Source organism: bacterium, from assembly GCA_024742285.1.
Taxonomy (GTDB): Bacteria; Myxococcota_A; UBA9160; order UBA9160; family UBA4427; genus UBA4427.
The window spans coordinates 57672-115342 of sequence record JANSYR010000014.1 but is presented as its reverse complement, the minus strand read 5'-3'; the positions used below and the strand labels follow the sequence as shown (position 1 = coordinate 115342).

49 protein-coding genes (2 of these 49 cut by a window edge) are annotated in these 57671 nt (G+C 69.4%); 27 read left to right on the top strand and 22 right to left on the bottom strand.

Annotated features, from left to right (window positions below; genetic code table 11):
- Positions 1–3083, top strand: partial view of an efflux RND transporter permease subunit gene (locus NXI30_22470; protein MCR9096996.1) — the 3' portion only. The gene continues 25 nt to the left of window position 1, outside the view; the window shows 3083 of its 3108 coding nt (coding positions 26–3108); its start codon lies beyond the left edge, outside the window; the stop codon is at positions 3081–3083.
- A 10-nt stretch (positions 3084–3093) separates the two neighbouring features.
- Here NXI30_22470 and NXI30_22465 read toward each other — a convergent pair whose 3' ends face one another.
- Positions 3094–3744 carry a hypothetical protein gene (locus NXI30_22465; protein MCR9096995.1) on the bottom strand — a complete coding sequence of 217 codons (651 nt, stop codon included), beginning with the start codon at positions 3742–3744 and terminating at the stop codon, positions 3094–3096.
- A gap of 27 nt (positions 3745–3771) precedes the next feature.
- On the opposite strand from NXI30_22465, the gene NXI30_22460 reads away from it, so the two are divergent.
- Positions 3772–4596, top strand: a complete 825-nt coding sequence (locus NXI30_22460) for a hypothetical protein (protein ID MCR9096994.1) — start codon at positions 3772–3774, stop codon at positions 4594–4596.
- A 54-nt stretch (positions 4597–4650) separates the two neighbouring features.
- Here the strand turns inward: NXI30_22460 and NXI30_22455 are convergent, their stop codons facing one another.
- The 3 genes from NXI30_22455 to NXI30_22445 form a co-directional block, all read right to left on the bottom strand.
- On the bottom strand, positions 4651–5874 hold the full coding sequence (locus tag NXI30_22455; GenBank protein ID MCR9096993.1) for a cytochrome P450: 1224 nt from the start codon (positions 5872–5874) through the stop codon (positions 4651–4653).
- Between the two features lie 83 nt (positions 5875–5957).
- A complete protein-coding gene (locus NXI30_22450) occupies positions 5958–6401 on the bottom strand; it encodes a VOC family protein (protein MCR9096992.1) in 444 nt (147 codons plus the stop codon).
- Positions 6402–6500: 99 nt separating this feature from the next.
- Positions 6501–7319: an AraC family transcriptional regulator gene (locus NXI30_22445; protein ID MCR9096991.1), complete on the bottom strand. Its 819-nt coding sequence runs from the start codon at positions 7317–7319 to the stop codon at positions 6501–6503.
- 164 nt (positions 7320–7483) lie between these two features.
- Between NXI30_22445 and NXI30_22440 the strand changes: the two genes are divergently transcribed.
- The gene (locus NXI30_22440) at positions 7484–8275 is read left to right on the top strand and encodes a hypothetical protein (GenBank protein ID MCR9096990.1); all 792 of its coding nucleotides are present in this window, start codon (positions 7484–7486) and stop codon (positions 8273–8275) included.
- A 32-nt stretch (positions 8276–8307) separates the two neighbouring features.
- Positions 8308–9171, top strand: coding sequence for an SDR family NAD(P)-dependent oxidoreductase (locus NXI30_22435; GenBank protein ID MCR9096989.1), 864 nt, complete (start codon positions 8308–8310; stop codon positions 9169–9171).
- Between the two features lie 6 nt (positions 9172–9177).
- Here the strand turns inward: NXI30_22435 and NXI30_22430 are convergent, their stop codons facing one another.
- Positions 9178–9825, bottom strand: coding sequence for a hotdog fold thioesterase (locus NXI30_22430; protein MCR9096988.1), 648 nt, complete (start codon positions 9823–9825; stop codon positions 9178–9180).
- 184 nt (positions 9826–10009) lie between these two features.
- On the opposite strand from NXI30_22430, the gene NXI30_22425 reads away from it, so the two are divergent.
- The 5 genes from NXI30_22425 to NXI30_22405 all read left to right on the top strand — a co-directional run bounded on the left by NXI30_22425 (position 10010) and on the right by NXI30_22405 (position 14140).
- On the top strand, positions 10010–10216 hold the full coding sequence (locus NXI30_22425; GenBank protein ID MCR9096987.1) for a hypothetical protein: 207 nt from the start codon (positions 10010–10012) through the stop codon (positions 10214–10216).
- A gap of 234 nt (positions 10217–10450) precedes the next feature.
- Positions 10451–11041, top strand: a complete 591-nt coding sequence (rpsD, locus tag NXI30_22420) for a 30S ribosomal protein S4 (protein MCR9096986.1) — start codon at positions 10451–10453, stop codon at positions 11039–11041.
- Positions 11016–11699 (top strand): hypothetical protein, encoded by a 684-nt coding sequence (locus tag NXI30_22415; GenBank protein MCR9096985.1) that lies wholly within the window; start codon positions 11016–11018, stop codon positions 11697–11699. The genes rpsD and NXI30_22415 overlap by 26 nt, the downstream gene beginning before the upstream one ends.
- 113 nt (positions 11700–11812) lie before the next feature.
- Positions 11813–13045 carry an NAD(P)/FAD-dependent oxidoreductase gene (locus tag NXI30_22410; protein ID MCR9096984.1) on the top strand — a complete coding sequence of 411 codons (1233 nt, stop codon included), beginning with the start codon at positions 11813–11815 and terminating at the stop codon, positions 13043–13045.
- Positions 13046–13195: 150 nt separating this feature from the next.
- Positions 13196–14140, top strand: a complete 945-nt coding sequence (locus tag NXI30_22405; protein ID MCR9096983.1) for an alcohol dehydrogenase catalytic domain-containing protein — start codon at positions 13196–13198, stop codon at positions 14138–14140.
- Positions 14141–14147: 7 nt separating this feature from the next.
- On the opposite strand, the gene NXI30_22400 is transcribed toward NXI30_22405, so the two are convergent.
- Both NXI30_22400 and NXI30_22395 read right to left on the bottom strand, forming a co-directional pair.
- Positions 14148–15359 carry a CoA transferase gene (locus NXI30_22400; protein ID MCR9096982.1) on the bottom strand — a complete coding sequence of 404 codons (1212 nt, stop codon included), beginning with the start codon at positions 15357–15359 and terminating at the stop codon, positions 14148–14150.
- Positions 15360–15385: 26 nt separating this feature from the next.
- The gene (locus NXI30_22395) at positions 15386–16354 is read right to left on the bottom strand and encodes a hypothetical protein (GenBank protein ID MCR9096981.1); all 969 of its coding nucleotides are present in this window, start codon (positions 16352–16354) and stop codon (positions 15386–15388) included.
- 111 nt (positions 16355–16465) lie between these two features.
- Here NXI30_22395 and NXI30_22390 point away from each other — a divergent pair, with 111 nt between their 5' ends.
- Positions 16466–18190 (top strand): acyl--CoA ligase, encoded by a 1725-nt coding sequence (locus NXI30_22390; GenBank protein ID MCR9096980.1) that lies wholly within the window; start codon positions 16466–16468, stop codon positions 18188–18190.
- A gap of 141 nt (positions 18191–18331) precedes the next feature.
- Here the strand turns inward: NXI30_22390 and NXI30_22385 are convergent, their stop codons facing one another.
- The 5 genes from NXI30_22385 to NXI30_22365 all read right to left on the bottom strand — a co-directional run bounded on the left by NXI30_22385 (position 18332) and on the right by NXI30_22365 (position 26876).
- Positions 18332–20215, bottom strand: coding sequence for a DUF3604 domain-containing protein (locus NXI30_22385; protein MCR9096979.1), 1884 nt, complete (start codon positions 20213–20215; stop codon positions 18332–18334).
- Positions 20216–20256: 41 nt separating this feature from the next.
- On the bottom strand, positions 20257–21396 hold the full coding sequence (locus tag NXI30_22380; GenBank protein MCR9096978.1) for a zinc-binding dehydrogenase: 1140 nt from the start codon (positions 21394–21396) through the stop codon (positions 20257–20259).
- A gap of 139 nt (positions 21397–21535) precedes the next feature.
- Positions 21536–24229, bottom strand: coding sequence for an MMPL family transporter (locus NXI30_22375; protein ID MCR9096977.1), 2694 nt, complete (start codon positions 24227–24229; stop codon positions 21536–21538).
- Between the two features lie 146 nt (positions 24230–24375).
- A complete protein-coding gene (locus tag NXI30_22370; GenBank protein MCR9096976.1) occupies positions 24376–25296 on the bottom strand; it encodes an acyl-CoA desaturase in 921 nt (306 codons plus the stop codon).
- Complete coding sequence (locus tag NXI30_22365; GenBank protein ID MCR9096975.1) at positions 25293–26876, bottom strand: hypothetical protein; 1584 nt, start codon at positions 26874–26876, stop codon at positions 25293–25295. Before NXI30_22365 ends, NXI30_22370 begins: the two co-directional genes overlap by 4 nt.
- 227 nt (positions 26877–27103) lie before the next feature.
- On the opposite strand from NXI30_22365, the gene NXI30_22360 reads away from it, so the two are divergent.
- Genes NXI30_22360 through NXI30_22345 form a run of 4 tightly spaced genes read left to right on the top strand, consistent with a single transcriptional unit; the run spans position 27104 to position 29469 of the window.
- Positions 27104–27703 carry a CDP-alcohol phosphatidyltransferase family protein gene (locus NXI30_22360; protein ID MCR9096974.1) on the top strand — a complete coding sequence of 200 codons (600 nt, stop codon included), beginning with the start codon at positions 27104–27106 and terminating at the stop codon, positions 27701–27703.
- A gap of 37 nt (positions 27704–27740) precedes the next feature.
- Positions 27741–27869 (top strand): hypothetical protein, encoded by a 129-nt coding sequence (locus NXI30_22355; protein ID MCR9096973.1) that lies wholly within the window; start codon positions 27741–27743, stop codon positions 27867–27869.
- Position 27870: 1 nt separating this feature from the next.
- Positions 27871–28755, top strand: coding sequence for an SMP-30/gluconolactonase/LRE family protein (locus tag NXI30_22350; protein ID MCR9096972.1), 885 nt, complete (start codon positions 27871–27873; stop codon positions 28753–28755).
- 9 nt (positions 28756–28764) lie between these two features.
- Entirely contained in the window at positions 28765–29469 is a 705-nt protein-coding gene (locus tag NXI30_22345; GenBank protein MCR9096971.1) for a site-2 protease family protein, read from the top strand.
- Here the strand turns inward: NXI30_22345 and NXI30_22340 are convergent.
- Together NXI30_22340 and NXI30_22335 are read right to left on the bottom strand one after the other, a co-directional pair.
- Positions 29466–30059: a hypothetical protein gene (locus tag NXI30_22340; GenBank protein MCR9096970.1), complete on the bottom strand. Its 594-nt coding sequence runs from the start codon at positions 30057–30059 to the stop codon at positions 29466–29468. The genes NXI30_22345 and NXI30_22340 overlap by 4 nt on opposite strands.
- Before the next feature lie 52 nt (positions 30060–30111).
- Complete coding sequence (locus NXI30_22335) at positions 30112–32490, bottom strand: CoA transferase (protein MCR9096969.1); 2379 nt, start codon at positions 32488–32490, stop codon at positions 30112–30114.
- Positions 32491–32649: 159 nt separating this feature from the next.
- On the opposite strand from NXI30_22335, the gene NXI30_22330 reads away from it, so the two are divergent.
- On the top strand, positions 32650–33621 hold the full coding sequence (locus NXI30_22330; GenBank protein MCR9096968.1) for a carbon-nitrogen hydrolase family protein: 972 nt from the start codon (positions 32650–32652) through the stop codon (positions 33619–33621).
- 27 nt (positions 33622–33648) lie between these two features.
- Here NXI30_22330 and NXI30_22325 read toward each other — a convergent pair whose 3' ends face one another.
- The 3 genes from NXI30_22325 to NXI30_22315 form a co-directional block, all read right to left on the bottom strand.
- Complete coding sequence (locus NXI30_22325; GenBank protein MCR9096967.1) at positions 33649–34080, bottom strand: OB-fold domain-containing protein; 432 nt, start codon at positions 34078–34080, stop codon at positions 33649–33651.
- 36 nt (positions 34081–34116) lie between these two features.
- Complete coding sequence (locus tag NXI30_22320) at positions 34117–35283, bottom strand: acetyl-CoA acetyltransferase (protein ID MCR9096966.1); 1167 nt, start codon at positions 35281–35283, stop codon at positions 34117–34119.
- 119 nt (positions 35284–35402) lie between these two features.
- Positions 35403–36158, bottom strand: coding sequence for an SDR family oxidoreductase (locus NXI30_22315; protein MCR9096965.1), 756 nt, complete (start codon positions 36156–36158; stop codon positions 35403–35405).
- 175 nt (positions 36159–36333) lie between these two features.
- On the opposite strand from NXI30_22315, the gene NXI30_22310 reads away from it, so the two are divergent.
- From NXI30_22310 to NXI30_22300, 3 genes are all read left to right on the top strand, one after another.
- Positions 36334–37215: an SDR family NAD(P)-dependent oxidoreductase gene (locus tag NXI30_22310; protein MCR9096964.1), complete on the top strand. Its 882-nt coding sequence runs from the start codon at positions 36334–36336 to the stop codon at positions 37213–37215.
- Positions 37216–37293: 78 nt separating this feature from the next.
- Positions 37294–37692 (top strand): nuclear transport factor 2 family protein, encoded by a 399-nt coding sequence (locus NXI30_22305; GenBank protein ID MCR9096963.1) that lies wholly within the window; start codon positions 37294–37296, stop codon positions 37690–37692.
- 41 nt (positions 37693–37733) lie between these two features.
- Positions 37734–38756, top strand: coding sequence for a BtrH N-terminal domain-containing protein (locus tag NXI30_22300; GenBank protein ID MCR9096962.1), 1023 nt, complete (start codon positions 37734–37736; stop codon positions 38754–38756).
- 44 nt (positions 38757–38800) lie between these two features.
- Here the strand turns inward: NXI30_22300 and NXI30_22295 are convergent, their stop codons facing one another.
- Positions 38801–39991 carry a CoA transferase gene (locus NXI30_22295; GenBank protein ID MCR9096961.1) on the bottom strand — a complete coding sequence of 397 codons (1191 nt, stop codon included), beginning with the start codon at positions 39989–39991 and terminating at the stop codon, positions 38801–38803.
- Between the two features lie 192 nt (positions 39992–40183).
- Between NXI30_22295 and NXI30_22290 the strand changes: the two genes are divergently transcribed.
- The 6 genes from NXI30_22290 to NXI30_22265 all read left to right on the top strand — a co-directional run bounded on the left by NXI30_22290 (position 40184) and on the right by NXI30_22265 (position 47860).
- The gene (locus NXI30_22290; GenBank protein ID MCR9096960.1) at positions 40184–42424 is read left to right on the top strand and encodes a DUF3604 domain-containing protein; all 2241 of its coding nucleotides are present in this window, start codon (positions 40184–40186) and stop codon (positions 42422–42424) included.
- Positions 42425–42452: 28 nt separating this feature from the next.
- Positions 42453–43535: an acyl-CoA dehydrogenase family protein gene (locus tag NXI30_22285; GenBank protein MCR9096959.1), complete on the top strand. Its 1083-nt coding sequence runs from the start codon at positions 42453–42455 to the stop codon at positions 43533–43535.
- Positions 43532–44707 (top strand): acyl-CoA dehydrogenase family protein, encoded by a 1176-nt coding sequence (locus NXI30_22280; GenBank protein MCR9096958.1) that lies wholly within the window; start codon positions 43532–43534, stop codon positions 44705–44707. Before NXI30_22285 ends, NXI30_22280 begins: the two co-directional genes overlap by 4 nt.
- 99 nt (positions 44708–44806) lie before the next feature.
- Positions 44807–45595, top strand: a complete 789-nt coding sequence (locus NXI30_22275; protein ID MCR9096957.1) for an enoyl-CoA hydratase/isomerase family protein — start codon at positions 44807–44809, stop codon at positions 45593–45595.
- Positions 45596–45735: 140 nt separating this feature from the next.
- On the top strand, positions 45736–46977 hold the full coding sequence (locus NXI30_22270) for an acetyl-CoA C-acetyltransferase (protein MCR9096956.1): 1242 nt from the start codon (positions 45736–45738) through the stop codon (positions 46975–46977).
- 130 nt (positions 46978–47107) lie between these two features.
- Positions 47108–47860, top strand: coding sequence for a crotonase/enoyl-CoA hydratase family protein (locus tag NXI30_22265; GenBank protein ID MCR9096955.1), 753 nt, complete (start codon positions 47108–47110; stop codon positions 47858–47860).
- Between the two features lie 57 nt (positions 47861–47917).
- On the opposite strand, the gene NXI30_22260 is transcribed toward NXI30_22265, so the two are convergent.
- The 4 genes from NXI30_22260 to NXI30_22245 are packed head-to-tail and all read right to left on the bottom strand — an operon-like array spanning position 47918 to position 53815.
- The gene (locus tag NXI30_22260) at positions 47918–50728 is read right to left on the bottom strand and encodes a c-type cytochrome (GenBank protein MCR9096954.1); all 2811 of its coding nucleotides are present in this window, start codon (positions 50726–50728) and stop codon (positions 47918–47920) included.
- Positions 50725–52140, bottom strand: coding sequence for an NADH:flavin oxidoreductase (locus tag NXI30_22255; protein ID MCR9096953.1), 1416 nt, complete (start codon positions 52138–52140; stop codon positions 50725–50727). The genes NXI30_22260 and NXI30_22255 overlap by 4 nt, the downstream gene beginning before the upstream one ends.
- On the bottom strand, positions 52137–53096 hold the full coding sequence (locus NXI30_22250; GenBank protein MCR9096952.1) for a dihydrodipicolinate synthase family protein: 960 nt from the start codon (positions 53094–53096) through the stop codon (positions 52137–52139). The genes NXI30_22255 and NXI30_22250 overlap by 4 nt, the downstream gene beginning before the upstream one ends.
- A complete protein-coding gene (locus tag NXI30_22245) occupies positions 53093–53815 on the bottom strand; it encodes a TetR family transcriptional regulator (GenBank protein MCR9096951.1) in 723 nt (240 codons plus the stop codon). Before NXI30_22245 ends, NXI30_22250 begins: the two co-directional genes overlap by 4 nt.
- 145 nt (positions 53816–53960) lie before the next feature.
- On the opposite strand from NXI30_22245, the gene NXI30_22240 reads away from it, so the two are divergent.
- The 3 genes in view from NXI30_22240 to NXI30_22230 are tightly spaced (at most 29 nt apart) and all read left to right on the top strand, a layout consistent with a single transcriptional unit that may run on beyond the window.
- On the top strand, positions 53961–55403 hold the full coding sequence (locus NXI30_22240) for a mandelate racemase (GenBank protein MCR9096950.1): 1443 nt from the start codon (positions 53961–53963) through the stop codon (positions 55401–55403).
- Positions 55400–56806: a divalent metal cation transporter gene (locus tag NXI30_22235; GenBank protein MCR9096949.1), complete on the top strand. Its 1407-nt coding sequence runs from the start codon at positions 55400–55402 to the stop codon at positions 56804–56806. The genes NXI30_22240 and NXI30_22235 overlap by 4 nt, the downstream gene beginning before the upstream one ends.
- Positions 56807–56835: 29 nt before the next feature.
- A protein-coding gene (locus NXI30_22230) for an MFS transporter (protein ID MCR9096948.1) crosses the window boundary here: on the top strand, positions 56836–57671 show its 5' portion. It continues 445 nt past the right edge of the window; the window shows 836 of its 1281 coding nt (coding positions 1–836); its start codon is at positions 56836–56838; its stop codon lies beyond the right edge, outside the window.

Sequence of the window (57671 nt, the reverse complement as noted above, 5' to 3'; positions counted from 1 at the left end):
GCCGGCCGGTGCTCGCGACGGTGATGAGCCTGCTGATCGTCGTGGCCGGCGTGGCCGCCTACCGCTCGCTCCCCGTCCGGGAGCTGCCGGACGTGGACAAGCCCGTCGTCTCGATCTCGACGATCTACATCGGCGCGAGTCCCGAGACCGTCGAAGCGACGGTGACCGAGCCCCTCGAGGCCGAGATGAACGGGCTCGAGGGGATCGAGGTGATCACCTCGAGCAGCTACTACGGCATCTCGGTCATCAACGTCGAGTTCGCCGCGGGCCGCGACCTCGACCTCGCCGCGACCGACGTCTCGAACGCCGTCCAGCGGGCGGTCGGCGACCTGCCGGAGGAGGCGGAGCGTCCGGTCGTCCGCAAGTCCGGCGCCGACAGCAGCCCCATCATCTGGATCAACGTCTTCGCCGACGACTATTCGCTCGTCGACCAGACCGACATCGCCGATCGCCTCGTCCAGTCCCGCATGCAGCTCCTGCCCGGCGTGGCACAGGCGGTGATCGGCGGGGAGCGGCGCTACGCGATGCGGATCTGGCTCGACCCGGCCCGGATGGCCGCCCGGGGCGTCGACGCCCTCGACGTCCGGGACGCGATCCGACGCAGCAATCTCCAGCTCCCGGCCGGCGAGCTCGAGGCGACGACGCGCAAGTTCACGATCAACGCGGACGCGCAGCTCGAGGAGGCGAGCGACTTCGCCGCGATCGTGATCCGCGAGACCGAGGACATGCCGATCCGGCTGCGGGACGTCGGCTGGGTCGAGCTCGGCTCGGCGAACTACCACACGATCACCCGCTATGCGGGCCGGGAGACGGTCGGCGTCGGGATCGTCCGCCAGTCCCGCGCCAACGAGCTCGACATCTCCGACGCCGTCCACGCCGAGATGAGAGCGATCGAGCCGAGCCTGCCGCCGGGCGTCGAGCTCACCACGGCGACGGACTCGACGATCTTCGTCCGCGAGGCGATGAAGGAGGTCTGGCAGACCCTCGCGATCGCCTTCGGGGTCGTCGTGCTGGTGAACCTCTTCTATCTCCAGTCGCGGACGACCACGACGATCGTGAGCATCGTGATCCCGGTCTCCCTGGTCGGCACCTTCGCCGCCATGGCCGTCCTCGGCTTCTCGGTCAATATCCTGACCCTGCTCGCCCTCGTGCTCTGTATCGGCCTGCTCGTCGACGACGCGATCGTCGTGCTCGAGAACGTCTACCGGCACCAGGAGACCGGCGAGGGCCGTCTCGACGCGGCGAAGCGCGGGGCGCGGGAGGTCCTCTTTCCCGTGCTCGCGACGAGCGCCGCCGTGATCGCCGTGCTGGTTCCGCTCTCGCTCATGAGCGGCGACACCGGGCGCCTGTTCCGGGAGTTCGCGATCACCGCCGCCGCCGCCGTCGCGATCTCGACCTTCATCGCGCTGTCCCTCGTCCCGATGCTCTGCTCTCGCTTCCTGACCGTGAAGGAACGGCAGGGGCCTCTTTCGAGCGCGATCAACCGCGGGATCGCCGTCGTCGCCCGGGTCTACGACCGCCTCCTCGACCGCGCGCTCCGCTTCCCCGTGGCCATCGCCGTGCTCCTGCTGGCGGTCGTCGCCACGACCTGGCTCCTCTTCGAACGGATCGACCAGACCTTCCTCCCCGTCGAGGACAAAGGCGAAGCGATGATCTTCATTCGCGCACCCGAGGGCTCGACCGCTTCCTATACCGCGCGGGCCCTGGACCAGGTCGAAGAGGTTCTGCTCGCCACCCCGGAGATCGACGGCTTCTTCGAGGCGATCGGCATGGGCTTCGGCCGCGGCGAAGACACCGGCCTCGGTTCGCTCTTCATCCGCTTCAGGCACTGGAGCGAACGCGAACGCAAGCAGCAGGACGTCGTCGAGTCGCTCTACGGCCAGCTCCTCGGCGGAATCCGCGAAGCCCTCGTCCTGATCTTCAATCGCCCCTCCCTCGGCCAGGAGAGCGACAGCGACATCGAGGTCGTCTTCACGAGCGCGTCCGCGGACCTGTTCGAGTTCGCCGACCTGATGGGCCAGATCGTCGGCCGCGCACAGGCCCTCGGCACGCTCTACAACGTCGACTCCGACCTGCGCCTCGCGAATCCCCAGCTCGACATCGACTTCGATCGCGAGCGCGCCGCCGACCTCGGGATCCCGATCGGGTCCGTCGCCGAGAGCCTCCGGCTGCTCGTGTCGCAGGGTCCCGCCGACGAATTCGTGCTCAGGAACGAGCAGTACGACGTCGTGATGGCCCTCGAGAGCCCGCTGCGGAGCGTCCCCGAGCAGCTCGGCGAGATCCACGTCCGGTCGGCAAGCGGTGCGATGATCCCGCTCTCCTCGCTGATCGAGCCGAAGGCGGGGATCGGGCCGAGCACGCTCAACCACTACGGACTGCGCCGCTCCGCCACCTTCTCCGCGAGCCTGCTCCAGGGGGCGGACCTCGAGGACACGCTGCAGCGCCTCGAAGCGATCTTCGACGAGACCCTTCCGCCCGGGTTCACGCGCGACCTGCGCGGGAACGCGAAGGAGTACCGCGAATCGTCCCAGCAGGTCCTGATCACCTTCGGCCTCGCCCTCGTGATCATCTACCTCGTGCTGGCGGCCCAGTTCGAGAGCTTCCTCCACCCGCTGACGGTGCTCTTCTCGGTTCCGCTCTCGACGCTCGGCGCGCTCTTCGCGCTGTGGCTCTTCAACGAGCTCCACGAGAAGGGCTTCTACAGCGCCCCGCAATCGCTGAATCTCTACAGCCAGATCGGGATGATCCTCCTGATCGGCCTGGTCACGAAGAACGCGATCCTGCTCGTCGACTTCGCCAACCAGGAGCGCGCCCGGGGCGCCTCGCTCCAGGACGCGCTCCGCGCGGCGGGTCACACGCGCTTCCGCCCCATCCTGATGACGAGCACGACCTCGGTCCTCGGCAGCCTGCCCCTCGTGCTCGCGAGCGGCGCCGGCGCGGAGAGTCGTCAGGCGATCGGCGTCGCCGTCGTCGGGGGCCTGCTCTTCTCGACGATCTTCACCCTCGTCGTCGTCCCGGTCGTACACGCGTGGCTGGTCACGCTCTCCGAGCGGTTCGTGCGCGCGCCGGATCCCCCGATCTGAGTAGCCAGGCTCACCCGTCTCGGCGGTTCCGCCTTCGCAGCACCGTCCACCCGCTCGCCCCGACGAGCATCGGCGCCAGGAGCCAGGGCGCCACGCCGGGGACCGCACTCGGCAGACTCACGGACCCCATCACGCCGGAAAAGTTGGTCGGCGAGTTCGGCCCGGGAGTGAGAACACCCGTATTGATGTCGCGATGCAGGGAGGTGGTCCCGTCGGTCGGCAGGGCGCCGGGCGGAAGGACCATCTCGTCGAGGCCACCGACATAGGTCACCAGGTCGCCCGACGGGTCGAAGAAATTATCGGGGATGATGTAGTCGGGTGTCGGCGCTCCGGGAAGCGCGGCGAAGTCGGCAGTGGCGATCAGCACGTAGGCGAACGCGGTGAATGGGAACAGCGGGAGATCGTTCGGAAACAGATAGGTGTTCGCGTTGCTGGTGATCGAGGTGACGTCGAGATTGCGTTCCTGGTTGCTCCCGCAGCACTCGTTCAGCTCGATGAACTGGATCGTGCCGTCGGCATTGCTGTACACCTCGGAGATTCGCCACAGGTGTGCTTTCGCGTGGACGTGCGCTGGCGCGAGGAGCGCGACCCACAACACGGCCAGTCGGGCCGCGTCGAGCACGGAGGGAACGCGGACGTGATCTCTCAGTCGGCTCGCCATGGCCGCATCATGCCATAGTCCGCAGTGATGCCGGCGACTTTTCCGATCGGACGCGTTCTCCCCCCCGTGCTCGCCCTCGTGGCGTCTACGTGGACGATCGCCTGCGATCAGCGGACGGAGACCGTATCGCCGGACGAGCCAGCGACCATCGCCGCCGTCGGATCGAAGGCGGAACGTCTGCTCGACCTGCTGGGCGGATCGCCCCCGTCGAACGCTCCGCCGACGCTCGTCCTCTTCGATGTCGACACGCCGCCGTCGCTGCGCCCGTCACCGACTCCGCCTTCGCCGACACCGCTCGTGATCGACGTTCACCAGATCGAAGAGGCGTACGCGCTGATCCGAGAAGCCGCGACGTCGACAGGACGCGGGGAGCACGCGGAACGCCTGATCCGCCGGCTCCATCGCCCGCTTGCCGCGCGGTCGACCGCCTACCTCGGAGCGAGACGCCCCTGCGTGGTCGTCATCGTCGACACCGCCCCGCTCACCCTCGCGGGCGGACACAGCTTCGAGACCGATCTCGTGCAGCTGCTCGGTGCCGAATCCGCGACCCACGGCGGCGAGACGCCGACGCGGATCGTGGACGAGGACGGTCTCACGGCCCTGCCGGTCGACCTGTTCATCGCGACCGGGGCCGCGCTGGAGGCGCCCGCCCTTCTGGCAGCGCTGGGTCGCCGGATCGCGCCGCGACCGCTCCGCACCGCCCCCGACCCCGGCGACCTCCTGTGGCTCGGCGACGCCGCCGAAGTCGAGGCGCTCCTCGACGCATGGGCACCGATCATCGAGACCGTCCGCGGCGCACCGACCGTCGACGGGAGCTGCGCCCGGTCACCTCGGCCGACCTCGACGAGCTGAAACGAGCGGGGCGGTCGCGCGAAGGACGCGATCGCAGCGTTCGTCGCCGTGGGCTCAGGCCGCCTTGAGTCGGACCGGCAGCTTCCCGAGCGAGAGCAGGATCGGATTGCCGATCCCGAGCACACTGTAGGTCGGGTCCCCGACCAGCTCGATGTCCGCCGTCCGGGAGAGGAGCTCTTCGAAGAGGATCATGATCTCACGGCGCGCCAGGTGGGCCCCGAGACAGAAGTGCGGTCCGCCGCCGCCGAAGGCGACGTGCTCGTTCTTCTTGCGCCGGACGTCGAAGCGGGAGGGATCCTCGAAGGCGCGCTCGTCGCGATTCGCGGAGGGATACCAGAGCGTGACGCGTTCGCCCTCGACGAGGGGAACGCCCGCGATCTCGGTCTCCCGCGCGACCATGCGCTTGAAGTAGGCGACCGGCGAGGTCCAGCGGATGATCTCCTCGGTCGCGCCCTTCATGAGCGATGGATCGCTCCGCAGCGCGGCGAGCTGCTCGGGCTCGGTCAGGAGTTTCTGGAGTCCGCTCGAGATCGCGTTCCGAGTCGTCTCGCTTCCCGCGACCGTCAGGAGCATGAAGAACGCCTCGAGCTCGAGGTCGTTGAGCGGCCCCTGGTCGTCCGAGACCGTCGCGAGCAGCGAAAGCACGTCGTCGGTCGCATTCTCGCGCTTCCGTCCGAGGATCTCGTGCCCGTAGGCGAAGACCTGCGTCGCAAGTCCCTCACGATCGGACTCGGGAACCGGGTACTCGGGATCGATGCAGAGCAGCATGTCGTTCGTCGTCTTGAAGAGCCAGTCCCGCTCTTCGAGCGGGATCCCCAGGATGTCCGCGATCATGTGCATCGGCAGCTGATACGCGACGTCCTGGACGAACTCGACGGTCTCCTTCTCGATCGCGTCGTCGACGATCTTCGTGGCCCACTCCCGAGCGAGCCCTTCGAGGCGACGCGTCATGCGCGGCGTGAAGCCGGCGCTGATCAGCTTGCGCTGGCGGAGATGGGCTGCGCCGTCCATGTCGGTCAACATGAGCCCGCTGCCTTCGTAGCCGAGTCCCGGCCCCTTGCACGACAGGAAGAGCTCCGGGTCGCGGTTCGCCGCCTGGATGTCTTCGTAGCGCGAGAGGACGGTGAAGCCTTCTCCTCCGGTCTCGGCGAAGCCCGACGTTTCGGGATGCCGCCACACCGGCGCCTCGTCCCGAAGCTGCTGGAAGATCTCGTGGGGGAAGCCCTGGCGATAGAGATCGGAGTCGGTCAGGTCGAGTTCTTCGAGCGAGATCGGCATGGCGGGGTCCTCCGGGCGTGGCGCGTGATCGCGGCCCGGAGTCTAGCCCGATCGTCTCGGCCGACGACGCCCGATTCCGCCTGCTACCCATCGAACATCGCGTCGTAGCGACGCTGCATCTCCTCGGGCGTCACCGCCTCGATCTCATGGCCGACGTTCCACTCGTGACCGAAGGGATCCCGCACGGTCCCGGAACGCTCGCCGTAGAACTGATCGGCCGGGGGCCGGATGATCTCGCCGCCCGCCTTCTCGGCCCGGGCGAGGACCGCGTCGGCGTCGTCGACATGGAGATGGATCGTGACGGACGTCCCGCCGATCGCCTCGGGGCCCTGGATGCCTGCCTCGGGATACTCGTCGGAGAGCATGAGCGTCGTTCCGCCGAGATCGAGCTCGGCGTGACCGATTCGGCCGCTCGGCTCGACGAGACGGAACTTCTCGGTCGCATCGAACGCGTCGCGGTAGTAGTCGATCGCGCGGGTCGCATCGGACACGCGCAGATACGCGAAGACTTCGTGAATGCCGGACATGGAGAGGCCTCCCGGGGGATCGATTCGTTTCGAGGGTCGCCGAATCGGCGGCCTCGCGTCTTGAAGAAATCGGCACCCCCGATGGGCCGCGAGCGGGACTCATCGGTCGAGGTCCGCGCCCTCCGGCACGTGATTCGCCGACCACGGCGCTCGACGGCGGTACTCGCCCAGCGTGAGTCCGGAGAAGGCGCGGAACTCGCGGGCCAGATGAGGCTGGTCCGCGTATCCGAGATCGACGGCAGCCCGCGCCCAATCGATCTCTGCGCGCGACGCGAGCCCGAGGGTCCGCTGGAACCGGCGCAGGCGAAGCCAGCGCTTCGGCGCGAGGCCGACGTCCTCGCGAAAGAGGCGGCCGAAGCGGCGCGGACCGACGCCTGCCAGCTTCGACAGGTCCTCCACCCGCACCACGTCGCGCCCGACTGCTTCGAGGGCGAGGGCGATCGCCGGATGGACCCCGCGCACGCGTGGCGACCGCGCCCGAAGCTCGTCGGCGAATGCCTCGAGCCGCGCGCGCGGTCCGGGCAGATCGATCAACCGGTTCGCGATCCGGTCGACGTCGCGTCCCCACAACGCTTCGAGAGGCGTGTGCTTCTCCGCGAGCGCTTCGGCGGACTCGCCGAAGAACGCGGCGGCCGCACCCGGCCGAAGCATCGCCCCCACGGACGCGACCGGCGTCGCCACGTCCTTCAGGTACGGCGCCGCCCGCGCTCCCCCGACGAGGGCGAAGGGAAGCGCCTGCCGCCGCCCGTCTTCGAGGATCCGCAGCGGCGCCGGATCCAGGCGGATCACCAGGTGCATCGATCCGGTCGGAAGCATCCGCTCCACCGTGGTCCCCCTCGGATGCCGCGTCTCGCCGGTCGAGGCCCAGAGACTCGACACGAAGGGGCGAAGCGGCGGCGGGACCGGAAGGCTCACCATGCGTCCATCAGTAGCGACGAGACTGCCGACCCGCCATCGGGGTCCCTCGAGACGCGACCTGAACGCGCGCGGGCTAGCATCGGCGATTCGCATCGGGCGAGCCGGTCGGCGCGACCGCGATTCGCACCGCCCGAGGCGACGCGGGGAAGGGACGTCGAAGCCAGATGAACGCCGACCTCACGCCCTTCCTCCACGCGCTGAAGCTCGGCACGATCACGAACGTCGCATTCCTGATCCACGCACTCTCGATCCCGGCCGACCGACGCGACCCGCTTCTCGTGATCCCCGGCGCGATCCTCTTCGCCGTTTCCGCGTGGCGATGCTGCCTCCCCAACCGCTACGAAGGCAACGTCGTCCTCCACGACACGGTCCTTTCCTCCGCGTTCGTGACCCGTGTCCTCGCGACCTTCTCCGAGGTCGCGTACGTCTCGTTCTTCGCCGTCGCCCTGATGCGTCTCGACCCGACCGGTCGTCCTGGCGTTCAGGCGATCGCGATCTTCATGGTCGCCGCTGCGACGATCTCCCAGGGCTTCGTCTGGACCGCGATCCTGACCGACCGCTACCGGCTCTACGTCTACGAGGAGATCGGCTGGCTCGTGCTCTTCGCCGGCCACACCGTCGGCGCGGGCTGGCTCTTCTTCGACGACCCGACGGATGCCGGGACCCGTAGTCTGCTCGTCCTCGCGCTGGTCTTCGGTGCGGGCTACCTGCCCTGGCAGCTGTTCCACCTGCGCTTCCTGGTTCGGGAAGCGCGGGAGCAGGAACGAGATCCCGCTCCGGGCGGCGGGGACACCTCGATCTCGCAACGCGTGCGTGCGACGCTCTTCGTGCGCGAGCGCGCCACGTCGAGCGAGGCCTGGGGCGGAATCATCGGGGTGACCTGGATGGCCGCCTACTGGGTCCTCGTGATCCCCGTCTGGATGCACGTCATCCTACGCGTCCTGTCCGCTCCCTGACCCATCTCCCCACGACCTGAACGGAGCCTCCGATGAAGGATCTCGAAAATCGCGTCGCCGTCGTGACCGGTGCCGCCAGTGGAATCGGGCGCGCCCTCTGCGACCGCCTCGCTCGCGAGGGCGTGCGCCTCGTCCTCTCGGACGTCGAGGAAGCGGCCCTCGCGAAGGCCGTCGCCGAGCTCGAAACCGACGGCGCGGAAGCGATCGGCGTCGTGACCGACGTGTCGAACGCCGACGCGGTCGAGGCGCTGGCCGAGGCCGCCGTCGCGCGCTTCGGCGGCGTCCAGCTCGTCTTCGCGAACGCGGGCGTCATGCAGGAGGTCGGCCCCGCCTGGGAGCGCCCGCTCGAGGACTTCGCCTGGGTCTTCGGCGTGAATCTCTGGGGGCCGATCCACTGCGTGAGGAGCTTCGTGCCGCGGATGCTCGAAGCCGGCGAGCCGGCCCACGTCGTGATCACCGGGTCGATGTCCGGCCTGACCGTCGTCCCGGGCAACGCCGCCTACCAGATGTCCAAGCACGGCACCGTCGCTCTCGCCGAGACCCTGTACCAGGAGCTCGTGGACACGCCGGTGGGCGTCTCGGTCCTGTGCCCCGGCTACGTCGCGACGGGCATCACGCAGTCGGACCGCAATCGTCCCGAGGCGCTGCGCCGCGACGATGCGCCGCCGCCGCGGGCGATGGCGGGCGGCTGGACGGGCGACGCCACGGATGCGCTGAAGGCGATCGCCGTTCCCGCGGAAGACGTCGCGGAGCGCGTCCTGAACTCGATCCGCGAGCAGCGCTTCTGGATCTTCACCCACGACAATGCCGATGCCCGGCTCCGTTCGCGCTTCGACGCGATCCTCGAGGGAAGCAATCCGGCCCTCGACCCTTCGGCCCCGCCGCGGGACGACTGACCCGCGCTAGTCGCTCCGGGTCATCCCGTCCTTGGTCATCTCGAATCCCGCCTTCGGCGCGACGAAGAGCGCCTTCGCTTCGGCGACGACGTCGTCTCCGTGCCGGAGCACGCCATCCGCGAAGATCTTGCGCCCGTCGACGCGGTCCGTGCGGATCTCGTAGTCGAGCTCGGTCTGAAGCGGCGTGAGCCGTCGGTAGACGACCTCGAGCCGATGGGTCGGGCCGCCGATCTGCTGCGCGACGACGTGATGACCGAAGGCCTGGTCGAAGAACCAGGCGACGTGGCCGCCGTGGGCGCACCCGGGCGGCCCCTCGTGAATCAGGTCGAAGCGCACGCGCCCGCGGCGTCCCTCCGGCATCTCCTCGGCGGTCATCCACGGATGCGCGACGTGGACCCGCGGCGCGAGGGCGCCGGGAAAGTAGTAGGGCCGCGTGCCCTCCTTCTCGACGGCCTCGACCGCACGCGGTGCCTCGTGTCGGCTCGCGATCGCGCCGAGCTTCGCCACCGCCTCGTCGAGGGTCTCGCGTGCCTCGGCCACGTGCGCATGGTCGCCCTCGTGGATGCGAAGCAGCTCGTTCGCGACGTCCCGAACACGCTGAGCGAGGTCGACGAGGTCGTCCGCGGGGGCCTGTCCGATCTTCGGGGTCTGCATGGCGCGGGAGGATGGCCGATCCAGCCCCGAACCGCCGGGACGAGGAGTGAATCGCGGGGACACCCCCTCTTTCTCGCGCAAATCGCGCCCCAAGTCGCGAGAAAGCCTCAAGAAAAACCGACCGCGGCCGAAACGGTCCTCAGCGGCGCGCACCCGATCTCGACGCGCCGGAGGAGATTCCGAGATGGCCCTGCGTCCCCTGGCTTTCAGCGTCCGACTTCGCGACCGCGAGAAGGGTCGAACCCTTCACGTCCGCAACGATCCCCGGTCGCCGAAGGACTATCTCCTCGAGGACGAGCGCGGCGACGGCGTGAAGCGCGTCCGACGCCACGGTTCGGCCCGTGAGGCGGTCCGCGACGCGGCGGATACCTGGCGCAAGCGATTGAACTAGCTCCTTTTTTCCAGGCTCGGCTTCAGCCGCCCCGCCCCTCCGGCGCAGGCGGCGCTTTTTTTGCCCTTCACTAATTGAAAATGATTTTCAATTTCGTATTCTTCCATCTCCCAGCGAGCTCGACCCTTCACGGAGTCCCCGCCAGCTCGGACGCGGCCCAACCGGCCCTCCCCGAAACGAGCTCACCGCCTCGGTCCCCGCCCGAGGCGGCACGGAAACAAGGCGCTCCCCCCGATGCGATTCAACGGTCCCAGGGTCAAGCTCAGCCGCCAGCTCGGCGTCGCCCTCACGCCGAAGGCCCAGCGCCTGATCGAGCGGAAGTCGACCACACGGCAGGGCCGTGCCGAGCGACGCCTTTCGGACTACGGCCTGCAGCTGCTCGAGAAGCAGCGCCTGCGCTTCCAGTACAACGTGTCCGAGAAGCAGATGCGCCGGACCTTCTCGCGCGCGAGCCGGCAGAAGGGCCGGACCGGCGAGAACCTGATCTGCCTCCTCGAGCGCCGCCTCGACGCGCTCGTCTACCGCAGCGGCTTCGTCGCCTCGATCTTCGCCGCGCGGCAGGTCGTCGCCCACGGGCACATCGAGCTGAACGGCCGCCGCGTACGCACGGTGTCCCAGTCGCTCCTGCCCGGCGACACCCTGCGCATCCGAGAGAAGAGCCGCTCCCTGCAGATGTTCGACATGGAGCACGCCGCCTATTCGCCGCCCGGCTATCTCGAGCGCGATCTCGACGAGCTGAAGGCGACCCTGACCCGTCTACCCGAACGCACCGAGATCCCGGTGATCTGCGAGGAGCAATATGTCGTCGAGTTCTACTCCCGCTAGCACGGCGCGCGCCTTCGCCCGCACGCAGCGTTTCGCGATCGCGTCCATCGAAGGCACGAACGTCGAAGAGACGGTCGCGATCGCCTTCACGCAGGACGGCTCGGTCCTGTTCGGCAACGACGTCCCCGTCGTTGCGCGCCCACGCCGCGCGACCCGCCTCTGGCTCGGAACCAAGCGTTGCTTCGCGGTGATCGAAGGCCGTGTGCGATCGCACCACGACGAGAACGACGCCGACCGCTGGCGTGCGCTCCATCCCGGCTTCGACATGAAGTGGTGCCTGGACCCCGACGTGATCGTGTGGAACTGCGTGGACGCCGGACCGCATGCCTTCCTCGCCTCGGAGTGGCTGCTCGACGACGCGCCGGGCCTCGCCGAAGAGTCCGCGCTCGTCGACCACCTGAACCTGTTCCACGCGCCGGTCATCGAGGCTCTCGTCTGGGAGATCGTCGAGCGGGACGGAACCGGAGCGCGTGTGGTCGCGATCGACCCCGAAGGCCTGCTGCTCGAGGCCGCCGGCGATCTCCATCACGTCGCCTTCGGTGAGATCTGCCCCACCGCCGACGACGTCAACAAAGCCATCCTGCGCCTCGTTCGAAACGTCGCCTGCTTCGCGGACGGACCCGCACCGGCCATGGTGCCCGGACCGCTCCGCATCTGACCCTGCCCGGGGGAGAGCTGGACACGGAGGTGAGTCGAGGCGAAGTCCGCCACGGCACCATGGGTGCTCCGATCCAGCTCCCCCCGGCCTGACGCCCCATCCGAGGTCGATTCATGAGCGAAATCGTCGACGTTGCGATCATCGGAGCCGGCTTCGCCGGTCTCGGCACCGGCGCGGGGTTGCGCGCCCAGGGGATCGAGAACTTCGTCCTGTTCGAGAGGGGCGACCGCGCCGGCTTCTTCTGGTCGACGACCTACGAGCGTCTCCATCTCCACTCCGCGTTCCACGACATGCCCCACGACGGTGGCCTGCGCGCCGACTACCCGATGTTCCTGTCGAGGAACGACGTCGTCGACTATCTGGGGCGCTACGCCAGGCAGCACGGTCTCGTCCCGCACATCCACTTCGACACGAACGTGACGCGTGTCGACCGCCCCGACGAAGAGGCGACCTGGGAGCTGCAGACGAATCGAGGATCGATTCGAGCGCGTTTCGTCGCCGTCGCGACGGCCATGAACCGGATCCCGCACGTCCCGGAGATTCCGGGGATCGACGCCTTCGAAGGTTGCGTCCTCCACAGCCACGCGTACGCCAACTCGAAGCCCTTCGCTGGCCATCGCGTTCTGGTCGTGGGGAGCGGCAACTCGGCAGCCGAGATCGCCCTCGACCTGAGCGAGGGCGGAGCGCGAGACGTCGCCATGTGGGTCCGCGCGCCGCGCCACTTCATTCCGCTGAAGCGCATGGGCCGCCTCTTCCGTGTGCTCCGTTTCCTGGGCGTCATGAGCGACAATGCGAACGACGAGGCCCACCGGATCTCCGTCGGTGACCCTCAGTTCGAGAAGATGGCCCGAATGCGCGATGGAATCGTGGGCCGACTCGCGGTGGACCTCTCGAAGTACGGGATCCAGCGTCCCGAGGTCGGCCCCTTCATGGACACCTACCTGAACAACCGGATTCCGACCTTCGACCAGGGCACGATCTCCGCGATCAAGCGGGGCGACGTGCGCGTGATCGACGGGAACGAGCGCCCCATCAACGGCTTCCGATCCGACGGCGTCGCGCTCGGCGACCGCGTCGAGGCGTTCGACGACGTGATCCTCGCGACGGGCTACGAACCCGGCCTCGAGGAGTTCATCGCCGACGAGATGCTGCTCGCGCCGGCACTCGGCTACGCGGCCTATCCCAGGACCGACGGACGCTGCCGGTCCAGCGTCGACCCGACGCTCTTCTTCCCGGGCTTCGACCGCACTCCGCTCGGAGGGTTCAGCCTGGGCCGATGGGGATGGGAGATCGCGGACGTGATGGCCGCGGCGCTCGACCGGTCCGAGAAGGAAGGGACGGCATGAGACCGATCACTCTCCTGGCACCGCTGCTCTGGATCGCCCTCGCCTGGTGGTTCGCATTGCCCGCCGAGTCGGGCGCCTAGCTGTCGCGCGATTGCGCGGTGGCGGCGCGTGGCGTTCACTCCTTCGAGGAACCGAAGGAGGAGCACACCCGTGCGAGGCGTCCGCCGAACCGAGAACGGAGTCGAGATCGTCGACCTTCCGCGCCCGTCGGGAGACGGCGTGCGGATCAAGGTCCAGTCGATCGGGATCTGCCAGACGGATCTCAACCTCACGGCCATGGGGCCGCTTCCGTTCACGATCGGCCACGAGTTCGCCGGCGTCCTCGACGACGGCACACCGGTCGGCGTGCAGCCGACGGTGCCCTGCGGCCACTGCGAGCTCTGCCGCAACGGGGATTCCGTCTGGTGCGTCGAAGGCTACACCCGCCTGATCGGGATCGGACAGGACGGCGGCATGGCGGACGAAGTCATCGTCCCCCCGAGCTCGATCGTTCCCCTGCCGCGCGGCCTCGACGCGAGGAACGGCGCGAACCTGATCGAGCCCCTCGCCATCCACCTCCACACCCTCGACCTGACCCGCGCGACCGGCCGCACGCGCGTCCTCGTCGTCGGCGCGAACCAGTCCGGCTTCGGGATCCTGGCGGTGGCCGCGGCGATTGCGCGCGGGGGCGAGCGTGTCGACTTCGACGGCGATCGCGCGTTCCAGCGGGAAGCCGCCGCACGCCTCGGCGCCGGCGTCGAGCCCAGCGGCCAGTACGACCTGGTGATCGAGGCCGACGGCTCCGAGGACTCGATCCACAAGGCCGCCGAGTGGGCGCGTCCGGGTGGAACCCTCGCTCTCGTCGCCGGCTACTACACGCCCAAGACCTGGAACTTCACGACGGCGTTCGTGAAGGAGCTGACCGTGGTCTTCGGCGCCTTCTACGGGCACAGCGCGACCGGCCGCGACGTCGACGCCGCCGCGACGCTTCTCGGTCGCGACCCGCGCATCGCCGAGATCGTGAACACCCATCGCTTCCCGCTCGACGCGGCGGCGGAGGCCTTCGCGTTCGCGCGAAGCGAGTCGGAGTCCCTGAAGGTCGTGATCGAGCCCTAGGGAGCGCTCAACCCTGGCCGCGGACCGATGCGATCTCGTCGTCTGAGAGGCCCGCCTCGCGCAGCACCTCTTCGGTGTGTTGCCCGAGCGCCGGTGAGGCCCGTCGGACGTTCGCCGGAGTCCCCGAGAAACGGGCCGGTTGGCGAAGCGCCGGAATCGGTCCGACCTCCTCGTGATCGAGCGGGAAGACGATCCCACTCGCCTGCACCTGCGGATCCGAGAGGAAGCTCGCCTGGTCGTGGATCGGTGCGAGGGGCGTGCCCTCGGCGTGGGCACCGGCGACGATCTCGGCGGTCGTGCGCTTCCCGACCTCCTCCGAGAGGAAGGCGATCAGCTCGGCGGCGTTCACGAACCGGTCGACGATCGTCCGGAAGCGCGGATCCTCGCCCATCTCGGGATGACCGATGATCCGGCAGACCGCCTGCCACTGGTGATCCTCGATCATCAGGACGACGACCTTGCCATCCAACGTCTCCCAGGGTCGGAAGAGCAGCTCGCCGACCGCGGAGATGTCGGCGGCGGGCGCGCCGAAGGCGTCCGCGCCGATCCGGTCGATGTGGAGGAACGCGGAGAACGCGTCGAACATCGGCAGATCGACCTTCTGTCCCTCGCCGGTCCGCTCCCGGGCGAAGAGCGCGGCCGCAACGGCGTAGGCCGCCGACAGTCCTGCGGTCTTGTCCGCGAGCAGGTTGCTCACGAGCTTCGGGGCATCCGGCTCGCCGATCATGTCGGCGATCCCGGACAGCGCCTGGATCACCATGTCGTAGGCGGGCTGCGCCGCGTAGGGCCCGAGAGCGCCGAAGCCGCTGATCGCGCCGTAGACCAGGCGCGGGTTGTCCGCCCGGAGCGTCTCGTAGCCGATCCCGAGTCGTTCCATCACGCCCGGGCGGAAATTCTCGAGGACCACGTCGGCGGTCTTCGCCAGCCGCTTGAACGCGTCGACGCCGGCCTCGGTCTTGAGGTCGAGGACCACGCTCCGCTTGTTGCGATTCATCTGGGCGAAGAAGCCGGTGAAGTCGCCCTTGCGCTCGCCGCCCATGTAGCGCGACGAGTCGCCGATCGGCGTCTCGATCTTGATCACGTCGGCGCCGAGATCGCCGAGGATCTGTCCGCAGAGCGGACCCGACACGATCGTCGAGAGATCGACGACGCGGATTCCGGCGAAGGGGCCGGTCGCCGCCCCCCCGAGCTCGATCGGCATGCCACTACTCTCAACCATGGTCTGCGGTCTCCGGGGCGGCGCGATCAGAGCGCCGGTTGGGGAACGGGGTAGGCCTCGTTCAGCAGCGCGATGAAGACTTCGTCCCGGAGCGCGTCCTCCGGCCGGTCGATGGCATGTCCGCGCGCGGCGAGGTCCGCGCAGAGTCTGTCCACCACGTCGTCGAAGAGGAGGTCGTCGAGGTGCTGTTCGCGGACCCGCGCGGCTTCGGCGTCGACGAAGACCTCCGCCTTCCAGGAGATCGAGATGCGCACGTCGTGATCCGGATAGCGCAGCAGCTCGCGCCCCTCGTCGACGGCGATCCAGTCCGAGCTCGCGGCGTCGGGGACGAGCTCCACGTCGATCGTCGCGTCCTCGATGAGCGGCGGACCGTCGGCGCCGATCGGGGCCACGCGGTGGAACATGACCTCGTTGTCTCCGACGACGGCCCGATTGTCGAGGGACCCTTCGATCCGGGAGGGCGCCTCGCCGACGCCGTTCGCCCAGTACTCGAACTCGCCTCGCTCGCCGGCGTAGAACCACGACACGGCGGTCGCGATGTCGATCCGGTGGGACTCGAAGAGTCCGGAGCGGTGCATCAGGTGGAGGAAGGTCACCGGATATTCCGTGCGATCGATCCCGCGGAAGGCGGGCACGTCGATGTGAGCCGGACCGGCGCCCATCGGCCCCATCGCGTTCACGTAGACGATCTGCGGGCGGACGACCTCGGCGTCGAAGAGCGCGTGGGCGGCCCGGATGAAGGGCGCGTTGTGCAGGATCGCTTCGGCCCCGTCCACCCGGACCTCGCCGTAGGCCCAGTCCGATCGGAACCACGGGACGACCTTGAGCTTCGCCGGCTCGCCCCCGTAGGCCGCGAGCTCGGTGGCGCTCGCGACGTAGCGGATCGTCGGCCAGTAGGGCCCGCCGCGCCGGACCAGGGCACGAACGGCGTCGGGATCGGAATAGGCGCGGTCGATCAGGACCGGCGCGCGGGGCTTCTGGAAGTCGGGGGGCATCGCTTCTCCTGGTGACCGAGGATCGCGCAACGGTCCTGGTTTTCCATCCCGCCCGGACGGCGCTTCCAGCTATGCTTCGCGCCCGATCGACCAAGAGCTCCGAGGCGCCCCATGACTCCCCCCACGTCCGACTCCCTCGCCGCCCGAATCACCGCCACGCGTCAGGCCCTGACCGCTGAAGGCGCCCCCTTCGAGGTGGTCCCGCAGACGGTGCGCGGCGTCTCGCTCCGGACCTACAAGCATGCGCCCCCGGACCTCCGGGCCATCTGGCTCGCCACCGCGGACCATGCGGCGAACGACTATCTCGTCTATGGAGCCGAGCGCTGGACGTACGCGGACGCCCACCGCGACGTCGGTCGGATCGCCGCCTGGCTGGCGGACCGCGGCGTCGCTCGAGGGGACTCGGTCGCGATCGCGATGCGCAACTACCCGGAGTGGATGCTGACCTACTGGGCGTGCGTCGCGACCGGCATCCGCGTGATCGGCATGAACGCGTGGTGGGTCGCCGACGAGATGCGCTACGCGCTCGAAGACGCGGCTCCCTCCGTGCTGATCCTCGACCAGGAACGACTCGACCGCTTCACGGAGATCCGGAGCGACTACGCCGACACCCCGGTCGTCGGCGTTCGCCTGGCGAACCCGACGGACGACGTCATCCCGTGGCAGGACGTGATCGGAGCCGTGGGTACGCTCCCCGACGTCACGATCGACCCCGATGACGACGCCTGCATCTTCTACACGAGCGGCACGACCGGTCGTCCGAAGGGCGCGCAGCTCACCCACCGTGGCTGTGCCCACAACCTGATGAACATGGCATTCTGGGAGACCTGCCTGAAGGGCGCCAAGGCCGCCGGCGGACCGCCGCCGGAGAGCTCCGAGAGCGCGGCCGTGGGACAGGCGGCGGCGCTCGTCACGACGCCCCTCTTCCACGTCACGGCGAACAACTGCGTGGCCCACGGCATGACCGCTTCGGGCGGCAAGCTCGTCCACATGTACAAGTGGGATCCCGCGGAGGCGCTCCAGCTGATCGAGCGGGAGCGGATCACGTCGATGAGCGGTGTCCCGACGATGGCCCGGGAGCTCGTCCAGCATCCCGACTTCGAGAAGACCGACACGTCGTCGCTCAAGGCCCTCGGCGGCGGCGGCGCTCCGCTCCAGCCGGATCTGGTCGAGAAGATCGACAAGACGTCGAAGACGGCGCGACCGGGCACGGGCTACGGGATGACCGAGACCTGCGGCGTGATCACGATGACGAGCGCCGACGCGTTCGTCGAGCGGCCCACCAGCTGCGGACCGGCGCTTCCGACCTTCGAGACCCGCCTCGTCGACGACGAAGGCAACGACGTGCCCGAAGGCGAGCCCGGCGAGCTCTGGGTCCGCGGGGCCCCGGTCATCAAGGGCTACCTGAACCGCCCCGATGCGACCGCCGAGACGATCACCGACGGCTGGCTCCACACGGGCGACGTGGCACGCATCGACGAGGACGGCTTCGTCCACATCGTCGATCGCAAGAAGGACATGGTCCTGCGCGGCGGCGAGAACGTCTACTGCGCCGAGGTCGAGGCCGCGATCTTCGACCACGACGAGGTCGCCGAGTGCGCCGTCTTCGGCGTCCCCGACGATCGTCTGGGCGAAGAGGTCGGCGCCGCCGTCTTCCTCCGCGAGGGCGGTCAGGCGTCCGCCGACGACCTCCGCGCCCACGCCGGCGCGAAGATCGCGGCCCACAAGCTCCCGCGCTACGTCTGGCTCGTCCCCGAACCCCTCCCCCGCAACGCCTCCGGCAAGTTCCTCAAGCGCGAGCTCCGCGAGACGCTGCCCCTCAGCGACGCCAATTAGCTCTACCCAACCCAGCACAAGGCCGTGCAGAGTGCGTCGATTTCGACGACCTCGGACCGGAGCGACCGCAGGCGTACTCCTGTACGTCGAGGATCGCGCAGGGAGAAGGCGTCGAAAGCGGCGTGCTATGCGCGGCCGGGACTAAGGTGAATACCAGATGGGGGAGGTCCAGGCGCGTTCACGAATCGTCGCAGGAACGAAAGGAGACCGTTCGGCGCCGATCTTGATCGCGTCGTGGGTGCTCCATCGGCAGACCGGATTCTCGAGCACGCGCGCGTAGTAGACCGCGCGCTTGCTCGCATCGAAGTCCGGGTCCGTCCAGGTCGTCGCGAGCTCGGCGTCGCCGCCGTCGCCGGTCAGCGCGCAGGTGGCGAGATCGACCCCGGCGCCATTGTCGGGGCAGCGGCGCGTCGTCGGATCCGGCTGCGCGCCGTCCGAGCAGACCACGTCGTAGACCGCCGCGCGCTCTTCGCCGTTCTCGATCCAGCCCTTCACGACCTGGATCTTCCCGAGCCGGGCGCTCTCGGGGTCATGGCCGGCCCAGAGCAGGAAACGCGGCGCCGCGCCCTCGGGCGCGTCCGAGAAATCCCCGCCCATCGGGACGCCCTTGCGATAGCCCGTCGCGACGGCGTTGCGACGCTCGTGGGCATCCTCGGGCAGCGCGAACCCGCCGAAGAAACGCACCTGGATCCGCGGGCCGCTGGTCGAGAAGGCCTCCTTGCGCGCCAGCGCGTCCCAGATCCCTTCCCGGGTGTTCTCCGTCGCCCAGACCGCGGCGAGACCACCGGGGCTGAACTTCGTCGGCCCCATGAATCCCCAGCCGCCATCCGGCGCGTTCCCCGCCTGACCGAGCTGGTCGACGTCGAAGCTTGCGAAGCCGCCGGAAAGACGCTCTTCCGGCGTGTCGTCGGGATTGCCGAGCTGCCCCTGGTAGTCCGTCTCGTCGACGGCGCCCGGGGTGCCGAGATGGGAGTCGGTGCTGCCGATGAAGCCGAGCTTGTGGGGATTGATTCCTCGCTCTTCCTCGACGCGCAGGCCACGGACCACCGTGTCGCGAACCATGTCGCTGGTCGTGGCGCAGCCGAGGCGCTCACCTTCCTCGCAGTTGCGCACCCACTGCTCGAAGCCGCACTCCTCGTCGGTCAGGCCGAGCCCCGGATGACACTCGGACGAGCCTTTGCCCTGGTAGATCTCGACGACGGGCTCGAGGCGGGCGCGGCGCTCGAGCACTTGCTGCGACCACGGTGAACCGTCGGAGTTCTTGCCCTCCCAGAAGATCCGACTCGACGACGCGTTCGAGTTGTGGGGAATCGTGAGCGCCTGGCAGGGCGGCGCGCACTCCTCGTCGAGCCAGGCCCACAGGTCCTCGATCGTCCCGTCGTAGGAGCTGAAGGCCCGATCCGGCGCGTCGTCGCTCCGGAAGATCACGTTGCGGTGGACCTTGATCGCGCCCTCGGGTCCGAGCGCGACCGGAGAATATTCGTAGCCGACGAGCGCCGTGAACTCGCCCGGGCGGTTGGCGCGATTCGCCGCATCGATCAGCGACTGCCACGTCGAGCGCGCCTCCTCCATGCACAGCGCACCGTCCTCACCGCAGACCTCGGGGATCCGCGTGGCGCCGTCGACGTTCCAGCCGCCGATGACCTGTCCCATCCGGACGGGGTCGTTCCCAGTCCGCATGGCTTCACACATCGGCGTGTCGTAGCTGACCGAGCCGGGTCGCAGGCAGAGCGCGAGGTCCCCGAAGGCCTCGGCATGGTCGGTGATCGCCACGAAGTCGAGGGGGCGGGAGAGGGCCCACGTCGCCCCGTTCGTCAGCGTGACCGGGTCGCCCATCGCGAAGCGGTAGGCGGTGTAGGGATGCTTCCGCGTGCCGTTGAACCAGGCGTCGGTCGAGAGCGCCGTGTGCAGGTGGAGCTCTCCGTAGTAGGCCTGGGTCTCCTTGCGACCCCACGCCTGGGCGCTGCTCGCGACGACCAGCGCCGCGAGGACCATGAACACGACGAATGCGATTCGGACGCGCATCTCTCCCCTCCTCTGGGAATCAGGACCCCCGGGTCCCTCGATCAACCGCGCTGCGGCTCGATCAGGTACTTCTGGCCCGTGGCCTTCAGCTGATAGGCCTGGAGCGTCTCGACGTCGAGAGCACCGGCCAGGCTGACCTCCGCGGTGTAGTGGCTCGCGAAGGTCGTCTTGATCTCCTTCGCGACGCGCATGTAGAGCGCGCCCGCTTCGGAGCCGAGCTTCTGGAGAAAGGGCGTGAGCAGCCAGCCCCCGATCCCCCAGGCGAAGCCGAAGTCGGAGCCGACCTGGGTCGGGCTCGTATCGAGGCGACCGTAGATGTAGAGCTGCTTGTGCGTGTCCGAGCCGTAGCGGCTGTAGGCCCCGCCGCTCCGGTTGAGCGCCGCTTCCATGCAGCCGAGGATCTGTCCGCCGAGCTTGCCGCCGCCGGTCGCGTCGAAGGCGATCGTCGCGCCGGTCTCCGCGAGGGCGTCGGTCAGCTGCGCGCGGAAATCGTCGGCGCTCGAGTCGACGACGTACTTCGCCCCGATCCCGCGCAGGATCTCCGCCTGCTCCTCGCGTCGCACGATGTTCACGAGATCGATTCCGTCGGCGAGACAGATCTTCTGGAGCATCTGTCCGAGATTCGACGCCGCGGCCGTGTGGACGAGCGCGGTATGGCCTTCGCGCTTCATGGTCTCGACCATGCCCAGCGCGGTGAGCGGATTCACGAAGCAGGCGGCCGCTTCCCGCGGCGTCGTCTCCTCCTCCATCGCGAGGGTCATCCCGACGGGCACCGTCCGGTACTGCGAGTAGCTCGCGCCGCCGATGAAGCCGACGACCTTCCCGAGCAGCGCCTGCGCGGCCTCCCCCGACCCCGCCGCGACGACGACACCCGAGCCCTCGTTGCCGACTGGCAGCGCCTGGTCGAGTCGCGCCGCGAGCGCGCGCTGGAGGCGCTCGTCGACGGGGATCTCGACCACGGGGCGATCGGGCGTGCCCTTGGCGACGGCGGCGGAGACGTCGGCCGGGCCGACGAGCAGGCCGAGATCCGACGGATTGATCGGCGCCGCTTCGACGCGGATCGTGACCTCGTTCTCGCCGGGGGCCGGCACGTCGACCTCGCCGAGGCTCAGCTCGATGAAGCCGTCGGAGCGGGCGTTGCTCAGGATCTGGAGACAGGTCGAGGGGACGGGTTCGGACATGGGGACCTCGGTGCGGCGAGCGCGCGCCGCATGGCGGGAGACGGGGGACGCGGCCCCGATGCTAGACCGCCGCGCGTCGATCCGGCAGGACCGCGCGTCCGGCGCGAGCCGGCTCCCGGAGCCACGACCCGTGAGACGTTCAGGCCGCCTCCCTGAGCTCCTCGGTGCGGGCGCTGCCCGCCCCCTGCCCTTCCGGTCCGAAGGGCTCGAAGCGCAGCACGAGCGCCGGCATGAAGAAGAAGTCCGCGATCAGCGCCGTCACGAGGGCGCTCGCCAGCAGCAGCCCGTAGAACGCCTGGGACCGCAGCTCCGAGAACGACATCGCCAGGAAACCCAGGACGAGCGCGATCGACGTGATGACGAGCGCACGCCCGACGTCGCCGAGCGCTTCGCGGAGGGCCTTCCGATAGTTCTGATGGATGCCGAACTCGTGGTGGAAGCGCGTCATGAGATGGATCGTGTCGTCGACGGAGATCCCGAGCGCGATCGCCGCGATCGTGGCCTTGTTGTAGTCGAGGCTGATCCCCGACCACCCCATCGCGCCGAGCGCGAGCAGGACCGGCGCCAGGTTCGGCACCATCGAGATCAAGCCGATCTTGAAGGAGCGGAAGAGCAGGACCATGAAGAGGGTGATCACGCTGAAGGCGAGCGTGAGCCCCTGGATCTGGCTCGACACGATGTAGTCCATCAGGATCAGCCAGAGCGCGCCGATCCCGGTGAGCGAGACGGTGGTCTCCTCGAGGGGCGGGTCCTCGAGCTCGGCGTCGAGACCGCGGATCAGCTCCTGCATGGCCGCCGTGCGGTCCATCTTGAGCCGGAGCTCGACGTTGGCTCGCCGGTAGTCGGAGGTCACGTACTCCTCGGCCTCCTCGCCGCCGGAGCTCTCGTAGAGCAGGAGATACTGCGCGACCTCTTCTCGGGTCTCGGGGATCGCGTAGTAGGCGGGATCGTCGCCATGGAAGGCCTGGTTCAGATCCTTCACGATGTCGACGATCGAGTAGGTCTTGGTGACGAGCCAGTCTTCCTGGTTCGCGCTCTGCTGGAGACGATCGATCTCACGCAGGACCGCGGGCTCCTTGATCGCGTCGTCCTCGCCGGCGTCGAAGAGGTAGACGACGTTCGTCGTCCCGCCCATCTCCGTGTCGACCTTGACCGTGTTCACGTACATCCAGGACGTTGGCCAGAAGTCCTTCAGATAGTTCGAGTCCACCTCGATTCGCGTCGCTCCGATCAGGCAGGTCACGAGGAAGACCGCGAAGATCGCGAGGAGCCGGTTCGTATGGGCGATGTTGAGCGAAGCGACGGAGTCGAGGGCCGACTTGATCCAGTCCCCGCCCTTCGCCGACGCATCGACGGCGCCCACGACGGGCTCACTCGTCGCCTCGCGGCCGCGTACCTTCGCGGCGATCCAGCGGAATCCCTCGAGCCAGTCGATCGAGAGCAGTGACATCAGTAGCGTCATCGAGAACACGAACGTGAGCAGGACGCCGACCGCGTCGGTGACGCCGCCCTGCGCGAGGCTCTTGATCGGTACGAAGCTCATCGAGGCGAAACCCACCGCCGTCGTGACGCTCGTGAGCAGACAGGGCATGCCGACGAGCCCCATCGTCTCCACCAGCGCCGTCCGCCGGGCGCGCCCCTCTGCGAGATTCGTCTTGAACTCCGACAGGACGTGCACGGAGTGGGCGACGCCGATCGCCGTCAGCAGGGTCGGCGTCCCGCTGAATCCGAGGGAGATGTCCCAACCCACCAGCGCCATGAACGCGACCGTCGCGATCACGCTCAGCTGGACGACCACGAGCGGCGCCGTCACCGAGATGAAGGCCTTGCACGCGATCGCGAGACTCCAGGCGACCACCAGCATCGCGAGGGGGAGCGTGAGGGCGAACCCGGCCAGGGCCGGCGCCTCGAGCAGCGAGACCCCGTAGAGGGCACCCAGGGTCCCCCCGGCGTAGAGCGCCGCGAACCCGAACTGCCGAGCGATCGACGATCGTTCGCGGAACGTGAGGCAGAGGATGATCGCGATTACGAACATCGCGATCTGCATCAGGAAGTCGGGCTCGACGAAGATGATCCGGTTGAAGTAGGCGTTGATCGGGACATCGCCGGAGGCCCAGAACTCGTAGTCGTCGTACTCGGGCCGAGCGAGGATCTCGAAGATCTTCGCGTCGGTGACCTGCGGGTAGAGGTTCTCGTAGTTCCCCGGATCGTCGGGGAAGGGCTGCTGCTCCGGCGGCGCGAGGATCTCGTCGGGCGGATCCGTGCTCGACCGGTCCATCTCGAGGATGAGCGCCCCGAAGTCGGCGTCCTCGTCGATGATGCCGCCGACGAGCATCGGCTTCTTGAGATACGCCTCCCGAAGCTCGAGCAGCTCGGCCTGGGTGAGCGGCCAGTCGTCGATGATCTTGGTGATCTCGATCCCGTCTTCGTCGCCGACGGTCAGCTCGGCGTTCGCGAGGGTCGTCACCTCGTAGATGAAGGGCACCTCGTCCTCGAGGGCCTCGGTCAGCTGGACGAGACGCTCCATCGCCACGACGTTCCACGGGCCATGCTCGAGCCCCGCGACCTCGTATCCGACGTAGGCCACCTCGTCCGAGCCGAAGTCGTCGCGGTACTGCTCGTACGACTGGTAGGTCGTGTCCCCGGGATAGAAGTAGTGCTCGTAGCTCGCGTCGAAGCCGACGCCCTCGGCGACCATGCCGGCGCCGACCGCGAAGGCGAGCGACGCCGCCAGCACACCCCACCGGAAGTCGAAGCAGAATCCTGCGACGACGCGGAAGAATCGGTTCAGCGCTTCGATGAGGCCGCTCGCGGCCCGCCCTTCACTGCTCATGGGTACCCCGGTCGGAGATGACGCGGAGCTAGCCTAGACCAGCGGGAAACGCGGCCGCCATCGACGGCGGGCCCGCTTTCGTCGCCTTCCGAAGCGGCCGGCGCGCTTCAGGCGGTCGAGGCTTCCGCCCGGACTGCAGGCGCGCTTCAGGCGGTCGAGGCTTCCGCCCGGACGGCCGGCGACTTCGTCAGCTCGAGGGGGGGCCTTCGGACGTCCCAGACGAGGCCCAGGCGCTCGAAGAGCCAGATCACCCAGAAGAAGGGGTCGATCTCCCACCACAGGAAGCCGGCCCGCGCCGACCGGGGGTAGCGGTGGTGGTTGTTGTGCCACCCCTCTCCCCAGGTGACGAGCGCGACGAGCAGGTTGTTCGTCGAGTGATCGCCGGTCTCGAAGCGCTGCGTGCCGTACTTGTGGGTGAAGTAGTTGACCGCACTCGTCTGGTGAACGCCGACGATCGTCGGAAGACAGACGCCCACGGTCCCGGCGGTGATCGCTCCCGTGATCCCGGCGACCAGGCCCGCTTCGAGCCCCGCCGTCACACCCCCGAAGAGCGCCGCGAGCGCGATCAGCGTGAGGCCGGGCAGCCTCGCGTTCCGGTGGATCCACATGAGCTCGGGATAACGGCGCAGGTCCGCCACCCGCCGGAGGATCTCTTCCTCGGTGTAGCCGCTGTCGAGGAGACTCCCCATCCAGCATGCCCACCAGCCGTGGAGCGGCGTGTGCACGTCGGTCTCGCGGTCGACGTGCTGATGGTGGATCCGGTGCTTGCCGGCGAAGCCGACCGGATCGCCGAAGATCGACGCCGAGCAGAGCGCCAGGAAGAACTGGAAGGGACGACTCGTCTTGAAAGAGCGATGCGCGAAGTAGCGATGGAGCGAGACGCCGATCCCGATCGCCTGGAAGGGGTAGACGCACGCGACGATCCGCCAGTCGAGGGCGTTCGGACCGATCCACAGCCCGACGAGCGGCGCCAGGTGCATGAGTCCGATCAGGAACGCGGCCTTGCGGCGCTCGCCCAGCGGACGGGCGCGTCGCTGGTGGTATCGAACGGCCCCGTCGCCCGTCACGCAGAACCGACCTTCGCGACCCGCTCGGCGTTCCGGAAGCGCGTATCGAGGGCGTCCTCGGCGAGCTTCGGATTCAGCTCGCCGGAGGGCTCGACCAGGACCGTGGGCTCGAAATGATGCGCCCAGCGCGCGTCGACGGGGAGTCGCGGCGTGTAGACGTCGTCGAGCCGGTCGGTCGTGCTCACGTGGGTCCGCGGGCGCTTGCCGACGAGGAGCGACTTCGGGCTGGAGAACTGGCCCGGGAAGAGGATCGCGGCGACCGCGAGGTTCGAGACGATCTTCTGATCGAAGGACAGGGAATCGCGATAGCGCGCCAGGTGCTCGCGCTGGTGGTCGAAGACCCGCCGCCGGTAGCCGCGGAAGTTCTTGCCGCCGCGAATGAAGCCGACGACGTCCTCGACGGGATCGAGCGGCGCGACCGAGAGCGTCGAGCTCTCGAGGTCGCGCATCTTCGTGTTCGGCAGGATCCGCCCCTCGGCGAGGAGCTCGTGGAAGAGCGGCGTGCCCGGAAACGGGATCGACGTGAAGATGAAGAGCGGCACCGGGATCTCGGGGGTGTCGCAGATGACGTCGAGCTCTCGCGACATCTCGGCGACGGTCCGCTTCGTCGGATCGAAGACGAGCCCGTACTGGAAGAGCACTCCGCCATCGAGGCAGCGGCGGATCAGCTCGACCTGGCTCTGTCGCGCGTTCTGCGACTTGTTCACGCCCTCGAGCCAGGCTTCGTCGACGAAGGACTCCACCCCGACGAAGAGCGAGACGCAGCCGGTGTCGTGGGCGAGGCGGACGTTCTCCTCGTCCCAGAAGAAGGGCTGGGTCACGAACCCACCCCAGTAGTCGAACTGGCCGCTTTCGCGCCGCGCCCCCACACGCTCGAGCCGCGAGCGGAAGGTCTTCTGACCGTCGCCCAGCAGCTGATTGTCGTTGAAGAAGAGGACGCGTCGCTTGCCCACTGCCTCGAGCTGGGCTTCGAGGTAGTCGATCCCGTTGACCGCGTAGGGTCGCCCGACTCCGGTCAGGCTGCAGAAGCTGCATCGGAAGTTGCAGTTCCGGCTCGACTCGACGTAGCCGATCCGCTTCATCCAGTAGGCGAGGTCGTACCGGGGCCGGAACTCCCGGGCGACGTAATCCTCCCCGAACGCTTCGCGCACGACTTCGCGGACGTCGTCGACGTCGCCCTGGCAGGCGTAGTCGAAGAACTGCTCCGAGTAGCGCGGAAGCGCCCGGACTCCGTGTCCTCCGGCGACGACCACCGCCTTCGGATTGGCGGACCGGACGTAGGCGCTCACGTGCAGCAGGCGGTCGAAGGCCGCCGTGAGCCCCGTCATCACGACCATGTCGGGCCAGGAGAGGAGCTCCGGCGCGTAGACCTCGATCACGCCGCTGTTCACTTCGTTGTAGAGCCGGACCTCGCAGGCCTCGGGATCGAAGTGGCCTGCGAGCAGGACCGGCGCGAGGGCGTTCGGGACCTCGTTGCTTCGCTTCACCGGCTCGCGCACCTCGGCGAAGTAGCAGTTCACGATCAGGACACGCTTCTTCGGAAGCGGACCGACGGCGGGCCGAACGGGGACTGAATCCATCGTGCTTCGCATCGGGAGCCTCACACCGGTTCACGCGCCGAACGCCACCGGAGACCACCAGTCTAGTCCGTTTCCCCGGACGCCGGACAGATCGAAGGGGGATCACTTCGGCGAACGACCCGAGTGAGGCGCCGCGGGTTCGGCGCCCAGCGATGCGTCGTTCCATTCCCGATGTGCGTCGGACGTGCGAACCTCGCTCGGTCGGTGTGGTCCGACGACGAGACCCGATGCCTCAACTACCCAACCTGCTCTCTCTGCTTCGGCTGGCTTGCGTCCCGGTTCTCGTCGTGCTCGCGAACCAGGAGCGCGAAGGCGCGTTCTTCGGACTCGTCGTGGCGGCGTGGGCGACGGACGGACTCGACGGATGGCTGGCCCGTCGTTTCGGTTGGGTCAGTCGGCTCGGCGCGGTGCTCGACTCGGTCGCGGACGTCTCGCTCATCGTCGCGATCCTCTACGGCGTGTGGTCCTTCCATCCGATCGTCTACACCGACCACGGTGCCTTCCTCTGGGCGATCGTCGTCGTCTGGACGGGCGTGCACCTGGCCTCCCTCGTCCGGTACGGGCGGACGTCCAGCTTCCACACCCGCCTCGCCCAGGCGGGTATCCTCCTCTTCGCCGCCTTCGTGCTCGTGCTCTTCACGAAGGGCTTCGTCCCGGTCTTGTACTACGTCGCGGGCTCGGTCTGCCTGCTCGCGGGATTCGAGAACGCGGCGATGGTCTGGGCTCTCGAAACCTGGCAGCCGGACGTGCCCAGCCTGGCCGTCGCTCTTCGTCGGCGTGCGGAGTCGAGGAAATCGGGCCTGCCTCGGTCGGCCTCGAACGACTAGAGTCCAACTCGATCCACGGATCCGGGAGGAGCCTCCGATGAAGGTCAGCATCGAACGCGATTGCATCGAGGTCGGCGATCTCGACGAGAGCGTGTACTTCCACGAGACCGTCCTGGGACTCGAGGACCGCGGTGAATCGCCGGAGATCAGCGAGCAGGAGGCCTGACATGCGCACCCTTTCGAAAGCCGAGACGATTCTCTCGGGCTTCCACTTCGTCGAAGGGCCGCGCTGGCACGAGGGTGCGCTCTGGTTCTCGGACATGCACGGCCATCGGGTCATGCGCTCCACCCTCGATGGAGAGGCCCACGAGGTCGTTCGGATCGAGGACGATCATCCGTCGGGCCTCGGCTGGCTGCCGGACGGTCGCCTGCTCGTCGTCGCCATGGCGACGCAGCAGCTGCGCCGCGTGGAGTCCGACGGCTCGGTCGTCGTTCACGCGGACCTCTCCGGGCTCGCGGTCGGCAACCTGAACGACATGATCTCGGCGCCGGACGGGACGGCCTGGGTCGGCGACATGGGCTTCGACGTCCACGCCGAGACCGCGGCCCCGGGGCCCGGGCAGACGATCGTCGTGCGACCCGACGGCGCCGCAGCGAGCGCCGCCGGGGACCTCGTCGCGCCCAACGGCCACATCCTGACCGAAGACGGCCGGACGCTGATCGTCGCGGAATCCGGCGGGTTCCGGTTGACGGCCTTCGACGTCGCGGAGGACGGGTCGCTCTCCAATCGTCGGATCTACGCCGAGCTGACCCCCGAGCCGGGAATCGACTTCGCGCCACCGGACGGGATCTGCCTCGACGCCGAGGGCGCCGTCTGGCTCGGGGACCCGATCGCTCGGAAGTTCTATCGCGTGCTGCCCGGCGGCGAGGTCACCGACTGCGTCGTCCCGGCGGAGGGCGCCGCCGCGATCGCGTGCACCCTCGGCGGACCCGACCGGCGGACGCTGCTGATGGCCGTGAGCCGGGAGCTTCCCGGACCGAAGCCCATGGCCGCGGGATCCGCGTGGATCGAAGCGCTGCGGGTCGACGTGCCCGGCGCGGGCCGGCCCTAGGCGCGTCCGATGTTCGATCCCGTCTCCGCGATCGTCTACTACGCCGTCTTCGTCTTCTCCGTCACGATCCACGAGGCGGCCCACGCGACGGCGGCCCTCCTGGGCGGTGATCCGACCGCCTACGAAGGAGGGCAGGTCTCCCTCGATCCCGTCCCGCACATGAAGCGGGAACCCTTCGGCATGGTCGTCCTTCCGCTGATCGGCGTCGCCCTCTCCGGCTGGCCGCTCGGCTGGGCGAGCGCGCCCTTCGATCCGGCCTGGGCCGAGCGCCATCCCCGACGCGCGGCCTGGATGGCCCTCGCCGGTCCGGCGGCGAACCTCGCCGTCGTCGTACTGATGGCGGTCGGCGTCCAGATCGGCCTCGCCATGGGCGCCTTCGAAATCCCGATGAGCATCAACTTCGATCAGATCACCGAATCGAGCGGCGATCCGAATGGCCTCGCCGCAGGCCTCGGGTTCATCATGAGCGTCGCGTTCTCGATGAACCTGCTGCTCTTCCTGCTCAACATGCTCCCGATCTTTCCCCTGGACGGAGGGACGGCGCTCACGCTGCTCGTGCCGGAGTCGATGCTCGACGGATACTACGCCCTGGTCCGGCACCCCTTCGTCGCGATCGTGGGACTGATCGTCGTCTTCACCCAGTTCCGTTCGATCTTCCGGCCGGTCCTGTTCACCGCGATCGGCCTGCTCTACCCCGACGTGAGCTATCGCTAGAGCGGCTCGCCGGACAAGAGCGCCGCGAATCCGACGAGGATCAGGATCCAGAAGAGCGCGCCCGGAATCATCCAGAGCCAGTTCGCCAGGCTCAGCCCGTCGTTCGCCGTGCCTTCGGGATCGCCGTTCAGCGTATTGACGGCGCGCTGGGCGGGGACCGTCGCGAAGGGGATCAGCAGCGACATCCCCATGACGGCGACGTCGACGAACGGACTCAGGTCTTCGATCCGATTCGTGACATTGCTCGAGAGGTTGCTCACGACGGTGAGCAGCACGACCGCATTCGCCGTTCCCTGGGCGGACCAGGCGTAGCGCCGGCCGCTCGACCGGAGGGACTCGTCGACCTTCCGGAACAGGGAGTGCGTGAAGAACACGCTGAAGAGCGCGCGCGGAATCGGCCAGAGGTCCTCGCCGTCCCGATCGCGCACGTTGCGCCAGTTCCGCCAGAACCAATACACGTGGTAGAGGTTGAGCGTCGCGATGCTCAGTACGACGTACTTGCGGATGCCGACGACGTAGAAGCGCTCCTCGTCGGTCCCGAGGCCACTGCCGACGTCGGAGGTCGGCGGCGAATACAGCGTGTCGGACATCGGGTCCTCTCTACCTCGCGCAGCTGTTCTCTCACGAAGCTGCTCTGCGGCGCTACGCCTTCTCTACGGCGGGCGTGACCTCGAGGGCGACGTCCGCGACCAGACGCTCGATCTCGGCCTCGTCCATCCCGAGCAGGTCGCGGCAGATCTCGCGGGTGTGCTCTCCGATCATCGGGGCCGCTTCGATCCGCGGCGGAGTCATCCGCGACCCGGTGAAGCCCGGCCCGTCGAAGAGCTGGTTCTCGTTCAGGAGACCCGGCTGGGGGATCACGATCGGGAAGCCCCGCGCCACGAAGTGCTCGTTCACCTCGGTCTCGAGCGTCGTGAGCATCTCGCCGGCGGGAACGCCGGCCGCCTGACAGGCTGTGGCGACGGCTTCCCGCGAACGTCCCGAAGTCCACTCGGCGACACCGGCCTCGACCGCGTCGACGCGCGCATGTCGGCCTTCGGCCGTCGCCAACACCTCGTCCTTCGCCCACGCCGGGGCGCCCATGACCTCGACGAGCGCCGACCAGTCCGCATCGTCCCGGACCGTGATCGCCACCCACTGCTGCTCGCCTTCGCACGGGAAGAGTCCCCACGGTGCGCCGCGCGAACGTCGGTTGCCCGTCGCACGAACGGTGCCGGGGGCGAGGGCCTCCTTGGTCAGGAGGTCCCCGACGATGCCGACGGTGGTCTCGACCTGGGCGAGCTCGACGTGGGCGCCCCGCCCGTCCCCGCGACGTCGCCCGATCAGGCCCGCGAGCGACCCGATCGCGCCGACGCGCCCCGCCACGTGGTCCGGGAAGATCGACATGCCGCCCGCCGGCTCTTCCTGGTCCCCGTAGTTCCACAGCATCTCGAGCCCGCCCGCCGCGCGGGTGCTCGGCCCGTAGCCGCGAAAATCCTTCCAGGGCCCGCGGGCGCCCATCAGCTGACTGGAGAGCATCACGACCGAGGGATTCACGTCGGAGAGCACGTCCCAGCCGAGTCCGAGCTCGTCCATCACGCCGGTCGAGTTGTTCTCGATCACGAGGTCGGACTTGGCGACGAGCTCTTTCAGGACGGCCCGCCCGTCGTCGTGCTTGGCGTTGGCCCCGAAGCCGCGCTTCGACCGACTCGACGAAGCGAAGCCCGGTGACATCTCACCGCCCGTCTGCACCCGGATGAAGTCGGGATAGCTACGACTCTCGATCTTGATCACGTCCGCGCCGTACTCGGCGAACATGCGACCGATCTCGACGCCGACGCCGCCGTGCCCGAAGTCGGCCACGCGCAAGCCTTCGAGGGGAAGCCCCGGCGCCGGCGCTTCAGGCGGAACGGATCGCGGGTCGCCGAGATTCGCGAAGACCTCCTCGGTATCGGCGCCGATCGCCGGCGGTCCGACCTTCGGACCCTGGCGCACGCCGTCGACCTCGAAGAAGCCCGCCGGGATCGGTCCGCGAAGTCCGCCGCCGAGCTCGACCTCGACGAGGGTCCCCCGCTCGAGGAAGTGCTCGTTCTTGAGCACGTCCGACGGCATCGCGAGGGGCGTGCACACGATCCCGCGCCGCTGGGCCTCCGTCGAAATCTCGTCCATCGACTTGTCGGCGAAGAGCTCGGCGATCAAGGGGTTGATCACCGTCTCCGAGAGCCCGAGTCGTGCGACGAAATTTTCGAGCTCCGGGTCCTGCAGGTACTCGGGCTCGCCGAGCCAGGCGCGCATCGCGATCCACTGGCGCGCCGCGAGCATGACGACGCGCACGAACCCATCGGCACACTTGAAAGAAGGCCAGACCGGCCCCGGCCCGTTGCGCAGCTCGGGGGTCGGCTGTCCGAACTCCCGGGCCGACCAGATGTTGTGCAGCGTCCAGTCGCCCTGGTTCGCGATCGCTTCGTTCGCCGAGCAGTCGAGCACCTGGCCGTATCCCGTTTCCTCACGCTGCCAGAGAGCGCAGAGCGTGGCGAACGCGAAGGGCATGCAGGTGCAGTCGTCGACGAAGGAGGCCGGCGGAAAGAGCGGCGCCTTCTCGGGAACGCCGGCCTTGAAGGCGATCGAGCCCGTGGCCGCGACGACGCCATCGGTGGCCACGCGATCCTTCCACGGTCCGGTCATTCCGTAGGGCGTGATCGCCGTGACGACGAGATGGGGGTGTCGATCCGAGAGCGCGTGGGGATCGAGATCGCCGAGAGAACCGTCGGAGAGGACCAAGGCGTCGGCGCAGGCGAGGAGCGCGTGGAGCTTCTCCTCTTCTGCCGGCAGGTCGATCACGACCGAACGCTTGCCCGCGTTGCGGGCGGCGAAGAAGAGAGAGACGCCTTCGTGGAGCGGGGCGAGCGCGCGGGCCGGGGAGCCCTCCGGCGGCTCGACCTTGATCACCTCGGCGCCGAGGTCTGCGAGCAATCGCGCGCAGAGCTCGCCACGGTCGACGGTCAGGTCCACGACTCGGAAGCCGGCGAGGGGGTCACGCATGGATTCGTCGATTCCTTGCTGGGCGCGCCGCGATCGCCGCGACGGAGCCCGAAGGATCGAACGCCCTCGAGGGGGAAGCAACCCTGCGGGAGGGGCGCATCCGGGCGTGGCGCGCCAAACTCTCGAGGACGGCCCGCGCCGGGCCGAGGAGGCCGGCCGATGATCCCCGAGCGATACGCGTCCTACGAGAAGGTCGTGACCCTCGGCGCCTGCAACATGGGCGTCGCGAGCGGTGACAAGGAAGCCAACCTGGCAAAGATCGAGGCCAACCTCCGGGAGGCCGCCGCCCAGGGGATCGACATCGTCGCCTTTCCGGAAGAGGCGCTCGTCGGCGCCGCCGAGTGCGCCGCGTGCCGCGCAGGCGTCGCGCATTGCGATCATCACCACGCGCTCGCCGAGACCGTCCCTGGCCCGTCGACGGAACGGATCGCCGAGCTCTGCCGGGAGCTCGATCTCTACTGCGCCGTCGGTCTCGCCGAACGCGACGCGAACGATCCCGAGACGCTCTACAACGCCTCGGCCTTCATCGGTCCCGAAGGCATCCAGGGCACCTATCGCAAGCTCCATCTCGGCTCGCTGCCCTGGGTGACGGAAGGCATCACCTTCACGCCCGGCGATTCGATTCCCGTCTTCGAGACCCGCTACGGACCGGTCGGCGTGATCATCTGTTACGACTTCTGGTTCAACCCGGAGCTGACGCGGCTCATGGCACTCAAGGGCGCACGCGTGATTCTCAACTGCTGCGCCACGTTCAGCGGACCCAACAAGCGCGAGTACATGCGTGCGACGACCCAGGTCCGCGCCCAGGAGAACCACTGCTACGTGGTCAGCGCGAATCATGCGCAACAGGGCGCGGACGCGAGCAGCACCTATGCCGCGGGCGGTCTCGACGAGGGCCGCGCTGCCCACTTCCTGGGCCACAGCACGATCGCCGGCCCCGACTTCCCGTCCTTCTCGCGTGTCTTCGCCGAAGCCGAGGCAGGAGAAGGGCTCGTCTCGGCGACGGTCAGCTTCGAGAAGCTCCACCGATGGGAGAGCGTCTTCCCCTGGCGGGAGTGGCGTGCGACCCACCAGCAGCCCACGTCGCGTCTGATCGCCGAGGAATTCGCGAAGCTCGCCGCCGGCGTCTGAGTCGTCGACGCTGCCCGAGCGCGCGCCCTACTCCGCCGGCTCCCACTGCGGAATCAGCAGCTTCGTCCCCGTCTGGGGCTCGACCGCCTCCTCGAAGACCGCGCGGACCTTCTGGCCGATCGACACGTCGCCGGGATCGCAGTTCACGACGTTGCCCTGGGCGTTGCAGCCCGGCGCGCCGTCGATCGAGACGATCGCGATCACGTAGGGCACCCGGTCCTTGAGCGCCGGGTGCAGCGGATGGTGGACGCGCGCGAAGCTCTCGACCGTCCCGGTGCCGTCGACGGCCCTGAACGAGAGATTCGTGCCCTGGCAGGCATAACAGATCTCGTCCGGCGGATGCTGCGCGTGACCGCAGTCGTCGCAGAACTGGACCTGGATCTCGCCCGCCGTGTACCAGGGCGTGTTGTTGGGCGTGAGCTGGGGGAGGAGGAAGTCGTCACCGAGATATCGGGCCATCTTGGAATCTCCGGAATCGAAGGGCGGGGCCGCTGCCTAGAGCGCAGGGCCAAAGAGAACGGCGCTGCCCGGGGCGTAACCCGGGCCGCCGACGGCGAGGGAGAGCTCGACGTCCTTCACCTGACAGGACGAGTCGCCGCGAACCTGACGGACCGCCTCGACCACCATCTCGAGACCATGGATGTAGGCCTCGGCGATGTTGCCGCCGCTCGTATTGAAGGGGACCGCGGCGTCGGGTCCCTCGAGACGTCCGTCGCCGACGAAGGCCTCGACGTCCGCCGGCTCGCAGTAGCCCATCTCGCAGAGCGCCATCAGAACGGGCCCCGTGAAGTTCTCGTACATCTGGACGACGTCGACGTCCGCAGGCTTGTGGCCGGAGCGGTTCCAGATCTGCTCGGCGACGCCCTCGTAGTACATGCTCGGGAACCAGCGGTCCTGGAACGCGTAGATGCCGATGTCCGGTCCCTTTCCCTGGGCCGTCGCCAGGATCGGCACCGCCTTCCCCGGCAGATCCTTCGCCCGCTCCGGCGTGGTCACGACGAGGGCCGCGGCGCCGTCGTTCTCCATGCAGCAGTCGAAGAGATGGAAGGGCTCCACGATCCAGCGGGAGTCGTGGTAGTCCGCGCGGGTGAGCGGTCGGCCGTGCCGGACGGCGCGCGGATTCAGCTGGGCGTTCGCATAACAGGCGAGGGAGACGCTCGCGAGCGCCTCCTGGGAGACGCCGTGGTCGTGCATCCAACGCGCGGTCTGCAGGGCGCATTCCTGCGCCGGCGTCATCAGGCCGTAGGGGAGGCCCCAGGCGAGGCCTTCCGGAGCGGTTCCGGCCATCAGGCCGGCCCCGGAGCCCAGGCGCTGGAACTGCCCCTGGGCGAGGGCCCGGAAGCAGACGACGACCTCGGCGTGGCCGGCCGACACGGCGGCGTCGGCCAGGTGCATCGTCGCCGAAGAGTTGTTGCCACCGCCGGCCCAGGGCGTGACCGACCATTTGAGGTCCCCGATCCCGAGGGCGTCCGCCAGCCGGAGCGGACTGTTGCGGTAGTCCATGTAGGAGACCAGACCGTCCACGTCCGAGAGCCGGAGTCCGGCGTCCTCGACCGCGTTCCGGATCGCGGTGCATGCGAGCTGGAACTCGGTATCGGGGGATCCCCCGTGCTTGTAGTACGCCGACTCGCCGACACCGACGACGACTGCTTCTCCGTGCATGCGCGATTGCTCCTCGAAGTTCGAAATCCACCGACGCCCACGAGCGACTCGCGCCGAGCTTCGCCGGAAGACCAAGCTTCGTGAATCGTGCGCCCTTCCTCAACCACCCCGATCCGTCGCTACCAGTTCTCCACCCAGGGCCGCATGATCGCCTCGAAGGTCCAGGTCGAGCGATGCTGCCGGTGGAGATGGAGGTAGGTCTCGGCGATCCGGGCCGGGTCGGCCATGTTGTCGTCGCTCGCTTCCCCGGCGAGCCAATGCGCGCGCTTCCCGTCTTCGCGGGTGTTGCCGATCGCGGCGTCGATCGGGCAGTGGACGACGTGGATGCCCTGCGGGCCGAGCTCTCGCGCCATGCTCTCGGCGAGCCCGGCCTTGCCGTGGGAGGCGATCGCGAACGCCCCCGAGAGCGGATAGCCCTTGAAGGCGGCGCTGGCGTTCGTGAAGAGAATGGTCCCGCGCTGTCCGCTCTCCGGCAGGTCACCGGCAAGCATCGAGCGCGCGGCGCGTTGGCCCACCAGGAAGGCACTGAACGCCGAGTTGAGGAGCGTCGCCTTCGCGAGCTCCGGATCCGCCTCGGTGATCTTCTTGCGGAAGATGCCGCTCGTGCGGCCGTCGATGTTGTGGACCACGAGGGTGGGACGACCGAGCTCCGCCTCGACCGACGTGAAGAGACGATCGACCGAGTCCGCCTCCGTCGCGTCGCACTCGAAGGGTCTCACGCCGCACTCGTTCTCGAGCTGCACGAGCTCGGGCTTTCCGGGCGTGCGCGCCGCGATCGCGACCGCCATTCCTTCCCCCTCGAAGAGGCGTGCGCAGCTCGCGCTCACGCCGGGACCTCCTCCGACGATCACCGCGACTTCGTTCGATCCGGGCATGACGCTCTCCTTCTTCGTTGGACCGCCATCATCGGCCCTGGCTCGACCCCGGGCAACGTCGCAGAGGCCTCGCGCGCCCGGACTCTCCGTCGCTGGTCGCTCCTGCGGGCTCGCGTTACCTGTCTCGACCCGGTCGGGGTCCGGACCCCGAAGAAGACCGACGAGGAGAAGCGATATGGGACTGCTGGACGGCAAGGTGGCGATCGTGACCGGAGCGGGCGGAGGCCTGGGCAAGTCCCACGCGCTCTCCCTCGCGCGCGAAGGGGCGGCGGTCGTCGTGAACGACCTCGGCGGTGCCGTGGACGGTTCCGGGGACGGATCCCGGGTCGCGGACGAGGTGGTCAAGGAGATCGTGGACTCCGGCGGGCGCGCCGCCGCGGACTACGGATCGGTCACGAGCGCCGAAGACGCGGAGAAGCTGGTCGATACGGCCTTCGGTGAGTTCGGTCGCCTGGACATCCTGATCAACAACGCCGGCATCCTGCGGGACAAGTCCTTCAAGAACATGACCGAGGACCTCTGGGACCCGGTGATCGCGGTCCACCTGAAGGGAACCTATCACCCGACCCGCGCGGCCTACCTCCGAATGATCGAGCAGGGCGAAGGCGGCCGGATCATCATGACGAGCTCGACGTCCGGCCTGATCGGCAACTTCGGCCAGACGAACTACGGCGCCGCGAAGGCCGGCATCGCCGGCTTCATGCGCTGCCTCGCGATCGAGGCCAAGAAGGCGAACATCACGGTGAACGTGCTCGCCCCGAACGCCTACTCACGCATGACCGCCGACATCTTCCCGGAAGGCGCCGAGGAGAAGTACACGACCGACAAGGTCTCTCCGGCGATCACCTGGCTCTGCTCGGACGACGCGGCGGACATCACCGGAAAGCAGTTCGTGATCAGCGGAAACCGCGTCTCCCTCCTCTATCCGGCGCAATTCAAGATCGCCGACGACGCGGACGTCTCGAAGGTCTGGAGCCCGGACGAGATCGGGCAGAAGATCCGCGCCTCCGTCGAGGACTGGCCGGAGCCGGCGAACGTCCCCGGCCTGATCTTCTAGATCTCCTAGAATGGGGGCGCGTCGCCTGACCCACGCGACGGACCCGACGACGAAGAACAGACCGGAGAAGGAGCCGACATGGACGGAGAAGCCAGCAAGCAGGTCGTCCTCGACTACCTGGCGGCCCAGGGCCGCGGCGACGGGGAGAAGATGGCCTCTCTCCTCGCCGACGACCTCCAGTGGCGTCCTCCCCAGAGCGTGCCGCTCGGGGAGACGACCGGCCGCGAGGCCGTGATGCAGACCATGGCCGAGGCGGGGGCGAGATTCTTCGACATGCCGACCATGAAGGTCGACGTCAAGTGGATCATCGCCGAAGGGGACAAGGTGGTGATCCGTCAGTCTGCGACGGGCAAGGCCGCGAACGGCAAGGACTATCAGAACGAGTACATCTGGGTCTACATCGTCCGCGACGGACGGATCGCCGAGATCGAGGAGCACGTCGACTCGAAGCGCTTCGCGGACATCGTCCTGACCTGAACGCCACGCCCGCACGCAGCCGTTCGCGAGAGGAGCCCGCCATGCGCAAGGTCATCGACGACTACCGGATCCACCCCGGCGAACACTGCGGCAGCGCTTCGATGCGCGGCCTGCTCGCGTTCTACTGCGATCTCCAGCTGCCGGAAGACGCGACCTTCGGGCTGGGGGCGGGCCTCGGAAGCGGGTTCATCGACCAGCGCGACAATCCACAGGCCGACTACGCCGTCGCGGTCTTCGGCCGGACCGCGACCTTCGAGGTCGACCTCGGTCGCCACCTGGGAATCGACTATCGCGAGCGGACGGAAGACGACGACGACCATGCCTGGGCCGTCGTCCGCGAAGAGGTCCTCGCTGGTCGGCCGACGATGCTCGCCGGGGACATCTTCTACCTCGACTATCGCGACTACAAGGTGAACTTCCCCTCCCATCGATTCGTCCTGATGGGCTTCGACGACGAACGGGAAGAGGTCTACATCGGCGACCGGATCCGCGAGAAATTCGAGATCTGCTCCCTCGCCGCCGTCAAGATCAGCCGGAACGCGCCGACGCCGATGTCCGACCGGAATCGCTGGGGCCGCTTCCACGACACGGCCGTCGGCAACGACCTGCGGACCGCCGCCGAGACCGCGATCCGGACGTGCGCCGCCTCGATGCTCGGCGAGAACGAGTCCTCGAGCTTCCCGGGAGCGAAGCTCGGCGTCGAGGGCACCCGCGCCTACGGCGACGCCCTGCCGTCGGTCGCGGCGCTCGCCAACGCCGAGGCGACCGCCAGCTTCAACGCGCCGCTGCTCGAGAAGTTCGGCAACGGCGGCGGCAACTTCCGCCGCCTCTACGCAGGCTTCCTCACCTGGGCCCGGGCGCTCGACGAGAAGCTCGTCCCCGAATCGGCGCCGGACCTCTGCGTCTCCGCCGCCGACGAATGGACCGCCGCGAGCGGCGACATCCTGCGAGCCCGGGACACACCCGGGGATCCGGGCCCCTGGAAGGACGCCGCCGGCCACATCGCCCGTGCCGCCGAACTCGAAGAGACGCTCTTCACCCGCCTCGCCGACGCGGTCGGCTGATCGTCGGGCCCACACTCACGGGCCGCCGCCGCCGCGTCCTTCGATCAATCCGGAATCACGCCCTTCTCGCGAAGCGCCTGCCGCGCTTCGGCGTCGTGGCCGAGCTCTTCGAGAATCGCGTCGGCGTCCTCGGAGTAGATCGGCGCCGGCTTCGTCATCTCGAAGCGCGTCTGCGAGAAGCGCGCCGCCGGGCGGACCCGGCGATAGCGCCCGTAGACCGGATGGGTCGCCTCGACGATCGTGCCGTTGTGGACGATCTGCGGATCCTCGAGGACCTCGGCCTGGGAGAGGATCGGCGCGACCGGGACCTGCTGCTCGAGGAGCGCGGCGTAGGCGTCGTGGGTCGCCATGCGCGACAGCCCCTCCGCCACCGCGGCCACCCGCTCCTCCATATTCGCCGGCTCGATCAGGGCCTTGCCCTGGTGGCGCGGGCTCTTCGCGAGGTCGTCGCGACCGACGGCGCGCAGGGTGCCCTGCATCTGCTCGGCGGTGCTCGCCCAGAAGACGATCTGTCCGTCCTTCGTGGGCGTGAGTGTGTAGCGCTCGCCGGGCACCATCGGATTCGCGACGTCGTCGCCGACCAGGCAGTGGCGCAGCATGCCGTCGGGCCAGAAGAACGCGATGCCCGCGTCGAGCATCGTCACCCGCACGCTCTGTCCCGGCGCGCCGCGCTCCCGGGCGAGGAGCGCCGCGGTGATGCCCTGCGCGAGGGTGTAGGCGGTCGCTTTGTCGACGATCGCGTGGCGCACGAGGTCCGGGATCGGGATCTCCGGGTTCAGCTGCGCGGCGACGTAGCCCGTGAGCGCCTGGAAGATCGGGTCGTAGCCGCGCCGATCCGCGTAGGGACCGTCGTCGCCGTAGCCGACGACCGCGGCATAGACGATGTCCGGATGGATCTTCCGGACGTCCTCTTCGCCCAATCCGAGCCGCTCCGCCGTGCCGGGACGCCAGTTCGAGACGAGGACATCGGCGGTCGCGAGGAGCTCGTCGAAGAGCGCCTTGCCCTCCGGCTTCTTCAGGTCGATCCCGATCGAGCGCTTCTCGTGGTTCGAGGTCAGGTAGAGCCCCGCCATGCCCGCGCGATGGTTGGCGAGCTGGCGCGCCTCGTCGCCGTGGCGCGGTGGCTCGACCTTGATGACCTCGGCCCCCTGCTCCGCGAGCATCATCACGCCGAGCGGCGCGGAGATGAGCTCGCTCACTTCGAGGACGCGGAAACCATGGAGGGGGCCGGGCATCGGAATCGTCACTCCTCGCGAGGAATCGCCGGAAGCGAAGTTAGGACAATCCCGAACTGGCCGTGGCGCTCCGGACGCGGGACCGGTTTCCGTCCCGACTGAGAGGCGAGCACCGCCGTTGGGGGACGCGAGACCACCGGAACGGCCAGCGCGGGAACCCGCTACGCTGCGAAGTCCACCGCGGAGGCTGCCTTGAGAGTTGTCGTCCCCCTCGTCGTCGTCTCGGTCCTGATCGTCGCCGTCGGCGCCTGGGTCCTCTCGCAGGCCGGGCGAGGCGCCTACGGCGAGTGGGTCCACGCCGGCGAACCGGCCTCGACGCCCGTCGACTCCGCCGGCGTCGGAGCCCGCGACGAGGCCCAGGCCGCGACCGCGCGAGCGCTTCGTGTCCACCGCCCCCGACAGATCCTCTTCGGCGACCTCCACGTCCACAGCTCCTTCTCCGTCGACGCGTTCCAGCTGACGCTGCCGATGACCGGCGGCGAGGGGACCCATCCCGTCGCCGACGCCTGCGACTTCGCGCGCTTCTGTTCGAACCTCGACTTCTGGTCGATCAACGATCACGCGGCCTCGCTCACGCCGCGGCGCTGGCAGGAGACCGTCGAGACGATCCGCCGCTGCGACGCGATCGGCGGCCAGGGCGGCGAGCGCGACCTCGTCTCCTTCCTCGGCTGGGAGTGGACCCAGATGGGGTCGACGCCGACCAATCACTACGGTCACAAGAACGTCGTCCTGCGAGACCTCGAGGACGACGCGATCCCGGCGCGACCGATCGCCGCACGACCGCCGGACGGCGTGCCCTCCCCCTTCGACATCGACCGGGGCGGTGCCCTGCTCCAGGGCCTCGGCGCCTTCACGATCGAGGGTGGCCACGACCTGATCGCCATGATGAGCGAGCTCACCGCAGCAGATCGATGCCCCGACGGCGTTCCGGTCCGCGAGCTGCCGACCGACTGCATGGAGTCGGTCCAGACGCCGGGCGAGCTCTTCGCGAAGCTCGACGACTGGGGCCACGCAGCGACCGTGATCCCGCACGGCACGGTCTGGGGCATGTACACGCCGCCCGGCTCGAGCTGGGCGAAGCAGCTCACGTCGTTCCAGCACGACCCGGAGAGGCAACGTCTCCTCGAGATCTACTCGGGACACGGCAACGCCGAGGAGTATCGCCCCTGGAAGGCGGTCGAGATCGCGGCGGATGGCGCGCGCCGCTGCCCGGCCCCTTCCGCCGACTACACACCGACGTGTTGGCAGGTCGGCGAGGTGATCCGTGCGCGATGCGAGGCCGAGGGATCGGACGCCGCGGACTGCGGCGCCCGCGCGGCCGAAGCCCGCCAGTTCTTCGTCGACGCGGATCGAAACGCGGGCGCCTGGGTCGTCCCGGGCCTCGCCGCGAGCGAGCTCCTCGACGCGGGGCAGTGTCGCGACTGCTTCCAGCCGGCCTTCAACCACCGCCCCCTGAGCAGCGCGCAGGCGATCCTCGCCCTCGGCCGACCGGACGCCGAGGAAGGCGCGCGTTCGTTCCGCTTCGGATTCATCGCCTCGAGCGACAACCACACCGCCCGCGCCGGCACGGGCTACAAGGAGGTCGAACGCCTCGACTTCACCGACGCGCGGATGGGACGCGCCGGAACGAGCGTCCTCGTCACCCCGTGGCGGCGCGAACCCACGGCCCGCGCCGAGCGATTCGACCCGATGGGACCGGTCCCGAACGTCGCCTTCTTCGAGGGCGAACGCGGTGGCTCGTACTTCTATACGGGTGGCCTCGCCGCGGTCCACGCCACGAGTCGCGAACGCGGGGCGATCTTCGACGCCCTCGAGCGCCGAGAGACCTACGGCACGAGCGGGCCGCGAATCCTCCTCTGGTTCGACCTCCTCGACCCGAACGCCCCCGGCGGCCGCTGGCCGATGGGCAGCGAGGTCGCCGTCCGGGGCGCCCCCACCTTCCGCGTCCGCGCGGCGGGGAGCTTCGAGCAGAAGCCGGGCTGCCCGGACGCGACGACGACCCCCCTCTCCCCCGAGCGTCTCGAAGCGCTCTGTCGCGGCGAGTGTTACCACCCGTCGGAGACGCGCCGGCCGATCACGCGGATCGAGGTCGTCCGGATCCGGACCCAGCTCGGCGCGAACGAGCCGATGGCCCCGCTGATCGAGGACCCCTGGAAGCGCTTCGATTGCGACGGCGACCGGGAGGGCTGCGAGGTCGTCTTCAGCGACCCGGAGTTCGGCGAGGACGCGCGCGAGACGAGCTACTACGTCCGGGCGGTCGAAGCGCCCTCCCCGACGATCTCGGCCGACCCCTACGGTTGCCGGGACGCGGGGCCCGAGGGCTGCACGAAGATCGACGCCTGCTTCGCGCGGGCGGACGACGACGATTGCACGGCGCCGGACGAGCAGCGGGCCTGGTCCTCGCCGATCTTCCTCTCTCCCGCCTCGAGCTGAGCCCGTCGACGAATCGGAGGACGCGCCCTTGTTCGATCTCGAACCCGACGACGAGCTCGCGCTCGTCCTGGAGACCGCGCGGCGCCTCGCCCGCGATGAGCTCGTCCCGCCCATGCGGACCCACGAAGCCGAGCGATCGATCTCGAAGGCGCTCTCGGCGAGCTGGGACGAGGTCGGGCTCTCCACCCTCGACGTGCCGATCGAGCTGGACGGCGCCGGGATGGGATGCCTGGCCCGCGTCCACCTGAACGAGGCGCTCGCGGAGGGCGACGTCGGCGCGGCGATCGCCCTCGATCCCTACGGACCGGCCCTCGTGGCCCTGCTCGAGACGGGCGGGACCGATGCGGCGCGGACGCTCGTCGAAGCGACGGACGGAGGGACGCGCCGGGCGCTCTACGTCGACGCGCGGGACGCCGTCGTGCGCGAGGACGGGAACCGACTGACCCTCGACGTCGCGTGGGTCGCGGCCGAGGACGCGGCGGCGCTCGTGCTGGTCGACGACGCCGGCGCCCGACTCGTGGCCGAAGGACTCTCGTTCGATCCGGTTCGAGGCGCCGGACTTCGCGCGGCGGGCGGCGCGCGGCTGCGACTCGAAGGCGCTCCGATCGCCCACCGCTTCGAGAACCCCGACGGCGCAGCCCGCGCGCGAGCACGCGCCCGCCTCCATACGGCCTCGCTCCTGCTCGGCATCCTCTCCGCCACCTGCTCCTTCTCCGCAGACTACGCGCAGGAACGCCAGGCCTTCGGACGCCCGATCGCCCACCACCAGGCCCTCGCCTTCCTGATCACCGACATGCGGATCGCCCTCGACGCCGCGCGCCTCGTCGTCCACGAGGCCGCCTGGCGCGTCGACCAGGGCCTCCCGTGCGAGACCGAAGCCGCCTCCGCCTGGGCCGAGTGCATCGAGATCGCCCGCACCCTCGGCCCCAACGGCGTCCAGATCCTGGGCGGCCACGGCTTCATGGCCGACTACCCCGTCGAGAAGCACATGCGCGAAGCGCGCGCGCTCTCGCTCCTCCACGGCGGCTTCGACGCCGCGATCGAGGACGCCGGACGCGCGCTGGTCGCGACGGCGTCGCCGCTCGCGCTCGGCCAGGAAGGCGCGCTGTGATCGACTACCGCGTCTCTCCCGAAACCCAGGCCCGACTCGCGGAGGCCGCCGAGATCGGGCGCAAGGAGCTCCGTCCGGCGGGCCTCGAAGCGGACGGGCGCGGCGCGCCGATCCCGCCGGACGATGCCTTCTTCGAACGCTGCCTCGCCCGCGGCGAGGGCGGGACGGTCTGGGCGGGCCCGGATGGAAAGCGCGCGACGGGGCCGCGTCGTTCCGTCGTCGAGCGCCTGCTGCTCTCGGAGGAGCTCGCCTACTGGGACCGCGGCGTGATCATCGCGATGCCCGGACCGGGCCTGCCCGAGAACAACGTCCTCTCGATGGGCACGGACGAACAAAAGGAACGATTCCTCGGGCCCTTCCTCGCGCGCGACCGGCCGCGCTGGGCCTGCTTCGGGATGACCGAGCCCGGCGCCGGCTCCGACGCCGCCGCGATCCGGACGACGGCGCGCAAGGACGGCGACGGCTGGATCCTGAACGGGGCCAAGTGCTTCATCGGCGGCGCCAGCCGCTCCGACTGGATCCTCGTGCAGGCGACGCTCGACCCGACGAAAGGAAGAGGAGCCCAGCGCGCCTTCTTCGTCGAGGCGGGGACGCCCGGGCTCGGCGGCTTCAAGATCGAGAAGAAGATGGGGCTCAAGGCGTACGAGTCGACCTCCTTCACCCTCGACGACTGTCGCGTGCCCGCGGAGAACCTGCTGGGCGGCGAAGCGCGCTACGAGAGCAGCGCGGGCTTCAAGACCGCCATGCGGACCTTCAACGCGGGCCGTCCCCAGATCGCCGCGAACGCCGTCGGCATGGCGCGGGCCGCCCTCGACGAGTCGATCCGCTTCGCCCGGGAGAACGACCTCCTCGGCCGCGATCGCGTGCGTGACCGGATCGAGGCGATCTCGCGCAAGGTCCGCAAAGCACGGCTCGTCTGTCTGAAGGCCGGCTGGCTGGCCGACGAAGAGCGTCCGAACATCATCGAGGCCTCGATGTCGAAGGCCCTGGCCGCGCAGATGGCGCAGGAAGCGACGACCCTCGGCCTCGAGCTGGTCGGCCTCGTGGGCGCCCGCGGCGACCACCTGATCGAGAAGCTCTACCGTGACGTGAAAGCGATGGACATCGTCGAGGGCACCGGCCAGGTCCAGCGCATGATCATCGCGCGGACCCTGGTCGGGCTGCCGCGGTAGGCAGCGCGCCGCCCGTCGCCGCGGCGCTTCACCCAGCGCGGCGCTCTACCCGCTGCGGCGCTCTACCCGCCCCGGCACTCCGAACGAAGAGGAGGAACGATGACCCAGCGAGACTTCGGGACCTTCGGCGACGTCCACTTGACGGTCGACGACGACTACGTCGCCCTCGCGGAGATCCGGCGCCCGCCGGACAACTTCTTCGACCATGCACTGATCGCGAGTCTCTGCGATGCCTTCGAGGCAGCGGACGCGGACGATGCCTGCCGCGCGATCGTGCTCGCTTCGGAGGGTCGGCATTTCTGTGCCGGCGCCAACTTCTCTTCGAAGACCCCCGCGACCGAGGGACCCGAAGGGCGCCATCTCTACGACGAGGCGGTCCGGCTCTTCGCGACGCGGACGCCGGTCGTCGCCGCGATCCAGGGCGCCGCGATCGGCGGCGGACTCGGTCTCGCGCTCATGCCCGACTTCCGGATCGCCTGCGCGGAGGCCCGCTTCTCCGCGAACTTCGCGCGTCTCGGCTTCCATCACGGCTTCGGTCTGTCGGTCACCCTGCCCCGTCTCGTCGGGCCGCAGGCCGCGGCGGAGCTCCTCTACACCGGTCGGCGCGTGAAGGGCGAGGAGGCGTTCGCGTTGGGAATCTGCGACCGACTCGTTCCGCGGGCCGCCCTTCGCGAGGAAGCGACCGCGCTCGCGCGAGAGATCGCGATCTCGGCGCCGCTGGCGGTCGACTCGATCCGGCAGACCCTTCGCGGTGCGCTGCCCGCGGCGATCCGAGAGGCCACCGACCGTGAGAAGGCGGAACAGGATCGCCTGCAGAAGACCGAGGACTGGCGCGAAGGCGTGAAGGCCATGGGGGAGCGGCGCACGCCCGACTTCAAGGGCCGCTGACCAGGCCCGGGGGTCGTCGCCGGCCCGATCGGATGCCGGACTCGGCGTTCCCTGACGGAGGCGCGCAGGGGATGGGCGCCCCATCGCGATCGCCTACGCTCGGGAGCCCGCGTTTCCCACCCGACCCGAAGGAGTCCCTCATGCCCGAGGCCTACATCATCGACGCGTGCCGCAGCCCCCGCGGCACCGGCAAGCCCGGCAAGGGCGCGCTCTCCCACATCCACCCCCAGCGCCTGCTCGCGCAGGTCTTCGAAGGCATCGAAGCCCGCAACGGCTTGAACACCGCCGACATCGACGACTGCGTCGTCGCTTGCAGCGCCCAGATCAGCCGCCAGGGCTCGTGCATCGGCCGCATGGCCGCCCTCGACGCGGGCTGGGACACGAACGCCTCCGCGGTGACCCTGGATCGCTTCTGCGGTTCGGGGATCACGAGCGTCAACCTGGGCGCGATGGGCGTCATGAGCGGGATGCAGGACCTCGTCGTCGCCGGCGGCGTCGAGATGATGTCCTACACGCAGACCGCGCCGCGCAGCGAGGACAAGAACAAGACCGTCGACGGCGCGAACCTCCACCTGCGTGGGCTGCATCCCCAGCCCCATCAGGGCATCTGCGCCGACATGATCGCGACCCTCGAGGGCTATGGCCGCGAAGACGTCGACGCCCTGGCCGTCACGAGCCAGGCGCGCGCGGACAAGGCGATCAAGAACGGCCACTTCGACAAGGCGCTGATCCCGATCAAGAACGACGACGGGTCGATCGCCCTCGATCACGAGGAGTTCCCGCGGCCGGGCACGACGATGGAGAGCCTGGCGAAGCTGCCGACGGTCTTCGATCAGTTCATGGGCGTCCCGATCGACAACACCGGCGAGACCTTCGACCAGCTCGTGAAGCGCGCCTACCCGGACCTCGAGATCAACCACGTGCATCACGCGGGCAACAGTTCGGGGGTCGTCGACGGCGCCGCCGCGCTGATCCTCGCCAACGAGGACTACACGAAGGGCCAGGGCTGGAAGCCCCGCGCGCGCGTCGTGGCGACGGCCACCGCCGGCGGATCGCCGACGCTGATGCTGAACGAGCCGGTTCCGGCGGCCAGGGAGGTCCTCAAGAAGGCGAAGATGGAGCTCTCGGACATCGACCTCTTCGAGGTCAACGAGGCGTTCTCCGTCGTCGCGCTCAAGTTCATCCGGGACCTCGAGCTCGACCCCGAGATCGTGAACCCGAACGGCGGCGCGATGGCCCTCGGCCATCCGATCGGCGCGACGGGCTCGATCCTGATCGGCACGGCCCTCGACGAACTCGAGCGCCAGGACAAGGAGCGCGCGCTCATCACGATGTGCACCGGCGGCGGCATGGCCCCGGCCATCATCATCGAACGCGCATAACAGTTCAGCGCGCGGCGCTTCGCGCCGCACGCTGCACCAGGATGGACTGGCCGATCGACTTCGCCCGCGGCGGATCTTCGATCCGCGCGGCCAGGCGGTCGGTCGGCACGGTCACTAGCAAGGAGTCCAGATGGCAGACGAACTTCTTCTCGAGCGGCGGGGACGCATCCTCGTCATGACCCTCAATCGACCGGAAGCGAAGAACGCGGTCAACACCCCGCTGGCGGACGCGATGGTCGCCGCGACGCAGCAGCTCGACGAGGACGACGACCTCACGATCGGCGTGCTGACCGGCGCGGACGGCGGCTTCAGCTCGGGCATGGACCTGAAGGCCTTCGCCTCGGGCGGCCCGCCGGCGAACTTCGGCACGTTCCTGCGAAACGGCGCGAAGAAGCCGCTGATCGCGGCGATCGAAGGCTTCGCGCTCGCGGGTGGCCTCGAGATCGCGCTGACCTGCGATCTCCTGGTCGCGGCCAAGGGCGTGAAGATCGGCATCCCGGAGGTCAAGCGCGGCCTCTTCGCGGCGGGCGGCGGCCTCTTCCGCCTGAGTTCACGCGTCCCCTACGGCACGGCCATGGAGCTCGCGCTGACCGGCGACCCGATCCAGTCGGAGCAGGCCCACGAGATCGGGCTGATCAACCACCTCGCCGAGCCGGGCAAGGCCCTCGAGGTCGCCCTCGAGCTGGCCGAGCGGATCGCCGAGAACGCACCGCTCTCCGTCGCCGCGAGCAAGGAGATCGTCCACGACTCGATCGGCCGCCCCGAGGCCGAGAGCTGGAAGGCCCAGGACGCATACATGGGCAAGATCTTCGGCAGCGAGGACGCGAAGGAAGGTGCGACCGCCTTCGCCCAGAAGCGCAAGCCGGAATGGAAGGGACGCTAGGCCGACCGGTCCACGAATCTGCGCGCGAGCCCGGAGCTCGCGCGCGATTCGAACCGCTCAGTCGGCCCGACCGAGCGTGAAGGACGTACCCTGGAACGAGGCCTGGGCGCTCTCGACCTGGCCGTCGTCTTCCCGCAAGAAGAGGAGCATCAGCCCCTCGCCGGTGAACGTGTCGAGGCCGAGCTCCAGCAGGGGCGCGACGGCACCGTCGCCCCGCCCGATCACGAGACCCGATCCCCGGCGCTCGACTTCGAAGTGGACCCCGGGGAGCGGGAGGTCGTAGCGCCCCGTGTAGTCGTCGAGCCGGTGGTCGACGTCGAGGGCCTCGAGCTCCGCGACCGTCCAGGGCATGATGCGCCCCTCCTCCGCCGCGCGGATCGCCGCGACCCGGGCCGGCGCGATCGGCTCGTCCCCGTGGCCCCAGGCTCGACGCAGGAACGACGCCACGGCGGCAACGCCTTCGTCGTCGAAGCGCGGGTCCATCGCATGACCGGGCATCGTGCTCTCCCACCTCTCGCCGTCGACCACGATCGGCCCCGTCACGCCGTGGAGCATGATCCGCACGAGCCAGTCGTCGGCGTCGCGAACCCACGGCGAGCCGACCAACGGAGGCGCGAGCCCGCGCTGCCCCGCCCCGGCTCCCCCGTGACACGTCGCGCAGGAGTTCGCGAAGAGGGTCTCGCCCCGATCGCGGAGCGCCTTCTCTTCGGCAGTGAGCGCCCGGGCGCCACCGGGCCGCGGATCCCCCGCCCAGGTCAGGTGGGGTCGCACCCGCGCCAGGGCTGACGCGACCTCGCCTTCGAAGCCGGCGTCTTCCGCGAAGATCGCATGCGCTTCGGCGAGCACGACGCGATCGGCGCCCGGCGCTCGCTGCGCTGCAACGATCCCTTCGAGCAGGGCAACGGCGACGGACGGCGTGCTCGACGCGATGTGGTCGAGGAGCGTCGCGACCTCTGCGGCCGGATCCGGCTTCCGCTGGGCGGAGCGATGCACCGCCGCGGCGAGCTCCCCGAGCCAGGCTGACCGGGTCTCCTCCGCCGGCTCGCCCGACACCGCTTCGAGCTCGACGGCGAGCGCCGCGAGCTCTTCCCCACCGAGTCCCGAGACCACCGCCTGTCGGACGATCGGCGTGCCGCTCCGAGCGAGGGTGAGCAGCCGGTTCCGGGTCGATTGCGAGAGCGATCCGGCACCGAGGGTGTGGATCGACTGGAGACGGACGAGCGCATCGTCGTCTTCGAGCGCGGCTTCGATCGCCGCGAGCGCGTCGTTCGCAGACGCGAAGAAGGGCTCGCCCGACCGAAGTGCCGCGCGCCGCACGCGTGGATCCGGATCCTCGAGTCCCCGCTGCCAGGTCGCCCGATCGAGCGCCCCGAGTCCCGCGAGCGTCCACAGCGCGTGCAGGCGCCCGAGCGGCGTCGCGAAGTCGAGGGCGCCCAGGCGCTCGACCGCCTCCGGATCCGCTTCCGCCACGAGACGTCGCTGGGCGTGGTCCCGGACCCAGCCGTTCGGGTGATCGAGCGCCGCCAGCTGGGCGTCCCGTCCGTCGAGGAGCGGGGGCACGCGGTCGATCGCTCGGCCCTCGCGCACGATGCGCCAGATCCTTCCGCGCGCGCCGGGGGGCGCGAGGTCGTGACGCGTCACGTAGTCGTGGAGATAGTCGGAGACGTAGACCGCGTGCTGGATCACGCCGCGGTACATGTCGATCACGTGGACCGTGCCGTCGGGCCCGACCTTCGCATCGACGGGCCGGAAGCGTTCGTCGCTCGACGCGAGGAACTCACGCTGGTCCCACTCGGGGTCCACCTCGAGGACGTGCTCCGCCGAGATCGACGTCCCGTCGCGCTCGACCCGGAAGCGCGAGACCGTGTTGCCCGCCGACTCGGGCACGAAGGCATCACCGACGAAGTCGGGCCCGTACTGATCGCCGCGCTGGATCACGAGCCCGGACACGCCCGTCGGGCCGTTCTGCCGACCGTCCGCGCGCAGGGTCCCCCGGACGTAGGCCCGATTCAGACCCGGAGCAACGCGGATCCCCCAGACCTTCTCGCCGTCTGCGAGCGGCACGTTCAGGCCCGGCTTCTCGAGTCGCGCCGCAGTGAACGCCTGACGCATCGCGTACTCGCCGGGGAAGACCTCGCCGTAGAGGAAGCCCGAGTTGTGGTTGTAGAAGAGGTGCCCCTCGTCGTCCCGGGCGATGCCCCACTGTCCGCGGAAGGGAGACGGCTCGGAGACGAAGCCCGCGCGGTCGAGGCGGATCCTTCGTTCGGACTTCGCGTTGTAGAGCCAGCCATCCGGACCGGGGAGAAGGCCGTTCTCCTGGTGCTCGGGACTCGGCCCCGGAAGCGCGTAGTCGCCGAGCCGCCGCTTGTCGTCACAGCGGCCGTCCCCGGTCGTGTCGCGACAGAGCCAGAGATGTTCCGGCTCGGCGATCAGGACGCCCTCGGGCAGGACCATCACCGCGCGCGGAAGGACGAGCCCGTCCGCGAAGACGCGCCGCGTATCCATCCGACCGTCCCCGTCGACGTCTTCGAGGAGGGCGACCTGCCCGATGGGGCGTTCTTCGCCGCTGCCCTCGAGGTCCGTCATGTAGCCGCGCATCTCCGCGACGTAGAGCCGACCGCGGTCGTCCCAATCCATCGCGACGGGGTCGAAGACCAGCGGCTCCGCGGCGACGAGCTCGACCCGGAAGCCCTCGGCGACGCGGAACGCGGCGAGGGCCTCTTCGGGCTCGAGCTCGGGCGAAGGCGGCCGCTCGATCCCGGCCAGGATCTTCTCGGGGTCCGGCCCCCGCAGCACGACGAACGCGATCGCCCCCGCGACCGCGAGCCCACCGAGAACGGCGAGCATCCAGAGCAGGAAGCGCTTCACGCCGAGGCTCCCTTCTTGATCGCCGCCAGGCGCTCGGCCTCGGGGCGACGCTTGTAGAAGGGATCGATCGGATAGCAGCCGGAGACGAGTCCGTTCCGCGGCGCGGTCGTGCAGTCGCTGAACGTCCGACAGACGAGCGGGCGCTCCAGGTCGCGACCGGCGAGCACGTCCCCGGGCAGCGTCGGATAGGAGAGGATCATGCGTCCGAGCCCGACCGAGTCGACGTGTCCGCCGCGAACCAGCGCCTGCGCGACGTTCGGGAGCCATTCCTGGAGATAGGTATAGGCGGACCCGACGAAGCGGAGCCCCGGGTGGCGCGCGCGCAGGTCCGCCGTCGCCTCGACCTGGCGGACGACGCCGACCAGCGGATCTTCGGGCGGGCGGTATCCATCGGAGGGAGGATAGAAGGCAGGACGCTGGATGTGCGGGTTGTAGTAGGGGCTGCCCGCGGTCGTACAGACGAGGGCGACGCCGGCGTCGGCCAGCCAGCCGAGTAGCCGGTGGGTCTCGTCGAGATCGAGCCCGAGCCCCACGGCGTCGCCGCCGAAGGGCGTGTGCGCGGCGGGCTCCGGGACACCGGCCCCGTCCTCCCCCGGCTTGAAGGGATGGAAGTCGAAGACCGAGAGCCGCACGCCGATCGCGAGCGACGGCGCGGCGGCGCGGACCGCCTCGATCGAACGCAGCAGGAAACGCGCCCGGCCTTCGAGGTCGCCGCCGTAGGGGCCGGGACGCATGCGGGCCGAGAGGAGCTCGTGACCGAGATACCCGTGGCAGGCCTTCACGTCGACGAAGTCGAAGCCCGCCCGCTCCGCCGCGCGAGCGACGGTGGCGTACTCGGCGATCAGATCGTCGAGCTCCGCATCCGAGAGAACAGACGACGCGTCTGCGACCCCGACCCGCGCGTCGAGCACGGGATGCCGGAACGCGATCCGCGGCGCCGGGGTGCCCTCCGGTCGGGCGAAGCGACCGGAGTGGGTGAGCTGGAGGCCGAGGAAGGGCGCGGCGTGACCGTGGTCCGCGGCCCCGGCCAGGAGGGTCTCGCGCAGGCGGACGAGGTCGGCCTCGGTCCCGGCATTCGCGCAGAGCTGCTGCGGGTTCGCGCGACCGTCCGGGCGGACGGCGTAGGCCTCACCGCCCCATACGAGCCCCGCCCCGCTCTCGCCGAAGCGGCGCCACCGACGCTCGACCAGCTCCGTCGGCCGGCCGTCGGCGGTCCCGTCCCAGCCCTCCATGGGCAGGACGCTGAAACGATTCGCGACCGCGTGCCCGGCGACGTCGAAGGACTGGGCCAGGGGACCGGACGCGTCGACGGCGTCGTCGATCGGGAGCGAGACGCCGAGCTCGGCAAGCCGCGCCTCGAGCTTCTCTCGCGTGCCGAGGCGGGTCATCTTGATCGCGCGAAGGGCGCTCACGTCGGATCCTCCAGACGGTCGAGTCGATCGGCGATCTCGGCGAGGACTTCGCGGTCGCTCGCCGGTCGTGTCGGGGCAACGGGGTGGGTCGCGGGCTCGCTGATCCGACCGCGCAGATGGAGGAAGATCGCCGCATCGTGCTTGTAGGCGGGGACCGGATCCCGGAAGGCGAAGAAGCCCAGGTACTGGAGCAGGTCGTTCCACGCGTAGAAGGCCGGATCGTCGGCGGACCAGAGCGCATCGCGCTTCGCGAAGGCTTCGGGCGCGAAGGCGGAGAGCCCGAGCAGGTAGTCGCTGCCGTACATCACCATGTCGATCGCGAGATCGTTGCCGGTCAGGACGCGAAAGTCGGGGCGATGGGCATCGCGAAGGGCGAGCCGCTCCCACTCGAGCGCACGGGAGAGCGACGAGTGCTTCGCGCCGAGGCACTGTGGGACGTCGAGCAAGGCGCGGTAGGCCTCGAGGTCGTAGATCCGACCGTAGGGCACGAACATCGGTCCGAGCTCGAAGGCCAGGAACCGGTCGCTCGTCTCGCCGAGCCGGGCGTGGGCCCCCGCCCAGTCCGGCCCCTCGAAAGCCGTCAGCCCGTTCGACGGAAAGACGACCGGCAGGCCGCCCCGCGCCTCGACCGGCTCCATTGCGCGCACCGTCGCGTCGCGATCCCAGGCGTCGCCGGGCGCGTCCGCCACGTGCGCCCCCGCGACGAAGTCGCCCCCCGCGATCGCCCGGGTCGCGTCGAGCACCGCGAGCCGCTCCGCCTCGTCGAGGAGCTGGACGTAGCCCGTGTCCATGTTCACCGCGGGCACGAGCCCCGCTGCGACCGTCCGCTCGAGCAGGCGCTCGAACGAGCGCCAGTCGATGCCTCCGCCCGCATCGATCGGGAGCAGCACCGCACTCATGCCCGTGATCTTCCGCCCGCGGCGCAGGAGCGTCCCGGGATGCGCATCGGCCGTCATCGCCGGACCTCCCCGGCCTCTGCCGCCGCCGGTCGCAAGTACCCTTCGACCACCTCGTGGATGTGACGTCGCCGCGCTCCCCGCGCGCGCGGCGCGAGCAGGTCGCGCTCGAACACGACGCCGAGGGTGTGCGCGTTGCTCAGATAGAAGTATCCGAGGGACGCGATCGTGATGTAGAGCTGGACCGGATCCACGCCCGGCCGAAAGACGCCGAGCGCGACGCCGCGCTTCAGGATCTCCCGGATCCGACCCACGAGCGGATGGTGGAGCCGGCCGACGTGCTCGCTTCGCGCGAGATGGTCCGCGCGGTGGAGATTCTCGCTGTTCACCAGATGGATGAACTCGGGATGTTCGAGGTAGTAGTCCCAGGTGAAGTCGACGAGACGCGCCATCGCTTCGCGCGGCGACAGCGCCTCGAGATCGAGCGCCGCTTCGGCCCCGCGGATCCCCTCGTAGGTCGCCTCCAGGACGGCGACGAAGAGCGCTTCCTTGTTCCCGAAGTAGTGGTAGAGGAGCGCCTTGTTGACGCCGGCACGCGCCGCGATCTCGTCGACCCGCGCGCCCCCGAGCCCCTTCTCCGCGAAGGCCTCCGTCGCCGCGGCAAGGATCGTGGCGCGACTGGCGGCGGCGTCCCTCGGACGCCCCGACGTCCCGCGGCGCGCCGGGCGTCGGGGCTTCGTCGGCGCGGTTCGAGCGCGAGCGGGGCGGGCGTTCGGCAAGCGGGGTCTCCGTTTCGGCCCGGAACGGGCCCCGCGCCTCGCGCGCGCCGGTCGGGTTGCGGATATTTAACTAAAAGGTTAGTTAATGGTCAACCGGGCGGAACCATGCTTCGCCCGGGCCCCTTGTCGGAGGAGCCTCCCGATCGTGCCCGCCGAGATCGAGATCGAGATCGAAGAGGTCGAGTTCCGGGCGACGCGATGTCGCACCCGCCTCCCCTTCCGTTTCGGGATCGTCACGCTGACCGAAGCGCCGGTCCTGGTCGCCAGGGTGTGCGCCCGGGTCGACGGCGCCGCGAGCGAAGGCTTCTCCGCCGACCTCTGCGTGCCGAAGTGGTTCGAGAAGGATCCCCACAAGTCGGTCCGGGACGACGTGGCGACGCTCTTCCGGAGCGCGGACCGCGCGGCCCGGGCGTGGGTCGGCGGCGCGGGCACGCCCTTCTCCGTCTGGCACGGCGCCCATCGCCGCTGCCTCGACGGCGATCTCGCGAGCGGCGTCCGCCTGGTCGACGGGTTCGGCGTGGCCCTGGTCGAGCGGGCGATGATCGACGCCACCTGCCGTGCGGGTGGGGTCTCGTTCGCCGAAGCGATCGAGCAGGATCGATTCGGATTCGACGCGGCGGCGCTCCTGCCGGAGCTCGCCGGCGAGGCCCGGGCGAGGAGCGAGTCCCTCGTCACGGCACCGCGGCGATCCTCCGTCCTCGTCCGCCACACGGTCGGCGGGCTCGACCCGCTTCGGACCGCGGACGTGTCGCCGGCGATGCGCGGCGACGACGGCCACCCGGTCGCCCTCGAGGAAGACATCGCTCGCTTCGGACTCCGTGCCTTCAAGCTGAAAGCCGGGGGCGAGCCGGAGAACGACGCCGAACGACTCTGCGAGATCGTCCGCGTCGTCGAGGAGGCCGGGGTCTCGGGGCCCATCTACAGCCTCGATGCGAACGAGAGCTACGACGACGTCGCGAGTGTCGGCGCCCTCCTCGACCGGCTCGAAGCGGATCCCGACGGGCGTCGCCTGGTCGAGTCCCTCGTCTATCTCGAACAGCCCCTGCCCCGCGCGCGGACGCTCGATCCCGACACGGCCGCGGACGTGCGCGCCCTCGCCGAACGGGTACCGCTCCTGATCGACGAGGCCGACGACACCGACGACGCATTCGCGCGGGCGACCGGCTTCGGCTACCGCGGCGTCTCGGTCAAGAACTGCAAGGGCGTGTTCCGCGCACTCGCGAACCGGGCCCTGATCCTGGCGCGCGACGACGGATCGTTCCAGACCAGCGAGGACCTGACGAACCTGCCGATGCTCCCGCTCCAGCAGGACCTCGCGACGGTGGCCGCCCTCGGCCTCGCGCACAGCGAACGCAATGGTCACCACTTCTTTCCCGGCCTCGACGTCCTCCCGGAACGCGAGGCCGAAGCCGCGCTCGAGGCCCACCCGGATCTCTACGAACGACGCGGGAATCGGATCGTGCTGCGGATCGAAGACGGCGCGCTGTCGCTGGCATGCGCCGACTCGACCGGCTACGGCTATTCCGCGCCTGTCGACTGGGATGCACGGCGCCTGACCGATGACGTGCTCGAGGAGCCACTCGCTTGAGCGAAGCGGACGACGGAACGGACGACGGCGGGGGTCCGGACGACTGGCAGGGGCTTCGACTCGCGAGCGCGCCGGACCCCGGCGCGCTGCAGTGGGAACGCGCCGCGTTACGAAGCCTCGCCGCGCGGCCCTTCGGCGCGCGCATGCGGGGCTACCTGCGCATGCTCGGACCGGGCTATCTCCAGAGCGCGATGACGCTCGGGGGCGGGACGGTTTCGTCCGCCCTCTTCGCCGGTGCGATCTTCGGCGTGGATCTCCTCTGGGTCGCTCCGGTCGGTATGGCCCTCGGCCTGGTGATGCTGACTGCGATCGCGTGGCAGACCCTCTCGACCGGCGTCCGCCCCTGGCCGGCGATGCGGGCGCACGCGGGCCCCTTCTTCGCCTGGGCGTGGGCGATCGGGGCGCTGCTCGCTTCGATCATCTGGCAGTTCGCCCAGTACGCCCTCGCCTCGGCGGTGCTGGTCGACATGGCCGAGGTCGTCGGCTTCGAAGGCGTTCCGCCCTTCGCGGCGGGTCTCTTCGTGCTCGTCTGGGCGATCTTCGTGAGCGGTCTCTACGGGCGATCGCCCGCGGCGGTGCGGACCTACGAGCGCGTGCTGCGGCTGATGGTCTGGGGGATCGTCCTCTGCTTCGCCTGGGTCGTGATCCGGACGGGGCTCCCCGAGCCGGCCGCGCTCTTCCGGGGACTCTTCCCCACCTCGCTCCCGGAGACCCGGAACGGCGTCGCCGCGGCGACCCTCGTCCTGTCCGGCCTCTCCGCGGCGGTCGGGGTGAACATGGTCTTCCTCTATCCGTACACGCTGCTCGCGAAGGGCTGGGGTCGGGAGCACCGGGAGCTCGCGATCGTCGACCTCTTGATGGGCATGTTCGTGCCCTACGCGATCGCGGTCAGCCTCGTCGTGATCGCGACGGCCAACACGCTCCATCTCGACCCGAGCTACGAGGGCATGCGTCTCTCGCCGGTCGAAGCCGCGCAGGTCCTCGCCCAGGCGGTCGGACCGGTGGCCGGGCGGCTCGTCTTCGGGCTCGGCGTGCTCGGGATGGCGATGTCCTCGATCACGCTCCAGATGCTGACCTGCGGGTTCGTCGCCGTGGAGCTCTTCGACGTGACGGTCGGCAGCCGCGCCCACCGCTTCGCGACCTGGCTCCCGGTCCCCGGCGTCCTCGGCTGCGTCTACTGGAGCGACATCGCCGTCTGGGTCGCCATCCCGACCAACATCGTCTGCGGTCTCTTCCTGCCCGCGGCGTATCTCGGCTTCTGCCTGCTCCAGCGCAGTCGCGCCTATCTCGGCGACGACCGGCCCAGCGGTCCGCTCGGCCGGCTCTGGCTGGCGGCCATGTTCGGCGTGACCGGCTTCCTCGCGGTCTTCCTCGTCTCCTACGTCCGCGACGCGCTCGCATAGCATCCTCGCCTCCGGCTATCCTGCGACGAATGCCCGACACGCCCGCGCCCGCGTCCTATCCCCGCCGCAAGATCTTCGTCCTCTCGTCCCTCGCGCTCTTCACCGCCGGAACGAGCTTCGCGCTCCGGGGCGCCATCATCGCGGACGTCGTCGCCGAGCTCTCCCCGGGCTCCGCGACCCTGGCCGGCAGCCTGCTCGGAACCGCCTTCCTCGGATTCGGAACGACCCTGCTCCTCGCGAGCGTCTTCCTCGACACGATCGGCATGGGGCGGGCCCTCTTCGCCTGCGCGCTCTGCTTCGCCGCGGGAACCGGGCTGGCGATCAGCGGCTCGGGAGAAGGCGCGACCGGCCTCATCCGCGCGGGCTTCCTCCTGTCGGGCCTCGGGTGGGGCTTCATGGAGGCGGCGGTCAATCCGCTCACCGCCGCACTCCATCCCGAGGACAAGACGAATCGTCTGAACATCGTCCACGCCTGGTGGCCGGCGGGGATCCTCCTCGGGACCCTCGTCGCGCTCTTCGGTGCGTCCCAGGGCTTCGGCTGGCGCGCGCAGCTCGCCGTCGTCCTGTTGCCCGCCGCGGGCTGTATCGCTCTCTTCGTCGGGACGCCCTTCCCACGCACGGAACGGGCGACACTCGGCGTCTCGATGCGCGGAATGTTCTCGGAGATCCCGAGGCACCCGATGTTCCTCGTGTGGTGGGCGTGCATGCTGCTCACCGCCGCCGCCGAGCTCGCCCCGAATCAGTGGTTCGACTTCGCGCTCACGAAGTCGATCGGGATCCGCGGCGCGTGGATCGTGATCTACGTGTCCGCGATGATGTTCGTGTTCCGGCACTTCGCCGGCCCGATCGCCCATCGCCTCTCCAA

Bases quoted from the DNA above. Each gene is read 5' to 3' on its own strand.
- NXI30_22465 (MCR9096995.1), bottom strand. From the start codon at position 3,744: ATGGCGAGCCGACTGAGAGATCACGTCCGCGTTCCCTCCGTGCTCGAC.
- NXI30_22460 (MCR9096994.1), top strand. From the start codon at position 3,772: ATGCCGGCGACTTTTCCGATCGGACGCGTTCTCCCCCCCGTGCTCGCC.
- NXI30_22455 (MCR9096993.1), bottom strand. From the start codon at position 5,874: ATGCCGATCTCGCTCGAAGAACTCGACCTGACCGACTCCGATCTCTAT.
- NXI30_22450 (MCR9096992.1), bottom strand. From the start codon at position 6,401: ATGTCCGGCATTCACGAAGTCTTCGCGTATCTGCGCGTGTCCGATGCG.
- NXI30_22445 (MCR9096991.1), bottom strand. From the start codon at position 7,319: ATGGTGAGCCTTCCGGTCCCGCCGCCGCTTCGCCCCTTCGTGTCGAGT.
- NXI30_22440 (MCR9096990.1), top strand. From the start codon at position 7,484: ATGAACGCCGACCTCACGCCCTTCCTCCACGCGCTGAAGCTCGGCACG.
- NXI30_22435 (MCR9096989.1), top strand. From the start codon at position 8,308: ATGAAGGATCTCGAAAATCGCGTCGCCGTCGTGACCGGTGCCGCCAGT.
- NXI30_22430 (MCR9096988.1), bottom strand. From the start codon at position 9,825: ATGCAGACCCCGAAGATCGGACAGGCCCCCGCGGACGACCTCGTCGAC.
- NXI30_22425 (MCR9096987.1), top strand. From the start codon at position 10,010: ATGGCCCTGCGTCCCCTGGCTTTCAGCGTCCGACTTCGCGACCGCGAG.
- rpsD (MCR9096986.1), top strand. From the start codon at position 10,451: ATGCGATTCAACGGTCCCAGGGTCAAGCTCAGCCGCCAGCTCGGCGTC.
- NXI30_22415 (MCR9096985.1), top strand. From the start codon at position 11,016: ATGTCGTCGAGTTCTACTCCCGCTAGCACGGCGCGCGCCTTCGCCCGC.
- NXI30_22410 (MCR9096984.1), top strand. From the start codon at position 11,813: ATGAGCGAAATCGTCGACGTTGCGATCATCGGAGCCGGCTTCGCCGGT.
- NXI30_22400 (MCR9096982.1), bottom strand. From the start codon at position 15,359: ATGGTTGAGAGTAGTGGCATGCCGATCGAGCTCGGGGGGGCGGCGACC.
- NXI30_22395 (MCR9096981.1), bottom strand. From the start codon at position 16,354: ATGCCCCCCGACTTCCAGAAGCCCCGCGCGCCGGTCCTGATCGACCGC.
- NXI30_22390 (MCR9096980.1), top strand. From the start codon at position 16,466: ATGACTCCCCCCACGTCCGACTCCCTCGCCGCCCGAATCACCGCCACG.
- NXI30_22385 (MCR9096979.1), bottom strand. From the start codon at position 20,215: ATGCGCGTCCGAATCGCATTCGTCGTGTTCATGGTCCTCGCGGCGCTG.
- NXI30_22380 (MCR9096978.1), bottom strand. From the start codon at position 21,396: ATGTCCGAACCCGTCCCCTCGACCTGTCTCCAGATCCTGAGCAACGCC.
- NXI30_22375 (MCR9096977.1), bottom strand. From the start codon at position 24,229: ATGAGCAGTGAAGGGCGGGCCGCGAGCGGCCTCATCGAAGCGCTGAAC.
- NXI30_22365 (MCR9096975.1), bottom strand. From the start codon at position 26,876: ATGGATTCAGTCCCCGTTCGGCCCGCCGTCGGTCCGCTTCCGAAGAAG.
- NXI30_22360 (MCR9096974.1), top strand. From the start codon at position 27,104: ATGCCTCAACTACCCAACCTGCTCTCTCTGCTTCGGCTGGCTTGCGTC.
- NXI30_22355 (MCR9096973.1), top strand. From the start codon at position 27,741: ATGAAGGTCAGCATCGAACGCGATTGCATCGAGGTCGGCGATCTCGAC.
- NXI30_22350 (MCR9096972.1), top strand. From the start codon at position 27,871: ATGCGCACCCTTTCGAAAGCCGAGACGATTCTCTCGGGCTTCCACTTC.
- NXI30_22345 (MCR9096971.1), top strand. From the start codon at position 28,765: ATGTTCGATCCCGTCTCCGCGATCGTCTACTACGCCGTCTTCGTCTTC.
- NXI30_22340 (MCR9096970.1), bottom strand. From the start codon at position 30,059: ATGTCCGACACGCTGTATTCGCCGCCGACCTCCGACGTCGGCAGTGGC.
- NXI30_22335 (MCR9096969.1), bottom strand. From the start codon at position 32,490: ATGCGTGACCCCCTCGCCGGCTTCCGAGTCGTGGACCTGACCGTCGAC.
- NXI30_22330 (MCR9096968.1), top strand. From the start codon at position 32,650: ATGATCCCCGAGCGATACGCGTCCTACGAGAAGGTCGTGACCCTCGGC.
- NXI30_22325 (MCR9096967.1), bottom strand. From the start codon at position 34,080: ATGGCCCGATATCTCGGTGACGACTTCCTCCTCCCCCAGCTCACGCCC.
- NXI30_22320 (MCR9096966.1), bottom strand. From the start codon at position 35,283: ATGCACGGAGAAGCAGTCGTCGTCGGTGTCGGCGAGTCGGCGTACTAC.
- NXI30_22315 (MCR9096965.1), bottom strand. From the start codon at position 36,158: ATGCCCGGATCGAACGAAGTCGCGGTGATCGTCGGAGGAGGTCCCGGC.
- NXI30_22310 (MCR9096964.1), top strand. From the start codon at position 36,334: ATGGGACTGCTGGACGGCAAGGTGGCGATCGTGACCGGAGCGGGCGGA.
- NXI30_22305 (MCR9096963.1), top strand. From the start codon at position 37,294: ATGGACGGAGAAGCCAGCAAGCAGGTCGTCCTCGACTACCTGGCGGCC.
- NXI30_22300 (MCR9096962.1), top strand. From the start codon at position 37,734: ATGCGCAAGGTCATCGACGACTACCGGATCCACCCCGGCGAACACTGC.
- NXI30_22295 (MCR9096961.1), bottom strand. From the start codon at position 39,991: ATGCCCGGCCCCCTCCATGGTTTCCGCGTCCTCGAAGTGAGCGAGCTC.
- NXI30_22275 (MCR9096957.1), top strand. From the start codon at position 44,807: ATGACCCAGCGAGACTTCGGGACCTTCGGCGACGTCCACTTGACGGTC.
- NXI30_22270 (MCR9096956.1), top strand. From the start codon at position 45,736: ATGCCCGAGGCCTACATCATCGACGCGTGCCGCAGCCCCCGCGGCACC.
- NXI30_22265 (MCR9096955.1), top strand. From the start codon at position 47,108: ATGGCAGACGAACTTCTTCTCGAGCGGCGGGGACGCATCCTCGTCATG.
- NXI30_22250 (MCR9096952.1), bottom strand. From the start codon at position 53,096: ATGACGGCCGATGCGCATCCCGGGACGCTCCTGCGCCGCGGGCGGAAG.